The sequence below is a fragment of the Acinetobacter sp. IK23 genome (assembly GCF_035615275.1).
GTDB lineage: Bacteria > Pseudomonadota > Gammaproteobacteria > Pseudomonadales > Moraxellaceae > Acinetobacter > Acinetobacter seifertii.
Window position 1 is genome coordinate 1 of the sequence record NZ_JANBNX010000001.1, and the last position, 57,456, is coordinate 57,456.

At 37.7% G+C, this 57,456-nt stretch carries 59 protein-coding genes, 4 tRNA genes and 1 pseudogene (1 of these 64 only partly in view); 21 read left to right on the plus strand and 43 right to left on the minus strand.

The features are described 5' to 3' along the window. Positions 1-147: 147 nt before the first annotated feature. The 17 genes and pseudogenes from MSG95_RS00005 to MSG95_RS00085 all read right to left on the minus strand — a co-directional run bounded on the left by MSG95_RS00005 (position 148) and on the right by MSG95_RS00085 (position 9,577). A complete protein-coding gene (locus tag MSG95_RS00005; RefSeq protein ID WP_077165287.1) occupies positions 148-708 on the minus strand; it encodes a TetR/AcrR family transcriptional regulator in 561 nt (186 codons plus the stop codon). A 780-nt stretch (positions 709-1,488) separates the two neighbouring features. Continuing rightward, positions 1,489-1,872 (minus strand): hypothetical protein, encoded by a 384-nt coding sequence (locus MSG95_RS00010; protein ID WP_077165286.1) that lies wholly within the window; start codon positions 1,870-1,872, stop codon positions 1,489-1,491. 148 nt (positions 1,873-2,020) lie between these two features. Further along, positions 2,021-2,296, minus strand: a complete 276-nt coding sequence (locus MSG95_RS00015; protein WP_077165285.1) for a hypothetical protein — start codon at positions 2,294-2,296, stop codon at positions 2,021-2,023. A 48-nt stretch (positions 2,297-2,344) separates the two neighbouring features. Continuing rightward, positions 2,345-2,539 carry a hypothetical protein gene (locus MSG95_RS00020; protein ID WP_139344758.1) on the minus strand — a complete coding sequence of 65 codons (195 nt, stop codon included), beginning with the start codon at positions 2,537-2,539 and terminating at the stop codon, positions 2,345-2,347. A gap of 50 nt (positions 2,540-2,589) precedes the next feature. Next, positions 2,590-2,811, minus strand: coding sequence for a hypothetical protein (locus MSG95_RS00025; protein WP_077165283.1), 222 nt, complete (start codon positions 2,809-2,811; stop codon positions 2,590-2,592). Between the two features lie 183 nt (positions 2,812-2,994). After that, the gene (locus tag MSG95_RS00030) at positions 2,995-3,324 is read right to left on the minus strand and encodes a hypothetical protein (RefSeq protein WP_077165282.1); all 330 of its coding nucleotides are present in this window, start codon (positions 3,322-3,324) and stop codon (positions 2,995-2,997) included. Then, entirely contained in the window at positions 3,317-3,766 is a 450-nt protein-coding gene (locus MSG95_RS00035; protein WP_077165281.1) for a hypothetical protein, read from the minus strand. Before MSG95_RS00035 ends, MSG95_RS00030 begins: the two co-directional genes overlap by 8 nt. Positions 3,767-3,808: 42 nt before the next feature. Further along, a complete protein-coding gene (locus MSG95_RS00040; protein WP_077165280.1) occupies positions 3,809-4,249 on the minus strand; it encodes an immunity protein YezG family protein in 441 nt (146 codons plus the stop codon). Next, positions 4,246-4,497 (minus strand): hypothetical protein, encoded by a 252-nt coding sequence (locus tag MSG95_RS00045; protein ID WP_324624551.1) that lies wholly within the window; start codon positions 4,495-4,497, stop codon positions 4,246-4,248. Before MSG95_RS00045 ends, MSG95_RS00040 begins: the two co-directional genes overlap by 4 nt. A gap of 64 nt (positions 4,498-4,561) precedes the next feature. Continuing rightward, positions 4,562-4,699, minus strand: a pseudogene (locus MSG95_RS00050) (ESPR domain-containing protein); the annotation flags it as partial. Positions 4,700-4,758: 59 nt separating this feature from the next. After that, positions 4,759-6,516, minus strand: coding sequence for a ShlB/FhaC/HecB family hemolysin secretion/activation protein (locus MSG95_RS00055; protein ID WP_077166183.1), 1,758 nt, complete (start codon positions 6,514-6,516; stop codon positions 4,759-4,761). A 192-nt stretch (positions 6,517-6,708) separates the two neighbouring features. Further along, positions 6,709-6,782: transfer RNA gene (locus MSG95_RS00060), tRNA-Trp, on the minus strand. A gap of 67 nt (positions 6,783-6,849) precedes the next feature. Further along, positions 6,850-6,934 (minus strand) — tRNA-Leu (locus MSG95_RS00065). Between the two features lie 27 nt (positions 6,935-6,961). After that, positions 6,962-7,035, minus strand: a tRNA-Trp gene (locus MSG95_RS00070). 53 nt (positions 7,036-7,088) lie between these two features. Next, positions 7,089-7,173, minus strand: a tRNA-Leu gene (locus tag MSG95_RS00075). A gap of 102 nt (positions 7,174-7,275) precedes the next feature. Further along, positions 7,276-8,082 carry a protein kinase domain-containing protein gene (locus MSG95_RS00080; RefSeq protein ID WP_077166184.1) on the minus strand — a complete coding sequence of 269 codons (807 nt, stop codon included), beginning with the start codon at positions 8,080-8,082 and terminating at the stop codon, positions 7,276-7,278. Beyond that, positions 8,069-9,577, minus strand: a complete 1,509-nt coding sequence (locus MSG95_RS00085; RefSeq protein ID WP_004700599.1) for a DUF3336 domain-containing protein — start codon at positions 9,575-9,577, stop codon at positions 8,069-8,071. Before MSG95_RS00085 ends, MSG95_RS00080 begins: the two co-directional genes overlap by 14 nt. A 178-nt stretch (positions 9,578-9,755) precedes the next feature. Here MSG95_RS00085 and MSG95_RS00090 point away from each other — a divergent pair, with 178 nt between their 5' ends. Continuing rightward, complete coding sequence (locus tag MSG95_RS00090) at positions 9,756-10,637, plus strand: ATP-binding protein (protein ID WP_077166185.1); 882 nt, start codon at positions 9,756-9,758, stop codon at positions 10,635-10,637. A 103-nt stretch (positions 10,638-10,740) separates the two neighbouring features. Then, on the plus strand, positions 10,741-11,844 hold the full coding sequence (locus MSG95_RS00095; protein ID WP_139344817.1) for a DUF6670 family protein: 1,104 nt from the start codon (positions 10,741-10,743) through the stop codon (positions 11,842-11,844). 2 nt (positions 11,845-11,846) lie between these two features. Here the strand turns inward: MSG95_RS00095 and tsaD are convergent, their stop codons facing one another. After that, a complete protein-coding gene (gene tsaD / locus MSG95_RS00100; protein ID WP_039254781.1) occupies positions 11,847-12,857 on the minus strand; it encodes a tRNA (adenosine(37)-N6)-threonylcarbamoyltransferase complex transferase subunit TsaD in 1,011 nt (336 codons plus the stop codon). A gap of 145 nt (positions 12,858-13,002) precedes the next feature. Between tsaD and rpsU the strand changes: the two genes are divergently transcribed. Together rpsU and MSG95_RS00110 are read left to right on the plus strand one after the other, a co-directional pair. Then, on the plus strand, positions 13,003-13,218 hold the full coding sequence (gene rpsU, locus MSG95_RS00105) for a 30S ribosomal protein S21 (protein ID WP_001136722.1): 216 nt from the start codon (positions 13,003-13,005) through the stop codon (positions 13,216-13,218). 26 nt (positions 13,219-13,244) lie between these two features. Then, positions 13,245-13,691 carry a GatB/YqeY domain-containing protein gene (locus MSG95_RS00110; protein WP_004700591.1) on the plus strand — a complete coding sequence of 149 codons (447 nt, stop codon included), beginning with the start codon at positions 13,245-13,247 and terminating at the stop codon, positions 13,689-13,691. A 101-nt stretch (positions 13,692-13,792) separates the two neighbouring features. Here MSG95_RS00110 and MSG95_RS00115 read toward each other — a convergent pair whose 3' ends face one another. The 12 genes from MSG95_RS00115 to MSG95_RS00170 form a co-directional block, all read right to left on the minus strand. After that, entirely contained in the window at positions 13,793-15,220 is a 1,428-nt protein-coding gene (locus tag MSG95_RS00115) for a M48 family metalloprotease (protein WP_077166192.1), read from the minus strand. A 145-nt stretch (positions 15,221-15,365) separates the two neighbouring features. Next, positions 15,366-16,331 (minus strand): 2-hydroxyacid dehydrogenase, encoded by a 966-nt coding sequence (locus tag MSG95_RS00120; protein WP_039254779.1) that lies wholly within the window; start codon positions 16,329-16,331, stop codon positions 15,366-15,368. Between the two features lie 11 nt (positions 16,332-16,342). Then, positions 16,343-16,996, minus strand: coding sequence for a hypothetical protein (locus MSG95_RS00125; RefSeq protein WP_077166187.1), 654 nt, complete (start codon positions 16,994-16,996; stop codon positions 16,343-16,345). A 100-nt stretch (positions 16,997-17,096) separates the two neighbouring features. Continuing rightward, positions 17,097-18,986 carry a M48 family metalloprotease gene (locus MSG95_RS00130; RefSeq protein ID WP_039254776.1) on the minus strand — a complete coding sequence of 630 codons (1,890 nt, stop codon included), beginning with the start codon at positions 18,984-18,986 and terminating at the stop codon, positions 17,097-17,099. Between the two features lie 78 nt (positions 18,987-19,064). After that, positions 19,065-20,606: an amidophosphoribosyltransferase gene (gene purF, locus MSG95_RS00135; RefSeq protein ID WP_019457102.1), complete on the minus strand. Its 1,542-nt coding sequence runs from the start codon at positions 20,604-20,606 to the stop codon at positions 19,065-19,067. 25 nt (positions 20,607-20,631) lie between these two features. Beyond that, positions 20,632-21,219, minus strand: a complete 588-nt coding sequence (locus MSG95_RS00140; protein WP_004700582.1) for a CvpA family protein — start codon at positions 21,217-21,219, stop codon at positions 20,632-20,634. Between the two features lie 6 nt (positions 21,220-21,225). Beyond that, on the minus strand, positions 21,226-22,230 hold the full coding sequence (locus tag MSG95_RS00145) for a quinone-dependent dihydroorotate dehydrogenase (RefSeq protein ID WP_019457103.1): 1,005 nt from the start codon (positions 22,228-22,230) through the stop codon (positions 21,226-21,228). Between the two features lie 89 nt (positions 22,231-22,319). Beyond that, positions 22,320-22,799, minus strand: coding sequence for a type II secretion system protein GspM (gspM, locus tag MSG95_RS00150; RefSeq protein ID WP_077166188.1), 480 nt, complete (start codon positions 22,797-22,799; stop codon positions 22,320-22,322). Beyond that, positions 22,799-23,938: a type II secretion system protein GspL gene (gspL, locus tag MSG95_RS00155; RefSeq protein ID WP_077166189.1), complete on the minus strand. Its 1,140-nt coding sequence runs from the start codon at positions 23,936-23,938 to the stop codon at positions 22,799-22,801. The genes gspM and gspL overlap by 1 nt, the downstream gene beginning before the upstream one ends. Before the next feature lie 22 nt (positions 23,939-23,960). Then, positions 23,961-24,416 carry a SixA phosphatase family protein gene (locus tag MSG95_RS00160; protein ID WP_039254772.1) on the minus strand — a complete coding sequence of 152 codons (456 nt, stop codon included), beginning with the start codon at positions 24,414-24,416 and terminating at the stop codon, positions 23,961-23,963. Positions 24,417-24,472: 56 nt separating this feature from the next. Next, positions 24,473-25,546: an NAD(P)H-dependent glycerol-3-phosphate dehydrogenase gene (locus MSG95_RS00165; protein ID WP_019457106.1), complete on the minus strand. Its 1,074-nt coding sequence runs from the start codon at positions 25,544-25,546 to the stop codon at positions 24,473-24,475. Between the two features lie 34 nt (positions 25,547-25,580). Then, entirely contained in the window at positions 25,581-26,156 is a 576-nt protein-coding gene (locus MSG95_RS00170) for a nitroreductase family protein (protein WP_077166190.1), read from the minus strand. Positions 26,157-26,359: 203 nt separating this feature from the next. Between MSG95_RS00170 and MSG95_RS00175 the strand changes: the two genes are divergently transcribed. Continuing rightward, positions 26,360-26,740 (plus strand): hypothetical protein, encoded by a 381-nt coding sequence (locus MSG95_RS00175; protein WP_019457108.1) that lies wholly within the window; start codon positions 26,360-26,362, stop codon positions 26,738-26,740. Positions 26,741-26,779: 39 nt separating this feature from the next. On the opposite strand, the gene rhlB is transcribed toward MSG95_RS00175, so the two are convergent. Together rhlB and MSG95_RS00185 are read right to left on the minus strand one after the other, a co-directional pair. Next, complete coding sequence (gene rhlB, locus MSG95_RS00180) at positions 26,780-27,931, minus strand: ATP-dependent RNA helicase RhlB (RefSeq protein WP_004700570.1); 1,152 nt, start codon at positions 27,929-27,931, stop codon at positions 26,780-26,782. A gap of 109 nt (positions 27,932-28,040) precedes the next feature. After that, positions 28,041-28,253, minus strand: coding sequence for a cold-shock protein (locus MSG95_RS00185; RefSeq protein WP_000126912.1), 213 nt, complete (start codon positions 28,251-28,253; stop codon positions 28,041-28,043). A gap of 375 nt (positions 28,254-28,628) precedes the next feature. Here MSG95_RS00185 and MSG95_RS00190 point away from each other — a divergent pair, with 375 nt between their 5' ends. The 5 genes from MSG95_RS00190 to MSG95_RS00210 all read left to right on the plus strand — a co-directional run bounded on the left by MSG95_RS00190 (position 28,629) and on the right by MSG95_RS00210 (position 31,361). Then, positions 28,629-28,874 (plus strand): sulfurtransferase TusA family protein, encoded by a 246-nt coding sequence (locus tag MSG95_RS00190; RefSeq protein ID WP_004700566.1) that lies wholly within the window; start codon positions 28,629-28,631, stop codon positions 28,872-28,874. A 133-nt stretch (positions 28,875-29,007) separates the two neighbouring features. Next, the gene (gene rpoH / locus MSG95_RS00195) at positions 29,008-29,874 is read left to right on the plus strand and encodes an RNA polymerase sigma factor RpoH (RefSeq protein ID WP_002049311.1); all 867 of its coding nucleotides are present in this window, start codon (positions 29,008-29,010) and stop codon (positions 29,872-29,874) included. Between the two features lie 111 nt (positions 29,875-29,985). Next, positions 29,986-30,351: a DUF423 domain-containing protein gene (locus MSG95_RS00200; RefSeq protein WP_004700563.1), complete on the plus strand. Its 366-nt coding sequence runs from the start codon at positions 29,986-29,988 to the stop codon at positions 30,349-30,351. Positions 30,352-30,364: 13 nt separating this feature from the next. Continuing rightward, positions 30,365-30,562 (plus strand): sulfur carrier protein ThiS, encoded by a 198-nt coding sequence (gene thiS / locus MSG95_RS00205; RefSeq protein WP_004700562.1) that lies wholly within the window; start codon positions 30,365-30,367, stop codon positions 30,560-30,562. Between the two features lie 13 nt (positions 30,563-30,575). Then, entirely contained in the window at positions 30,576-31,361 is a 786-nt protein-coding gene (locus tag MSG95_RS00210; protein WP_001154366.1) for a thiazole synthase, read from the plus strand. A gap of 198 nt (positions 31,362-31,559) precedes the next feature. Here MSG95_RS00210 and yaaA read toward each other — a convergent pair whose 3' ends face one another. After that, positions 31,560-32,339 (minus strand): peroxide stress protein YaaA, encoded by a 780-nt coding sequence (gene yaaA, locus MSG95_RS00215; protein WP_004700559.1) that lies wholly within the window; start codon positions 32,337-32,339, stop codon positions 31,560-31,562. 125 nt (positions 32,340-32,464) lie between these two features. Here yaaA and MSG95_RS00220 point away from each other — a divergent pair, with 125 nt between their 5' ends. Further along, positions 32,465-33,097: an alpha/beta hydrolase gene (locus MSG95_RS00220; RefSeq protein ID WP_025469095.1), complete on the plus strand. Its 633-nt coding sequence runs from the start codon at positions 32,465-32,467 to the stop codon at positions 33,095-33,097. A 59-nt stretch (positions 33,098-33,156) separates the two neighbouring features. Here MSG95_RS00220 and rtcR read toward each other — a convergent pair whose 3' ends face one another. Then, entirely contained in the window at positions 33,157-34,755 is a 1,599-nt protein-coding gene (gene rtcR, locus MSG95_RS00225) for an RNA repair transcriptional activator RtcR (protein ID WP_004700553.1), read from the minus strand. Positions 34,756-34,822: 67 nt separating this feature from the next. Here rtcR and MSG95_RS00230 point away from each other — a divergent pair, with 67 nt between their 5' ends. From MSG95_RS00230 to rtcA, 5 genes are all read left to right on the plus strand, one after another. After that, the gene (locus tag MSG95_RS00230; protein WP_004700552.1) at positions 34,823-35,797 is read left to right on the plus strand and encodes a ribonuclease Z; all 975 of its coding nucleotides are present in this window, start codon (positions 34,823-34,825) and stop codon (positions 35,795-35,797) included. 255 nt (positions 35,798-36,052) lie between these two features. After that, positions 36,053-37,321 (plus strand): RtcB family protein, encoded by a 1,269-nt coding sequence (locus tag MSG95_RS00235; RefSeq protein WP_004700550.1) that lies wholly within the window; start codon positions 36,053-36,055, stop codon positions 37,319-37,321. A gap of 4 nt (positions 37,322-37,325) precedes the next feature. After that, positions 37,326-37,826: a hypothetical protein gene (locus MSG95_RS00240; RefSeq protein WP_004700548.1), complete on the plus strand. Its 501-nt coding sequence runs from the start codon at positions 37,326-37,328 to the stop codon at positions 37,824-37,826. Between the two features lie 20 nt (positions 37,827-37,846). After that, positions 37,847-38,305 carry a DIP1984 family protein gene (locus MSG95_RS00245; protein ID WP_004700545.1) on the plus strand — a complete coding sequence of 153 codons (459 nt, stop codon included), beginning with the start codon at positions 37,847-37,849 and terminating at the stop codon, positions 38,303-38,305. Between the two features lie 259 nt (positions 38,306-38,564). Next, positions 38,565-39,611 carry an RNA 3'-terminal phosphate cyclase gene (gene rtcA, locus MSG95_RS00250; protein WP_004700542.1) on the plus strand — a complete coding sequence of 349 codons (1,047 nt, stop codon included), beginning with the start codon at positions 38,565-38,567 and terminating at the stop codon, positions 39,609-39,611. Positions 39,612-39,646: 35 nt separating this feature from the next. Here rtcA and MSG95_RS00255 read toward each other — a convergent pair whose 3' ends face one another. The 5 genes from MSG95_RS00255 to pheA all read right to left on the minus strand — a co-directional run bounded on the left by MSG95_RS00255 (position 39,647) and on the right by pheA (position 46,898). After that, positions 39,647-41,107: an aminoacyl-histidine dipeptidase gene (locus MSG95_RS00255; protein ID WP_004700541.1), complete on the minus strand. Its 1,461-nt coding sequence runs from the start codon at positions 41,105-41,107 to the stop codon at positions 39,647-39,649. 151 nt (positions 41,108-41,258) lie between these two features. After that, positions 41,259-42,689 carry a formylglycine-generating enzyme family protein gene (locus tag MSG95_RS00260; RefSeq protein WP_004700539.1) on the minus strand — a complete coding sequence of 477 codons (1,431 nt, stop codon included), beginning with the start codon at positions 42,687-42,689 and terminating at the stop codon, positions 41,259-41,261. 233 nt (positions 42,690-42,922) lie between these two features. Further along, the gene (locus MSG95_RS00265; protein ID WP_004700537.1) at positions 42,923-43,306 is read right to left on the minus strand and encodes a hypothetical protein; all 384 of its coding nucleotides are present in this window, start codon (positions 43,304-43,306) and stop codon (positions 42,923-42,925) included. A 127-nt stretch (positions 43,307-43,433) separates the two neighbouring features. Next, positions 43,434-45,680 (minus strand): bifunctional prephenate dehydrogenase/3-phosphoshikimate 1-carboxyvinyltransferase, encoded by a 2,247-nt coding sequence (locus tag MSG95_RS00270; protein WP_025469094.1) that lies wholly within the window; start codon positions 45,678-45,680, stop codon positions 43,434-43,436. A 108-nt stretch (positions 45,681-45,788) separates the two neighbouring features. Beyond that, positions 45,789-46,898 carry a prephenate dehydratase gene (gene pheA, locus MSG95_RS00275; protein WP_002049199.1) on the minus strand — a complete coding sequence of 370 codons (1,110 nt, stop codon included), beginning with the start codon at positions 46,896-46,898 and terminating at the stop codon, positions 45,789-45,791. A 184-nt stretch (positions 46,899-47,082) separates the two neighbouring features. Here pheA and MSG95_RS00280 point away from each other — a divergent pair, with 184 nt between their 5' ends. Both MSG95_RS00280 and MSG95_RS00285 read left to right on the plus strand, forming a co-directional pair. Beyond that, a complete protein-coding gene (locus MSG95_RS00280) occupies positions 47,083-48,024 on the plus strand; it encodes an alpha/beta hydrolase (RefSeq protein ID WP_004700532.1) in 942 nt (313 codons plus the stop codon). An 89-nt stretch (positions 48,025-48,113) separates the two neighbouring features. Then, the gene (locus tag MSG95_RS00285) at positions 48,114-48,737 is read left to right on the plus strand and encodes a hypothetical protein (RefSeq protein ID WP_004700531.1); all 624 of its coding nucleotides are present in this window, start codon (positions 48,114-48,116) and stop codon (positions 48,735-48,737) included. 50 nt (positions 48,738-48,787) lie between these two features. Here the strand turns inward: MSG95_RS00285 and MSG95_RS00290 are convergent, their stop codons facing one another. After that, positions 48,788-49,933, minus strand: coding sequence for an acyl-CoA dehydrogenase family protein (locus tag MSG95_RS00290; RefSeq protein WP_004700529.1), 1,146 nt, complete (start codon positions 49,931-49,933; stop codon positions 48,788-48,790). A 159-nt stretch (positions 49,934-50,092) separates the two neighbouring features. Next, a complete protein-coding gene (locus MSG95_RS00295) occupies positions 50,093-51,448 on the minus strand; it encodes a dicarboxylate/amino acid:cation symporter (protein ID WP_004700526.1) in 1,356 nt (451 codons plus the stop codon). Positions 51,449-51,947: 499 nt separating this feature from the next. On the opposite strand from MSG95_RS00295, the gene MSG95_RS00300 reads away from it, so the two are divergent. Then, positions 51,948-52,961, plus strand: coding sequence for a glycosyl transferase family protein (locus MSG95_RS00300; RefSeq protein WP_004700525.1), 1,014 nt, complete (start codon positions 51,948-51,950; stop codon positions 52,959-52,961). A gap of 202 nt (positions 52,962-53,163) precedes the next feature. Here MSG95_RS00300 and MSG95_RS00305 read toward each other — a convergent pair whose 3' ends face one another. After that, positions 53,164-53,436 carry a YeaC family protein gene (locus MSG95_RS00305; protein ID WP_002118245.1) on the minus strand — a complete coding sequence of 91 codons (273 nt, stop codon included), beginning with the start codon at positions 53,434-53,436 and terminating at the stop codon, positions 53,164-53,166. Continuing rightward, positions 53,433-54,341, minus strand: coding sequence for an NAD(+) kinase (locus MSG95_RS00310; RefSeq protein ID WP_002049094.1), 909 nt, complete (start codon positions 54,339-54,341; stop codon positions 53,433-53,435). Before MSG95_RS00310 ends, MSG95_RS00305 begins: the two co-directional genes overlap by 4 nt. Before the next feature lie 185 nt (positions 54,342-54,526). Here MSG95_RS00310 and mrcB point away from each other — a divergent pair, with 185 nt between their 5' ends. Then, on the plus strand, positions 54,527-56,923 hold the full coding sequence (gene mrcB / locus MSG95_RS00315) for a penicillin-binding protein 1B (RefSeq protein ID WP_004700521.1): 2,397 nt from the start codon (positions 54,527-54,529) through the stop codon (positions 56,921-56,923). Positions 56,924-56,943: 20 nt separating this feature from the next. After that, positions 56,944-57,456, plus strand: partial view of a tetratricopeptide repeat protein gene (locus MSG95_RS00320; protein ID WP_004700519.1) — the 5' portion only. The gene runs 39 nt beyond the window's last position; the window shows 513 of its 552 coding nt (coding positions 1-513); its start codon is at positions 56,944-56,946; its stop codon lies beyond the right edge, outside the window.

Below are 57,456 nucleotides of genomic sequence, written 5' to 3' on the forward strand. Positions count from 1 at the left end.
TTAGACCTTTAGCCAATTCGGCAGCCATACTTTTGATTGTTGCTTCATCCATGTGAAGTACCTTTTGTAATTATCCTCTGAAGGATAAATGAAAATTAAGTACTTACACAAAATTTAGAACAGTCCCATGTACTTTGGGATATTTATCTAAACCACACCAAGCCTTAGTAAAAAGTAATCCAGTATCTTCTCTGTTTCAGCCACATTGCAGTTATCTAACAATTGAATAATCGTGCCTTCAATCACATATAAAAAGAGTCTGGCCTCATTAAATGTTGCATCGGTTTTTAACTGTCTGAGATGGCTATAAATTTCATTGATAAGCCACATTCTATATCTCACTGCGGTCTGAAAAGCGTTTGGATAGCTAATTTTTGTTTCAAAAATGGCCTTAAATAATAAGTAATATGGCCCTTCTATATCGCTATGTAAAAAGTACAGCTTCTTAAGTTTATCTAGTGTACTTGTAGCGTGGTCATATTCGACCATTTCAATCACTTGTTCTTGAAGACGTTCTTTTTGCACGATTAAACAGATTTCAATAAAGCGCTGTTTAGAGTGAAAATAATTATAAAACGTCATTTTTGTGACTTCGGTTTCTCTCACAATCTTGTCAACACCAACAGTGTGGAATCCACCGTGATGGAAAAGATGAATCCCTTTTTTTACAACATTTAAAGCACGTGGTGGGAATGTTAAATTTGGCATAGTTTTACCGTTATAAAATAAATTTTTGTTGTATATAAATGAGTTAAAAAAATCTGTGCCCTTTTTGGGAGAAAAAAAGGCACAGCAAAACCCATAAAGACTGTGCTTGGCACATCTCGAGTTTTATAGTTGCTAAGTTTTTAGTCGTGACGATTTAAAGCCTGATTAGCCTAGTGGCGATCAAACTTGTTAAAAAACTAAGTTGTGTTGTTATAGCTTTTGGCAAAGGCTGCCAAGAAATAATGAATGTGCAAAGCCGACTCCTTTTTATTGGGAGTTCTGCCAGACATTAAAATTATGGTGGCAGAACGAAGGGGGTTCGCAGACTGGCTTCAAGACCCAGCACACCCGAAGGTGTCCCCCTCCGTTCCACCGTAGAGGGGGCACGAGGGTGTACACACTAAAAGAAGAATCTTTTAATGCTCTTGAAGAACGGTCTGCGACAACCGACTGGCAATGTAGGCCAGCACGCAAAGGATAATAGTCACTCTATTTATCGTCAAGCACAAAAAGTGACAACTGTTTTAAAATAAAACAGACAAAGTATTTGATAAATCAGTGGGTTTTTAAGATGAACTACAGAATCTACGGGTAAAATCAGATGTTGTTATTTCTATAGTTTTTTAAAAAATAATTGAGTTCAGCAATAAGAAAGATTGGGCTAATTCTTATAGTATCTAATGAGAATGGATGAGAAAAATAAGCCTCTTACTCTCAGTTGGCTTGAGGCTTGGTAAAATCATCTCAATAGCACCTGTTTAAAGATGCTACACAAAATAATTAATGGTTCTTTTTAGTGAATTTGTGACCTTTAGGAAGTGGAGCATCACATGGTTGATCCGTCTTTACATCGACCATTTTCACTGGCCCATCATTGTAGACCGTTACTTTACAGCCTTTTACAACATATTCCTGTTCAATACCACCGTACCTTTCATCATCAGAAACGGGAGCTACAGAAGTTACACCATAACAAGCTCCATCAGCACCACATTCAACCTCTACTCCACTAACATCAGCTCCACCCGCTTCTGCCACTTCTGCTCCAGCAGCTTCCATTGCATCAACCTCTTCAACCTGTGTCTTTGCTGCATATGTATTTGAAAGACTCATCATCAGAAAAACTGCAAGAAAAAACTTACTACTGCGATTTATTGAATTCATGTTTTATCCATATCTATTGATTTGAAATTGGTGCATTCTGAGAAGGAAAAGCTTCAACTTCCCCATTTTTCAAAAATATTAAAAAAAATTTAGAAGTCATACAATGTCATATAACTAGGTTAATTGGGGAGTAATTTTTTAAGCTATCTTAACTTTCATAGATAACGTCATACTGACCAGTTAACTCTTCTCTTAAAAGATCGAACAATTCACTTCCTAATAGTTTGAATTTCCTCTCTTCCTGAATCGATTTAAAGGCAGAATTAATAGGATCATCTAAACATAAAGTTTCATCATACATATCAGACCATAATATAAGCTTATCTATTAGTATTTCTGATATTGGTAAATCTTTTGGATTTAAATTAGCTACTAAGCCAAATTCATCATATTCCCATAAGGGATAACATTGATAATCTGGCATCAACTTAATCATTTTTTTCAAATAATTTTCCCTAATTATATAAAAAGTCTAATAAACAACAAAATCATCAGGATGTGTATCTAAATCAAGCAATCTTTTTGATTCCTTTAAATAGATATCCAATATTTCCTTTGAAATATAAACTTTTAACCTTGAGTCATAATCATAAGAAAGCATAGCAATTGCTATAGCATTTAAAAATAAAAAAAGTTCTTTATCTGCTACTCCTTCATTTTTGCTCAATATCTTTAAGCACAACATTACGTTCTTATTTCTTAAATTCAAATAATCAGTTAAACAGTCAAAAAAGCATCAGCGCTAGTACCACCAAAATAATATTTATTGCCGGGGAATATAGGATTATCATATGGATAATACTTATAAACATGCTGACCGATATATTCAGTAATATCACCAATAAAATTTAATGATCTGTCAATTATAACTTCTATAATCGGTGTATTTATTTCTTGATATTCTACGCAAAAAAAAGTGTACAACTTTAGTTCACTCATTTTATTTTCTCCAAGTATCTCTAATTCAATAAAAAGCCTATCAATATTAGATAGGCTTTTTAGAGTCCAGTCATTACTGAACAATCAAGCTAAATACAACTACTCATATAAATCTCTAAAGCATTTTCCGAAATCATTAACCATTGTTTTTGATTGTCCTAACTCTCATCTATTTTAAATGCTTTAAATCGTTGGGAAAGGGTGATCTTTCAAATAATTTTCTACTTCGATCATCTCTAATCCTTTAACACCATTTTCAAGCCATTTATTAAAATAATCTATATACCATTTATACCCACTTCCATCCTCATCAACTACCACCTGATCAGTAGCACCAAACTTTTTTAAAGACCAAATATGATGTACTGAAAGAGTGTACTGATCAATTTCATCTTTTGTTTGAGGTATATTATTCATTGAATCAGATGAATACATTGAATCTTCACTTAAAAGATTCAATAAATCATCAAATCGCTTTAATTCAATCATTTTAAGAACAAAATTTTTAAGCATCATATTTCCTCTCGAATATAACTTTAGGCATACCACTAGTATTTTCGGCTAATTTAACTTTAAAACCTAAGTCTCTCATTGACTTACCTAATGGTGTATTATTAACAGCATCGATCAAATTTCCTGATTTTTTATACGCGTTATCAAAAGCCTCTTTATTTATTTGTGCTAACTCAGCTTTAGCGGTTTTAATTTTTGAATATCCTATTTTTTCAATAACCTGAGATAACATTTCTTTACCTGTAGCATTACCTGATTGTAAAGCTGCCATTTTTTGAATGTATAACTCTCCAGAATTTTCATTAAATGAAGAATATAAATATGATTTTCTAAATTTACCATTTTTAGGAATACCGTTACTATCAAATATTTGTTTAGCCTTATTATTTAATTGTATAACTAAATGAATAGCGTGATTATCATGTATAAAAAAGCCTATCAATATTAGATAGGCTTTCTTAAATTAATTGTTAGATTGATAAATCTATTTTTTATTTTGCTCTTTCAACATTACTCGTTTCTCCCACTCATCACGAGGTATATTATATTCATCCAACTCCTCCTCCTTCAAGTCACTAACTGCCTTCATATACAATCCAGACCAATGGTCAACTTCAGGGATGTAGGCAAATTCTATATTAAATTTCCCTTCCTCCGTTAGAGTTACTTTATAGTTAGTCCATTTTTCTTTAAAAATATCTAACGATCTTAATTCATCAATTAATAAACATATTTTATTTTCAATTTCATAAGCGCGTTCTCTGAAAGCAAATGTCTCAATTTTTCCATTTTTAAGAAGCCATTTTGCCCCACCTGAAAAATGCTCGGGATAAATATCTCCTGTAAAATCTATTACAGTTGCATCTTCAGGCATTATAGACCATAAAAGTTCGCCTATTTTTTGATATATTTCTTGATCTTTCATAATCCATAATCTGCTAATTTTTTATTGTTTCTTTTTAAGAGTGACTCTACACAAATAGGATCAACCTTTAATAGCAACTTAATAACATCATGTATTTTCCAACCATGTATTTCTGGGTGTTCTATTATTTTTTCTAGATGTTTTTTGATAAATGGTAAATATTCTTTAAAACCATATTCATCTATCATGCCTAAAATTGAATATATTTCAAAAGGTTGTTCATTTGAATTTTCTATTATTTTTACCACATACGGAAATATTTTTTCTTTAGCTTCTAAACCCTGTCCCCGTTCATTTTTTTGAGTCCAAAAACGAGACTGTAGTCGAATCTGTTTCAGATGTCCCCTGACTTTGCCCTGCTTGCTTGGTTTTGCTTTTTACAATCTCGGCAACAGCAATAAACATCCCACGAGCATGGCTAAAAATAATACGATAACGATTCTTATTCACTTTAAAGTCTCACTAAATTTTTATGTAATCAAATAAATATGTAATTGGGAGAGGATGGATTAGTAAGTCCAGTTCACACTAAATCCAGTCGTGTAATCATCCGTTTCAAAGTGATCTGGCTTTTTCAAAGGTGCTCCGACAAAAGCGTCATAATTCAAACGTAAGGGAGCAATTTGACCACGCAACCCGATAACTGCACCTAATAAACTCGTGCCTGGTAAAGGATTTGGATAATGTGCAGTTTTTCCACCAACCTCTCCGTAATCGATACCTGCATACCAAGAGTGTGGTTTATTCATGATTGAGCCACTTAGTTCATTGCGAACTAAAAAACCATTATCAGCTAATAAAGTTTGCTCACCATCAAAACCTCTTACGGTATAACGGTTTCCAATTGAAAATCTGTCTTGAGGAGTTAAAGGTTGATTGCTGTGTTGAGTACGCCATTCAGCTAAATATTGCAGATTTTGCTGACCCACTTTAAAAGGAACTTGTAAACTAGCATTGGCTTGTAAAATCCCCACACGCGTATAAGCTTCACCAAAGTCTTCTTCTGGTGCTCTCATCGCATTCAACCAACCTGTACCACGTTTATAATTCACATTGCCGCTTAAAGTAGCGTTAGAAAAATATTCAGTATGATCAAGGGTTGCTTTCCAACCCGCAGTTTTACGGCGTTGTACTTCAACTTCTACATCATTAATATAGTTTTGTGATTCACGATACCACCCCCCAAAACCTAAGGTTGTTTTCCGATGCGCGTCCCGATAAATTACTCGTGATAGATCTGCATTAATGAGTTCACTTTTACCGCTATATTGATAAGTTTCACTACTTCCAGCGACTGTTTGTAGGTAATTAGAGCGACTATAACTGGTTGAAAACAACCAATAATCAAATGGAATAGTATAACTTGCATAAAAGCCATCAGTACCATGTTTACCAGAGTTTCCACCGCCTAAATCATGGTTATAACTGATATAAAACAGATCATTTAAAGTCAGCACATCATCAAGTGATAAAGTCGCTGTGCCTTGATATTTTCCGGTCGCCTCACTCCCTGAATCATCAACCCCTATATGTAAGCGATAAGGTTTAACCTGTTGCCACGTCAAAACCACATCACTATAGCCTGGTTCTTTTTTTTGTTCTGCTGGCTGGATTTTAAAGTCAGCTTCAACCGTTGGCACTCGTTTAAAGTTTTCTAAACCTTGCTCCATATCACGAATATTTAACAGCTCTCCCGACTTCATCGGTAAGGCATTCCATAAATGTGCACGTTTAGAAGTACCATCAGCGAACTTAATCTGATCCACTCGTCCTGGAATAACACGAACACGCACCGTACCAGATGCAATATTTTGCTGAGGTAGTAACACTCGTGTTGTGACATAACCATCTGCAATAATTTTATTTTGAACAAGATCAAGTGCCTGATTAAGACCATTTACGCCTAAACAACGTCCAATAATACTGTTCTTGCCAGTAGTAATAACATTAAAAGAAGAAATGAATTGATGAGCCAAATCACCTTTTAAAAGTAATTTCTTAATTTTAAAACAAGGTGTTTCACTGTTAGAGCGTAAATATTGTAATTGTTGAGTCGAAATCTTATTTTGTTCTTGCCCTAGATTGACGTTTACATCCGGCTGAATTTGTTTCTCTAATGCACTGTCACGCTGTTGTTGTCGAATGGTTTGGTCAGCTTGAATTCTCTGGCCAATCGAATCATCCGACTCCGCAGCATAACTTAAGCCCCCCATTACTGATAAGCAGATGAATAAGACACTTTTATTAAATTTGTTATAGTTCAGCATATAAAATCAAATCAAAAATTACTTTAATTAACCATATTTTAACAAAACATTAACAAAGTAAAAATACTTTATACAGATTAGTCTGTATAAAATTAGATTTTATTTAATATAAGTAATAATTTTTAATAAAATTTAATTAAAAAATATACGAGACAAAAAAAAGCTCCCATAACAGGAGCTTTTTTTGAATCTTGGCAGAGGATCAAGGACTCGAACCTTGACGAACGGTTTTGGAGACCGTCATGCTACCATTACACCAATCCTCTATAGGTACAATTAAACCCTTTAGATTTAATCATAAAAAAAGCAAGATCGTCGTCTTGCTTTTTTCAATGGTGGGGGCGAAGAGACTCGAACTCTTACACCTTGCGGCGCTGGAACCTAAATCCAGTGCGTCTACCAATTTCGCCACGCCCCCATCTGGGACATTTATTTAAAATAAATGTGGCAGAGGATCAAGGATTCGAACCTTGACGAACGGTTTTGGAGACCGTCATGCTACCATTACACCAATCCTCTTCCAAGATTTAAATGACTTATCATTCAAATCAACTTTAAGCCTTAACTTAAAGTGGTGGGGGCGAAGAGACTCGAACTCTTACACCTTGCGGCGCTGGAACCTAAATCCAGTGCGTCTACCAATTTCGCCACGCCCCCGATGGCTGTGTATATTAGCGATAAGATCTAACAGTGACAAGTGTTTTTTTTCTAAAAAAAACTGACCGTGTAAATTGTATACAGATACTAGATCAATGATTTTTATAAGTTTGAATGTACTTTTAAACAATTTATCGCTTCAAATGCATTTGAAAACCGATTTTCCTGTTGTTTTTGCAATAATCCCGCCAGTAAAGGATAAAAAACTTGAACTGAATCAGGCAACTGAATGTCTAAATTTTGACAATGCAATACAGCCCAATCATGATAACTATTTGCTTGTAAACGCATTTGGCTTAACCATTCATATAAAACAATTCCAAAAGCATATAAATCGCTTTGTATACTCTTACTTGCTCTATGGAACAGTTCAGGAGCCATATATCTTGGGGTAGCATCAACGATTGAATCAGGACTCGATATAAGCCGTGTTTTTTCAAAATCAATTAAATAGAGTTGCTGCTCAAACTTTCGAAAGTGTTCCCTTTTTATATCTCCATGAATCCACCCCAACTCATGAAGCGCTGTTAAAGCCTTAAGTGCGCTAAAGACTGTCTCATAAATATCTTTTAAGTTTTGCTTTGCGATGGAACGATCAAACCAGTCTTCTGTATCCGGCAAAATTAATATTTTCCCTTCATGTTGTTGTAGTTGGGAAACAGTGTCGGCATCAACTATTTTAAATGGTAAAAGCCAATTTGCGTTTTTATGCTGAATATCTTCATAAAATTGCAATTCATGCAAAAAATCTTGCTCATTTTGAGCATATACGTGCGGCACTTGATATTTTAGCCAGTAGTGATGGGCATCTATAGTACATGTCCATAGATGCCGTCCTAAATCTGCACTTTTAGGTTTTGTCACGCTTTTTAGATTTTCTATATGAGAAGCAAAATCATGCTTCAGCATAATAAGACTCTGGTTGTTGTCTCTTTTCTTCAAAACGTAGAACTTCTAAACAATGCTGAATAGTTTTACCAATACGTGCATGAGTTTCTATAGAAGAAATTTTCGGCCAAGTCGCACGTTCACCCTCTCTTTGTAAACGCTTAAACAAATGCGGACGAGGGTTTTGCAATGTATAGGCATAATGTTTTAAGCCATATTTGGCAATGATATTGACATCGCCATAGTAGCGCTGCCCTATTACCCCATACCCATGATCAAGCAGTCTTCTTACTGGAGAAATAGCACCGAGTCTTTGACGGGTAAAGTCCATTACTCCCATAGACAGGACTTTACCTTGGCGTCTTAAAATTCGTTCTGGCCAACTTAAAAGATCTTTACGGAAACGGTGTGCATCATCTTGCATAAATGGTACAACATGCGGATTCACTTGACTGGCAATGGTGTAGTTTAAATTATAAAGCCTTGCCATTCTTTCTTGTGGAAAGTCACTGCGCACACTGCCATCTACCCATTTTGTATTTGCCATATAAGGTGTATGTTCACCATCATAGCGCTTACTGGTTAAACGCACAGGGGGAAATAAAACTGGCACAGCACAAGAAGCCAATACAGCACTCCAAACCAAAACGTTGGGTGTCATAATTGCATTCATAATTCGCGGGTTTTCAGTTGCATCATACGGTGCAACTGCGACATTAATATTTAAACCCGATTTTTTAAATGCTTCTTCAAAAGTCAAATCGCCTAAGTTTTCGATAAGGAATTTTTTCAAATAGTGGACATCCGCAATGCCCCCATTCCCTTTTATAAGTTCACGAAGCTTTCTAAAATGAAACGCATCACTAAAAAATTGTTCACCATTTAATAAGTTTTGAACGTCTTCACTCGCAGAAGTCCCCAACATGCCTGTCATAATGGCGCCAGCACTTGAACCAGAGAGGACTTTGGGCATTAAGTCTTGTTCAATTAAAGCCTTACATACGCCTGTATGAAAAAGACCTAAAGTTGCACCACCCGAAAACATGAGTGCGGGTTGCCCATAGGCTTTTTCACAATTTTCAAAAAACTCGATTTTTTCTTTTCTTTGAAAGGTAATACATTCACTAGAAGCAATGTAAGCCAAGCTTTGGCTGACTTCTTCAATATAATCTTCAATTAATTTTTTTGTACCTACATGCGTTGCAGCAAACAACATAGGGTGACCAATATTTGCAATATCGTAAGTTAGCCCTTCTTTTAAAAGATAAATCAAATCTAAAGTACGATGTTGCTGACGATATCTTTTCAGTAAGGTGTAACGATAAGAAATGAGCTCAGCATCAAAATAAGGTGAACTATTATCGAATTTCCACTCTTGTGCACCTGTTTCTTCATCCAGTTTTAATGCAAAAGACTTCCACTCTTCATAAGATTCAGCCATGTCTAATTGACGTTGTAATTTTTTGATACGGTAAGCCTGATGCGGATTCATATCACTTCGTATTTTTTCAAACATATTTCGTCCTCATCTTCACAGATGATTTTACTGAATAGACATGACAACACTATGCGCGGTCTGAACATTTCAATCAATTGCAAAACCGATAAACTAGATTGGCAGTATCTTTTTTGTCAGCTTGCAAATTTCGGTGTTAGTATCCTAGTAAATTACTGTTTAACATGATTGATTAACCATGGCTACCATTGATTTACCCGACAATTTAGTTCAAACCTTATCACTTGTATTAAATCAGTTACAGCAGGTTTTACCTGAACCGAAACAAGAAACTGATTTCACTGCACCAGCTTTTAGATGGGAAAACCAGCAACTTAAAGCCATTTATACGCCTAAGAATATTTATCTTGATGACTTAAAAGGCATCGAACGTCAAAAAGAAAAAATCATTCAAAATACTTTGCAGTTTTTAAATGGCTTACCTGCAAATGATGTACTGTTAACGGGATCACGTGGTACAGGCAAATCCTCTATAGTGCGTGCTTTACTCACTGAATATGCGCCCCAAGGATTACGTTTAATTGAAATTGAACGTGATGATTTAGCAGACTTACCTAAAATCCAAAAAATCATTCAAAACCGCCCTGAAAAGTATATTGTCTACTGTGATGACTTAGCTTTTAATGCTGAAGATGAAAATTATCGTAGTCTAAAAAGTGTATTAGATGGTTCATTACAATCTGGTTCAACAAATTTTATTATTTATGCGACCAGTAACCGCCGTCACTTGTTACCTGAGTTCATGCACGAAAACACACCTGTAACTAAGGTTGATGTACCTCAATATACCGAACTACATCCGCAAGAAGCGATTGAAGAAAAGATCTCTCTATCAGACCGTTTTGGCTTATGGTTATCTTTTTATCCAATGGATCAAAATTTATATTTAGAAATCGTAGAACATTATCTTGATAAAGCAAAAATGCCTTTTAATGATGAAGTTCGTGCTGAGAGTTTACGTTGGTGCCAAATGCGTGGTCAGCGTTCTGGTCGTGCAGCTTATCAGTTTTCTAAGCATTGGATTGGTTTAAATGCTTTAAAAGAGTTGTCTAATAGTTAAATAAAATGTCCCACAAAGCCTTAGCTTTGGCCTGTAAACCGCTTAGCTTTGGCAGTTGTTTTTCATAACCTAAAACCAAGATCACCCTCTTTTAGGTTTATATATGAAAAAACAATTGCCAAAATTTTCTATCGCAAGCAAAACTATTGCTAAAAGTTTGTTATTCGCACAAGGCTTTTTAGACCAAGCAAAAAAATATTCAACGCTTCCTTTTACTCAATCTCATATCATTCGCCCACGTGTTGACGAAAAATATTTTAGCTGGACTCATTACGGCATCTTTTTTCCCCTTTTGCCAGAACCGCATCGCTATTTAAATATTATGATTTTATTAGGCACACCTGGTGCGCTTGCCTTTGACCATGATGACATTATTGTTGGCAATCCCAGAAAAACAGCTACTTTCTTTTCAAGTACAGCCGCCCTTGAACAAGCCTTATTGAAAGCCTATATCATTCCTAATGATACAAAAATTAATGAAGATGGAAGCTTAATCGAACTAGGTCAGGAAATTTCAATTCAAGGAAAATTCCCTAAAATTCATATTAATGGACATTATGAAGGTCTAGATTTTGACTTTTATATTGATGGGACCTCACATGTTTCATGGTTTGTAAAAACGCCTGTTTATGATCATTTGAGTTTATTAGCAAAATTTAAAGGTTTTTTAAATTATCAAGATAAATACATTGAAAGCGAAGGACTTTGCACTTACGAATATGCTCGAGCAGTTGGCCCCCACTCATTCACAAATCAACTTATCCCTGAAAACCATAAATTACCGCTGGATTTTTTTACCTATCAAATCATTAATTTGAATGAAAATACTCAACTTCTTCTAACCAAAGCAGATATTGCGGGTCAAACAGTAACTTATACATTACATATTAGACATCTTGATCAGCCACCTGAAGTTTATACAGATGTCAGCTTTGATATTATTTCATATCAAATTGATGACTTCATTTCTCCAACGGGCAAGAAAATGCGACTTCCCAAGCGCTTTTCTTGGATTGCTAGAAATGATGCAAAGCAAATTATTTTAAATATTCAGGCAGAAATTGACTGCCCATTCCGCTATGGTCATGGGCAAGGTTACGCAAGTGGTTATATATTTACTGGTCATTATTTTGGCAATCAAGTGCAAGGCCGTGGTTATATCGAATATATAGATATTGAAAACCAACAAGCCTTTGCAGATAAATAATTTTACTCAGGAATAGATAATTCAGTCATTGGCCAACGTGGTGTAGTCGTAACAGCCAAGCCATCATGTTGGCCTGCTTTTAAGCGCTGATATCCTGCAAATGCAATCATTGCACCATTATCAGTACATAAAGCAGGCTCTGCATAGTAAACCTGCGCTTTAATTTTCGCTAAGGAAGTTTCTAACTGTTCGCGTAATCGTAAATTTGCACTTACTCCACCAGCAATCACTAAACGCTTAAGCCCAGTTTGCTTTAAAGCTTTCACTGATTTTTTTACCAATGTGTCTACAATGGCTTCTTGGAATGATGCAGCAATGTCAGCATCACGGTTTTCACCATTCAATTTTTTCAATTGCACAGAAACAGCTGTTTTTAAACCACTAAAAGAAAAGTCTAGGCCTTGATGAAGCATTGGTCGTGGAAATTCAAATGCTAGCGGATCACCAGATAATGCAAGTTTTGCGATATTTGGCCCACCCGGATATGGCAAGCTCATCATTTTCGCAACTTTATCGAAAGCTTCACCAGCAGCATCATCAATAGACTCACCTAAGAGTTCATATTGACCAATTGCATGGGCAGCCATCAATTGTGTATGACCACCTGAAACAAGCAATGCTACAAATGGAAATTCGGGTGGCTGACTTGAAAGTAATGGAGCCAACATGTGTCCTTCCATATGGTGAACACCAATCGCAGGCTTATTTAAAGAAAAAGCTAGAGTTCTTCCAAACAATGCACCTGTCATTAATGCTCCCATTAAACCTGGGCCACGCGTATAAGCAACTGCATCAATCTCTTGTTTCGTTACACCACTTTGTTCAAGCAATTGATTCATTAAAGGAATAAGCTTACGAACATGGTCACGAGAAGCCAACTCTGGAACCACCCCACCATACTCAGCATGAAGTTTTATCTGGCTATAAAGAACCTGTCCCCGCAAGCCGAGTTCGCTATCATAAAGTGCCAACCCTGTTTCATCACAAGAAGTTTCTAAGCCTAAAACAATCATCAAAACTGCCTTTTATATGAGTCAAAATATTGCAATCGCTATTATAGACTTGTGATATGAGTTGTAAATGAGTAAAATACTGACCTTCACTTGTGATCCGGCGCAATGGTGTGCCTGATCTTATCCATAATCTAGAGGATTTTACATGCCACAAGTTAAGTTGAAAGAAGGCGAACCAGTTGACGTAGCTATCCGTCGTTTCAAACGTTCATGCGAAAAAGCTGGTGTTTTAGCTGACGTTCGTAAGCGCGAATTCTACGAAAAACCAACTCAAGAACGTAAGCGCAAAAAAGCTGCTGCAGTTAAACGCTACCAAAAGAAATTGGCTCGCGAATCTGTACGTACTACTCGCCTTTACTAATTAATTTGTGATTGACTGCTGAAATTATGACTACTTTAAAAGACCAAATTACTGATGCATTAAAAACTTCTATGCGTGCCAAAGATATGGCAACAGTGACGGTTTTGCGTAGTCTACAAGCAGCAATTAAGCAAATCGAAGTTGATGAGCGCATAGAGCTTGGCGACGCTCAGGTTCTTGCGGTCATTGAAAAGCAAATTAAACAACGTAAAGAATCGATCAAAGCCTTTGAAGGTGCTGGTCGTGATGATTTAGCTAGTAAAGAACAAGCCGAAGCTGAGATTATTTCCCAGTTTCTACCAGAAGCTATGACTGAGGAAGAGCTTGATTCTATCATTGAGCAAACGATTGCTGCTCAAGAAGCAACTAGCATGAAAGATATGGGTAAGGTGATGAATTCTCTACGTCCGATCATAGCCGGGCGTGCCGATCCTGCTCAAGTTTCAGCAAAAATTAAAGCCAAGTTAGCTTAATTCCCTCCTCTTTCCTTATACATTCTTAGACCAAGCTTTCAGTTACTTGTCAGTTTAAGTAAATTCTTGTCTGCGAAAATCACAAGATTACTCTACACGTCCTAAATTTTCATTCGTCGTTCATCTTGCATTTGCTTTAAGCGGCTATCTATTTTAGCAGACATTGCATGATTGTCTTTTGCAAGTCGCTGTGCATGTAACATCGATTTAATTGCATTTTCTTCACTACCCGACCAAAATTGTGCCTCTGCTCGATAGCGCAACACATTCACCGCCCTTAAAGGCGACTCTTTATCTAAATTAGCGGCTTGCTGTAATAGTTGCCAGCCTTGAATATCTCGGGCATTTTTATTAATAAAACGCTGAACAAGTGTCTGTACTTGCGCATATTTCCCCTGACGTAACAAAACCTCAGCCAACTTATAGCTAAACGCTTTATTTTCAGGCATGGTCATTTGCAATGGCGCAATCGAATTATAAGCCTGATCAAGTTTATTTTGCCCCAAATAAATATCTGTTTGAATTAAAGAAACAAGTGCCTTACCACTAGATTTTACTTGATCTAAGGTTGTTTGAGCTTGCGTATAATCACCTTGTTTTAAATAAAATGCAGACAACGCTAATAGCCCTGCCAGATTTTTTTGCGAGGCTAAACTTTGAAGCTGATTTTCTGTAGCTTCTCCAGCAACCACCATGGTGTACCATTTTAAAATTTCAAAATCGACATCATATATTCGACTTTTAACACGAGGCATTTGATTAGCTCTTAGGCGAGCCTCACTCATACGCTCAGTCGTTAAAGGATGGGTAAGCCAAAAATCTGGCAGGAAACTTACATGGCTAGTTGCCCTATGCATCGTTTCAAAATAATCCGCCATACTTTGCGGGTTATAACCTGCGGCATACATATATTGCATTCCGATCCGATCGGCTTCACGCTCTTGATTACGACTATAGGTAAGCTGCTTATCCAAAAGTGCAGCTTGTGTACCCAACATGACTGCCGCCCCTGCATCTCCACCCGCCTGAGCAGCCAAAGCTACGCCTGCCAGCAAACCAGCCAAACTTAAGAGTGCTTGCCCTTTAAAGGCTTCTTCTGAACGACTAAAGTGCCTTTGAGAAACGTGAGCAATTTCGTGTGCCATCACACCAGCAATCTCATCAATATTGCGAGCAGATGAAATAAGGCCAGTATTTAATGCAAATAGCCCACCTGGGACAGCAAATGCGTTAATTTGAGGGTCTTTAATTACAACTAGACCAATAGGTTGCCCAAGCTGTGTTTGACCCAAAATATTAGAGAAGACTTGAAAAAACTGATCTTCCAGCCATACATCCTGTATGACTGGCATTTGCTTATGAACTTCACGAAAAACTTTTTCACCAATAAATTTTTCTTTCTGTTGGTCAAGCAATCCTATTCCACTACCAATATTCGGAATTTCAACTTGCCCAGAAGCTGGTTTGGAATCAAAAGGATCGGCATAAGAGGCATTTGTTATAAAAGCCAAACTTAAAATAACTGGCAAAAATTTCATAAGTTCTTCTCTATTAAAAATTAGACCAACAAAAAAGCCCATTCATACAATGCTTGAATTATCTTGCATCATATCAATAGGCTTTCACTATAACATTGAAAATAGACTATATTTGCAATGAAGTGTTATTCAATTTTTATGCAAAATTAGGGTTCACCAAATATCTTGGAGTTTTATCTTCCAGTGCTTCCACTAAGTTTTTATAAGCTAAATTTGCCATTTTTTTGCGAGTTTCAGCTGTAGCAGAACCTACATGAGGCAAGGTAACAACATTTGGTAATTTGAAAAGTGCCGAATCTTGCAAAGGCTCTTTTTCATATACATCAAGACCAGCAGCAAAAATAACTTCATTCTGCAAAGCTTCAATAAGCGCCTGCTCATCGACCACTGAACCACGCGCAATATTGACAAAAATAGCATGCTTTTGCATAAGTTCAAATTGAGCTTTACCCATTAAAGCTTTAGATTCTGTATTTAAATCAACTGCTGTCACTACAAAATCAGACTGTTGTAGCAACTCATCCAAACCTAAATATTGAGCATTCAATGGCTCAGCCAACTCAGGCTTTTCTCGTCGATTGTGGTAAACAATATTCATGTTAAAGCCATAAAAACCACGACGTGCAATTGCAGCACCAATATTACCGAGCCCAATAATTCCTAGCGTCTTCCCAAACACATCTAGTCCAAACTGCTGTGGCCCAACTGTTCTTTTCCATTCACCTTGTTTAGTCCAATGGTCTAGAAATGGTACTTTTCTAGCTGCACTTAATAATAGTGTAAAAGCAAGATCTGCCGTAGTTTCAGTCAAAACATGCGGTGTATTTGATAACCAAATTTTCTTTTGGTTCAAATAAGCAACATCATAATTATCATAACCAACTGTCACAGATGAAATAATTTTTAGTTTTTGTGCTGGAGCAAGATTACTTTCATTGAGCAAGCGCCCCGCGCCAATCATTCCATCAGCATCTACGACTTCTTTTCTTATCTGTTCATTAATATCACCCAGTTTAGGGTTTAATACGACAACATGATAATCCTGCTGTAAGCGTGACAAAATTTCTTCATCAATTTGGCTAAAAACCACAACCTTTTTCATGTATATCCCTACTACTCATTGTTATCTTGCATAAGTTGCCACAGCCTTTTTTTAAGGAGAGGCTTATCTAACATTTCTTTTAAACTAGCTAAATGAATAATATTTGTATGTTGAATATAGGCACATTTACCTAAACACAAAATCTTTTTTTCTGCCGCTACAGCATCTAAAAAACCTTGAATATATGAACCGACACCGCGTTGATCTTGATAAGCTGCTAACGGAAAAGGCCACCTTAATTCAGCATAATGTCCCACTTTGGCCTTTTGTATATTTGCCCAAAGTTGCTTTTCCTCTTTCTCTAATGCAGTTACATCAACAAAGATTACACACTTTTCAAGACAATAAGCCTGCAACTCAAATGGAGCAATTGCCTCTCGCTCAACAACTATAGGTTTTTCTACAACCATTTCAGGCTGTGGAATATCTACAATGGCTATTGAAGGCTCCTCAACCACTTTAGCAACTTCAAGCAGTTCAGGATTAGATGGTGCCTGTTCAAATGCAGGAATATCTACAGAAACAGGTATATTAATTGGAATATGAGGCTCAGCAACCTGATCACGCCATAAAGTATGAGCATTATTTTTTTGGCACACTTGTGTTCTAGGAATCCACACATCGATTCCTAAAGTTGCCAGTATATTTCTTTGCTGCCCAATCATGTTTAAATCAGTACCTCTAATCTACACACATTCTAACGGGCTTCTGATTTTTTTTCAGCGTTTTCTTTAAATGATCTCTTTTCAAAACCACATATGTTTCTTAAATAATCATAACGCTATTTTTCTTCTGCATTTGCTCTACAATTTCATCGGACTCAAAACCAAATCGCCAATAGAGCAACTCAAGCACATCAAGTTCATCTTGAGTAATAATTCGGTCACTCCATAAGCACATTTCAGCAATTGCCAAAATGCTTAAACGATCACGAAGTAAAAGCCCAGCAATGTCATTTAAAATTTCAGCCAAATCCAAAGGCTCATCCGAAATTTCATCATAAATATTCATTTCATCTGGGTTTAGCAATGAACGCAAAATACGTTCACGAACTTCCAACTGGTTTGGGCTATTAATTTGCTGCACATGAAGTAGTGCATCAATTAAACGAACTATTTGAGGTTTTACTTCTTCAAATGCCGTAGGTAAGTGAAGTGGCATAAGATTCAATTCATACTTGACCCGCTCTAATAACAAGGCATCAAGTAGTCCTATTTCACCATCTTCCTGAATAATAAGAGCCAGTTTAGTCAAAAATTGACGAGCAATACTTGCAGGCATATGGCCAATATTTTTACATGCATCGTGAAATATCTGAATATGAATACGACCATCTAAATTAAGCAAAGCATCAACAATAGAATGACTTACAGGAGCTTCTTGCGGAATAAATTCTCGATATTGACGAATCATTAAAATTGCAACCATCACCTCACGCGAACCAGTGGCTGTTTGCAATGCACGCTGAATGAGCTCCGGCCGTTTTTTATTACGCCGAATATCATTACTTAAAGGTTTAATCGCATCATTTAATGCAAAACTAATTGGAGAAAGGCGCAACAAAGGCAAAGGCTGTGGTGATGACCACGGAATATAAATTTCTGTTTCAGATTCTTCTAATGAACGAAAAAGACTAAATAACGGTCTATTACGAAGTTTCTTTAAATTTTCTAATTGTAAATCTTGCAATAGAGTTGGATTAAGTTCGTAAATACGCTCACGAATACTTGGGTGAATATTCATCCAACTTTGAGGACTAAGTGAGTTTGCAAAACACATATGTGCAATAGATTCAGAATAAGCACTATGAATTTGCGAACCTGAATGGTGAACATAAATACGTAATAAAGTTTGGGTATTCGTACTATTTTTTAGCAACCGCATGGTTTTTTGGTCGTTGCGAAACGTACGACCACTTAATGTTAAATATTTAATAAAACGTGTGATTAATACACCCAAGCTTCCTGCTAGCCAGATTACACCACCGACAGCTACAAAGACTGTTTCAAATTTATGCTTATAACCAGGACTGTAACGTTTAAAACCCTGCTTGGCGAGCTTACTTCCCCATTGACTGAAAGTTGTTAAACCACTGTATAAAATTTTTAATTTAGTATTTTCTACAGCTTCACCGGATAAAATCTGGTTAAACTCATGACCCAATAGACCATACAGCTCTAGTTCATCTAGATTCTGTAAAGCTCCCCAAGTCAAAATAATGACAATATCGTTTGAGTGAAAACCTGCGGTTAATGCATTCACCCCTACTTCGTCAGGCAAAACATAAAGTGTTGGAATATTCAGAGAAAATGTTTGCGCCAAATGTTCTGTAATTTTTAATGCCGCATGTTCTTCTGGTGTACTTTCACCTTTTACCAAACGACGCGCTTTAAGCTGTTTAGCAAGTGAATGTCCTCCTTTACGCAGAATATAAAGCTCGGTCACCACTGACCAAACCATAATAAAAAGCAAAAGAGCAACAAAATATGGACTTAAAGCATGCCACCAAATTGGCTGACTATAATCAAAGAAATGAACAAGTAAACCCAAAATGAGATTTAAAATAAAAATAGTTAAAAGCACAGCGACCAAACACATAGTGATGGACCATGCCATATTCTTATTTTCGATTAAATAGTGGCTTACTTCTTTCAATGTAAATAATCCCAATTACATTGTTAAGTTTCATCATAAAAGAAAAAAGCGGGAAACACCCGCTTTTTTCGGCCATTTCTATTCTTCTTTAATGCCCGTCAAATCTACTGACGCAGCATCAATATTGACATCAATATAACCATCTTTTTTCTTTTTCGCAGAGTCATTACGCTTCTGCTCCAAATTATTCAGATAGTCTGCATCGATACCGCCAGTTACATAAATTCCATCAAAAACAGAGCAATCAAACTCAGTCAATGTAGGAACCTTACTTGTACGTACGGCGTTCTTCAAATCTTCCAAATCTTGGAATACTAAACGGTCAGCACCAATAATTTCTTGGATTTCTTCTACACTGCGCTCCGAAGCGATAAGCTCAGTCTTAGCAGGCATATCAATACCATAAACGTTTGGATACATCACCTTTGGTGCTGCTGAGGCAAAGTATACTTTTTTCGCACCTGAGTCACGCGCCATTTGAATAATCTCATTACACGTAGTACCACGTACAATAGAGTCATCCACCAATAAGACGTTCTTACCTTTAAACTCTAACTCAACAGGGTTTAATTTTTGACGTACAGATTTTTTACGCTGTTGTTGACCCGGCATAATGAAGGTACGACCGATATAACGGTTTTTCATAAAGCCTTCGCGGAACTTCACACCAAGAATATTTGCAAGTTCTAGTGCAGAAGTACGGCTGGTATCTGGAATTGGGATAACCACATCAATATCATGGTCTTCACCCCAGTCACGCAAAATTTTATGCGCTAATTTTTCACCCATTTTTAAACGGGCTTTATAAACTGAAATACCATCAATAATTGCATCTGGACGAGCAAAATAAACATATTCAAAAATACATGGACGGTATTTTGGTTCTGCCGCACATTGTTTAGTGAATAATTGACCTTCTGAATCAATGAAAATTGCTTCACCTGGTGCAATATCACGCTCGATTTTAAAACCAAGTGCAGTAATCGCTACAGACTCTGATGCAATGATATATTCCATCTCACCTTGTTCAGTCTCACGCGAACCATAAATAAGTGGACGAATACCATTTGGATCACGGAAACCAACCAAACCATGACCAGTGATCATAGCTACCACGCCATAAGCACCTTGACAGCGCTCATGCACACGAGAAACTGTATGGAAAATATCTTCAGCTGTAGGGTTTAATGTTCCTTTCTTTTGCAACTCATGTGCGAAAACGTTTAAAAGAACTTCTGAGTCAGAATCAGTGTTCATGTGACGTAAATCTGTTTTAAACAGGTCATCATGAATTTCTTCTGCATTGGTTAAGTTACCATTATGTGCAAGTGTAATCCCATAAGGTGAGTTCACATAAAATGGTTGAGCTTCAGCACTGCTAGCAGAGCCAGCAGTTGGGTAGCGTACATGGCCAATACCATAATTACCAAGTAATGCTCTCATATGACGAGTATGAAAGACATCACGCACCATACCGTTATCCTTACGAAGGAAAAGACGGCCTTCATGGCAGGTTACTATTCCAGCTGCATCTTGCCCACGATGCTGCAACATCGTTAATGCATCAAACAACATTTGGTTCACTGGCGATTTACCGGCTATACCAACAACTCCACACATAGCAACCTCGCAGACAAGCTAGGAATTAATAAAAAGGATTCTTTGTTGAATGGTCGGATCGGGTTTCTGATTCATCCGATTCGTCCATTGTTTTTGAAGGGGTGCTTGATGCACTACCTCCAGATGTTATCTGATGATACGCCTCACTTGCTGCATCTTTAGACAACTCTGTTGCTAAAGGTGCATAAGGCAATAAAAACTGTATAAGTATGGACTGTTTCCAGTTTGCTGAACTTTCAACCCAAGGTCCTACGCCTTGCATGGTCACAAGAACAACCAGTAAACCTTTTAAGGAACCAAAAGCGCCACCTGCTAAACGATTTAATGGCCCCAATTTCAAACTTTTCAAGAGGCCATTTAAAATTGCAGTGACGATCCAAGTTAAAACAATAATAATGAGTGCAATAAATGCAAAAGCCGCAATCTTTTGAACCACCGGATCCTGACTTAAACCCGACATTGACGGAGCTAGAAGAACAGCATATTTTGCACCCATAATTAATGCAAAAATCCATCCTACCAAGTTCGCAAAGGCTTTTATAAATCCTTGTCGCAAACCGTTTAGCCCCCCAATGAGCAAAAGTATTAGAATGATGATATCAATAGTGTTCATGTTCAATTAGGTCATAGCTTCAACACATTGCTTTACAAGTGTTGGTCCCGTATAGATTAGACCACTATAAATTTGAACAAGTGTTGCTCCAGCTTGCTGTTTCGCTAAAGCCTGCTCACCAGACAAAATACCACCCACACCGATTAAAGGAATTTGTCCTTTTAATGATTGAGCAAATAAACGCAAACATTCTGTACTTTTCTCAAATACAGGAGCGCCTGACAAGCCACCTGACTCATTACCGTAAGGCAGGTTTTCAACCCCTTCTCTCGATAAAGTCGTATTAGTCACAATAAGACCATCAATTTTAAAATCAAGTAATTGTGCAGAGATAAATTCAACATCTTCAGCCGTAAGGTCAGGAGCGACTTTTAAAACCAAAGGAACATAATGATTATATTGCTCAGCCAACTCAAGTTGACGTGCTTTTAGTGTTTGCAACAATTCAGTTAACGCATCACCACTTTGTAAACTACGCAAGTTTTTAGTATTTGGAGATGAAATATTAACTGTAATATATGACGCGTAGTTATAAACCTTCTCAAGACAAATTAAGTAATCATCAACCGCCTTTTCAACAGGCGTATCGGCATTTTTACCAATATTGATTCCTAAAATGCCTCTAAATTTTGAAGCTTTAACATTTTCAATAAGCTTATCAACACCATCATTATTAAAACCCATACGGTTAATAATGGCTTTAGCTTCAGGAATACGGAATAAACGTGGTTTTGGATTGCCTGATTGTGGGCGAGGTGTAATTGTGCCAATTTCAATGAAACCGAAACCCAATCCGGCTAAGGCATCAATATGAGCACCATTTTTATCTAGCCCCGCAGCCAAACCTACAGGATTAGGAAACTCGATTCCCATACATTTGGTCGGCTTTGCTTGTACAGCCTGACGCATCATGCCTAGCTTATGTGCTTTATCAAGCATGGATAATGTTAATTCATGGGCACGCTCTGGTGCTAAACTAAACAACATCGGGCGAGCAAGTGAATATAACATACCAATCACAATCTACTGATTTTAGGTACGCATATTATAGGCACAGGTAGCACAAAACACCATGCTTGACATAAGCATATTTTGATATGTTATTGAACTGTCGCTGTTAATTTAATCTGACCTTCACTGGAAACCATTTCCATTTTCTGAATACTAAGACCCATCTGTGCAAGTTGTGTTAAAAAGTTAGCTAAAATTGCATAATTTTGATGTGTTACAACAATTTGTAACTGCTCTCCATTTTGCTGAGAAGTCACAGTCAAGCCTTGTTGTTGAGCGACTCTTTGAATTTTTCCAGACTTATCAAGCTCAAGCTCATTTGCAGGCTTCATAGTAACAGCATTACTTTGCATCCACACCATCAGATCTTTTAAATCATTTAAGCGCTTTTGCTGTTGTTCTGCCAAAGAATGCATTTTCCAAAGCGAAGAGCCAACGATAGCCACCACTACAAAAATTGTAGTAAAGATGACCATAATACGTTCACGGACCGTTAAACGATCCAAATATTGAACAAGTTGTTCAATCCACTGATCAAAACGATTTTGCAATTGAGCTAACATTTTCATTATTGTATTTTCACCACCCCAATTGCACCACTACCATTTGCTTGGACATTACCTAGCTCAGCCTTAAATCCTTGCTGATTCAATTGCTGTGTCAAAGCTTGTAAATCATCTGCCGATTTTGCTTTTAATGCCATTGTTAGGATTGAAGCATCATAATTAAGTTGCTGAGCCAAAATCTGTCTTTGCATTAAAATAGGCCCAACACGACTTAACAAAGAAAGCGCTTGAGTATCACCCTGCTGGCTCATTCTTAAATGGCTTTCAAACTGACCTTTAATATTTTGTTCGGTTACGCGACTAGATGGCCCAAACCAGTATTTATATTGTTCAATTGTTTGATCAGAGGTTTGGTTCGCCACTTTTTTCAATTTAACCCAACGCAATAAATCATAGCTAAATTGCACCACAATAATTGCTAAAACAATAGTAGCACAAGCTTTCCAATAGTTAGAAAAAGTACGCTCTTGGCCTTTTGACTTTGGCAAAACATTAAAAGGATGTTGCTTAGTTTTATCTAAAGGCTGGAATTGATAAATAAACTCAGAACGTTCGTCAGCACTTGAAGCCGCCTCTAAACTTTCGAGCTGCTCTACGGTTAAACCGCTATATTGATAATGCGTTTCAGCTGCCTGAAATTCTAAAAAAAGCCCCAAATCATCAACTGAATTGCCCAACCACTTATTTTCACGTACCAAAAGCTGATGATCAATATTACACAGCATAACTTGCTGAGCTTGTGGTTCGGGTAAAATCAGAAAATCTGGTAGTAAGGCCGCAAGTTTAGTTGGTAACAATGCTAAAGAATGTTGCCATGTCTCGACCATCCCCTGAGCAACACCCAAGATAGTTAACTGATCGCCATGAAAATGATGAACTACTTTCATATGATCAATCGGCAAAGTCACAAACTCTTCAAGTAGATATTTAACCCCATCAGCCCCAAGCTGTTTATAGTGGGACTTTGCCATAGTTTGCTGAAGCATTTGAGCATGACGACTCGGAAAAAAGACTGTAGCTTCTTTTCCTTGGTGTATTTGCAAGTCTTGTATTAATTGATCGAGACTTGTAGCCTGCAACCAGTTCTCTCCGTTAGACCAATGCCATGTTCCATTGGTTTCAGGCATCCTTATATACAGCATGTCGGCTAAATAACCTTTTTAATTATATTGTGGGTATAAAACTATTCTTTTGTGTTGATAAACCATTTGCAATAACAGCTTGATCATAAATTCTAGCTTCGGCAAGAGCAAATGGATTGAAGTTCTCATGAGTAAGTAACTCTGCAATATGACCGACAACATTCATATGGCAAACCACCACAATCGACTCATAAGGAATTTGAGACAACCACTCAACCGCTTCTCTTGCATCATCATCTGGCTTAATTTTATCGCATAACAATACAGGCACATCTTTAAAATATGTCTGGATATGCGCTAATGTTTCTTGAGCACGCAGTAAAGGGCTTACAACAAAAATATCTGGCTTAACAATATCTTTTAAAAATGTTGCTGTTTGCTCAGCCTGTGCATGTCCACGCGCAGTAAGTGGACGTTTAATATCATTACCATTTACTGGCGGAGCAGCTTCCCCATGACGAACTAATGTCAGTTGCATAAAATTTCCTTGTTAATCATTCCTGCATTATAACCACAATTTATGACATTTATTCGTCAGACTTCATGATGAGGTAAAACAAACTCAACATCACTACGGTGCCCATTTTTCATAAGTGAAAGCGCAATATTTAATGGTGGAGCACCCTCAAAAATTACTTCATATAAGGCATTGGTGATTGGCATATACACATCCAGTTCTTCTGCTTTACCACGCACTTGAACAATTGTATTAATACCTTCTGCAGTTTGACCCAACTCTTTACTTGCCTGATCAAGTGTCTTACCAGAACCTAATGCATAACCGATTTGATAATTACGACTCAATGGACTATTACAAGTCGCAAATAAGTCACCAACACCAGATAAACCTAAGAACGTAAGTGGATTTGCACCCTGCTTTACCGCAAAACGGCTCATTTCAGCCAAAGCACGCGTTAAGATCATACTCTTGGTATTTTCACCAATTTTATATGCCGCACCAATCCCCATTGCCACTGCATAAATATTCTTAAGCGCACCGCCTAATTCAACGCCATGCACATCATCACTACCAAAAACACGGAATAACGCACTATGCAGTGCATGTTGTACAGCATAACGAACAAGTTCCGAATCACTTGCAATCACCGTACCAGATGGCATACCTGCCATAATTTCTTTGGCAAGGTTTGGACCCGACAATACACCGTATGGAACTTCAGGTAATTCTTCACGAATAATATCACTCATGAAACTAAACGTTTTAGCTTCAACACCTTTGGTTAAAGAAACAACCGCTTGTGCAGTAATATAAGGCGCGATTTGTTTTAAAACATCGCGGAAAGAATGACTAGGAATTGCGACCAAAATAATATCTCGATCACATACAGCTTGTTCCAAATCCGAAACAGCGCGCAATGAAGATTCTAAAGTGAAGTCTGGCAAATAACGCTTATTAATATGGGTTTTATTAATTTCTTCTGCTGTTTCGGCATCACGAATCCAGATCATGGTATCGCAGCCATTACGAGCAGCCAAATTAGCCATGGCCGTACCAAAGCTACCACCGCCTAAAACAGTAATGCGTAATGCCGTTTTTTTATCGACCGCAACAGGTTCCACCAAATCTGTAAACTTAAATTCAGCCATGCTTTATTATCCTATTTCTTACTTTTACAGACGTTTAAGCCTGCCAAACTTTTACGAATTCTTTACTTTCAATATCTGCACGTGCTGCAATTGCTTTAGCTGCTGTGCCAACGTAAATAATACCTGATATTAAATCATGGGGTTGCAAACCTAAATGCTGTTTTAACCAATTTGATTCGACAACAGCACCACTACGCCACATGGTTGAAAACCCTTGAGCTTGCAAAGATAACAAAAGATTTTGTACTGCCGCACCTGTACTTAAGATTTGCTCAAAATGTGGCACTTTGGGATGATCTTGCAACTGAGTAAGCGCTAAAATAAGTAGCGGAGCACGAAAAGGATGTTGCTTAACGCGTTCAAGTTGAGCAGGATCAGTTTCACCTAAATCTGCCAAAGCTTTTGCTAGAACCTCACCAAAAGCTCCACGTTGTTCGCCAGAAACAATTACAAAACGTGTTGGCTTAAGTCTATGATGATCTGGAGCTGTTAAAGCAGCCTGAAAAGCCAACTCTAATTGATCTGAGTTTGGAGCGGGTTCAATTAATTGGCCAATAGACTGACGCTGATGAATATTTTGGTGAATTATTTGTATTGCTGAATCCGTCATTAATATTGATCTAACTCAAAAATTCGAAATAGATTAACATAATCTACCGTTAATCCACCATGGAATCTAGCTTATAAACTTAGCGAACTCATAGTTTGACATTTTTTAATACAAAACTTCAAAACTCATACAACGTCTTCAAAATCAATTAGAAAACTTATGTTCAAATAACCCTATCTTTTGGCGGTTAACTTAGGTGAATCATGAAAAAAATAATTTTAGCGAGTGCAATGAGTAGCGTTATTTTATTACTAGGTGCTTGTGCAACTACTCCTAAAAACACTTTAGCAATTCAAAAAGAAAATAATCAGTTTGAAGTAACTGGTATTGGTAAAACTAATTTAATTGCAAAAAACAATGCAGTGACTGCCGCACAAAAAACCTGCTCTAAGAGCACAACCCCAGTTATTGTTGATGAAAAAACCACTTATCACGGTGTATTAAAAGATGTAGTCAGTGAAAAAACTGGTCAAATGGTAGAAGCCGCAGCAGGCGTCATTGGTAGTTTAACCGGTAAAAATGCGTCTTTAGCAAAAGATGATGATTACCAAACCACTCTTACTTTTTACTGTAAAATTAATTAAGTGAAAAAAAATCCCAATCAACTGATTGGGATTTTTTTATTAGCAATACCCATCCAATCGAGTGAGCGGTAGTTTTTTACCAATTGCTTTTTCAATTTCTGGTAAATAGAAAGCATCATCTTCAGACAAGAAACTAATACTTACACCTTGTGCCCCTGCACGACCGGTACGGCCAATACGGTGTACATAATCATCAGACTGTTCAGGCAAAGTAAAGTTGATTACATGCGATACGCCATCTACATGAATACCACGACCAGCAACATCGGTTGCAATCATGATGTTGTGTTTACCTTGCTTAAACTGCTCTAACATTTTCATACGTTTGTCTTGAGCAATTTCACCCGAGAGCATTCCCACTTTATATCCATCTTTTTTCAAATGGTCATATAGGCGGCGCACTTGATCACGGCGATTTGCAAAGATCATGACCTTATCAATCGGTTCTTCGCGCAAAATATCTTGTAAAAGACGATATTTATCTTGTTTAGCTACAACATAAACACGTTGTTCGACATCATTATTGGTCTTTTGTTCAGGTTCAATTTCAACTGTTACAGGTTCAAATAACCACTGTCTTGCCAAATTTAAGACGTCGTAGCTAAATGTCGCTGAAAACATGAGGGTTTGTCGTTGTTCCTTACGCGGTGAATAACGAACAATACGTTTTACCGAAGGAATAAAGCCCATATCTAATAAACGGTCAGCTTCATCAATCACTAAAAATTCAATTTGATCGAGCCAGACTTCTTTTTGTTCTACGAAATCAATTAAACGGCCAGGTGTAGCAACAATGATATCAACAAAATTAGCATCAAGTTGCTTCTTCTGCTTATCAAAATCGACACCACCCAATAGGGTCACGACATGTAAATTAGAGAATTTTGTGAGAAATTTAGCATCACTTTCAATTTGTAATGCCAACTCACGAGTAGGCGCCAAGATTAAAGCACGAGGCTCGCCACGGAAACGTTGCTCTTTAATTGGATTATTGAGTAAATCATTGATTACACTAATCAGAAAGGCAGCGGTCTTACCTGTTCCTGTTTGTGCTCGCCCAATTGCATCATGCCCGGCTAATGTATATTTTAAAACCTTTTGCTGAATTGGGGTCATTTGAGTAAACCCTAAAGCATCAATCGCCTTTTTAAGTTGCGGATGTAAATTCAAGGTTTCAAAACCAGATGTCATAAATACGTGCTCTAACAAACAATCTCTCGAATGAGAAGATCATTATAAACAAAAACGCTCCAATTCAAAAATTGGAGCGTCCATGATTCATCAAAAGATGAATTTAGTCTTAGTCTAAAGGCTGAACGTTTTCAGCTTGAAAACCTTTTTGACCTTGTACAACGCTAAACTCTACGCGTTGACCGTCACGTAGAGAACGGTGACCGTCACCTACGATTGCACGGAAGTGAACGAATACATCGTCGCCGCCGTTACGTTGAATAAAACCAAAGCCTTTAGTGTCATTAAACCACTTTACTACGCCTTGTTCACGAGCTGTCATAAGTCAATCCTCAGATGATGAAAAAAGGACCTTCCGGTGTTGCAAACAGCAGAGTAAACAAGGATTTAAAATTTTTATAATCTTAAAGCTTGTAATCATTCTGTAAAACTATCAACAATTTCCGGTTACATCCATTTGTTATAGGTTATTAAAACAATTTAACTGTGTGGTAATCCCTAAAACGGTTCGAGCTTAACACGGGTTTATGACAATTAATAGAATTTTTTTCAAATATTTCCCCTATTTTTTAGCTCTTTTTTTAAACACCTTATGACTAGAATTTTTATAAGAATCCGTGACCTCATAATTTTATAAAACAGCTAGAGTTCATAAGAAAATTTGTTAGAATATTTTTTTTAGTTGTTTTTATGATGAATGAGCACTACCTCTTCTGCTATTACCCCCATTGAAATTAATGCGCTTGGTCAACCATGTCCAATGCCTTTATTAATGTTAAAACGTGAGCTTAAAAAACTATCTGGAAAGCAACTGTTTTTATTAAAGTCATCTGACCCACATAGTGAAATTGATGTAACCCGTTACTGCAATTTACATCATTTTATGTGTCAAACCATGCAGATTTCGGAAAGAGAGTTTCACTATTTAATTGAAACTCAATGATTCTTTGATAAAATAAAAGATTAGAAACTGCATAAAATTTTACATTTTTCTACCCAATTTTCCTTAATTATGAAGACAATTCAAATTAAGATGAATTTATTGGTTAATCCATCCTATCCTATAAGGAGAACTCATGAGTGACAGCAGCAATCAATTGATGCCCCTGTCATTGTCTGCGCCCGGTGTAAACCTTGGTGCATATATCAGTACTGTCAATCAGATTCCTATTTTAACGGCCGAGCAAGAAAAAGAACTTGCTGAACGTTATTATTATGACCAAGATCTTGATGCCGCAAAAATGCTGGTAATGTCGCATTTACGTTTTGTCGTTCATATTGCGCGCAGCTATGCAGGTTATGGCCTACCACAAGGCGACCTTATTCAAGAAGGTAACTTAGGCTTAATGAAAGCCGTAAAACGTTTCGACCCAAATATGGGCGTACGTCTTGTCTCTTTTGCCGTCCACTGGATTAAGGCAGAAATTCACGAATACGTTATTCGCAACTGGCGTATTGTCAAAATTGCAACGACAAAAGCTCAACGTAAATTATTTTTCAATTTACGTAGCCTAAAAAAATCGAGTAAAAAATTAACGCTCGAAGAAGCTCAATCGATTGCTAATGACTTAAATGTAACTCCAGAACAAGTTCTGGAAATGGAAGGTCGTTTAACCGCTTATGATGCTGCCTTTGAGGCACAAGGCGATGACGACGATGACACACCACACACAGCGCCTGCGTTGTATCTTGAAGATAACCGCTACGACCCTGCTCGTTTAGTTGAAAATGAAGACTGGGAAGAGCAAAGCACATCTGCTTTACATGACGCCATGGATCAGTTAGATGATCGTTCGCGTAATATTTTGCAGCGTCGTTGGTTAGATGATGATAAATCTACCCTACACGAGCTTGCTGCTGAATATAATGTTTCTGCGGAACGTATTCGTCAGCTTGAAAAAAATGCGATGGAAAAAATTAAAGTCGCAATGTCAGCAAGCTAAATTAAATGAAAAAAATAAAAGGGCGATAAGCCCTTTTGTTTTATCTGGCTATGTTTAGCCAACCTATTCTATGGTAACGTTGCCTTTCATTATTCAGTAGCGTTTTTTGTTATGTGGATTGCCATTTCAGCCCTTAATCTTGCTTTTGCAGTCATGTTGGGTGCTTTTGGAGCACATGGTCTTAAAGCTCACGCGGGTCCTGAGCAACTTGCTTGGTGGCAGACTGCAACCGATTACTTTTTTTATCATGCTTTAGGCCTACTAGCACTTGGTATTTTAAGTAAGGTTCTTCCTCTCTTTCCAATCAAGTTATCTTTCTTGCTTATTCAAATTGGTATTCTATTTTTCTGTGGTTCGCTTTATATCATGGCACTAGGTTTACCACGAATATTAGGCGCAATTACACCAATCGGTGGAGCCTTAGTGATTGCTGGATGGCTGATCTTGGCTTGGAATGCTTTCAAATACGCTAAATAATCGGAATGTGATCATGCAAATTTATTTAAATGGCGAATTAACGGACACGCCTAGCCAAAACCTGTTGCAACTCATTCAGGAACTGGCACTTGAAGGAAAACGTTTTGCTGTTGAACACAATCAGCAAATCGTTTCTAAAAGCAAATTAGAGCAAATTACGATTGCTCAACATGACCGTATCGAAATTATTCACGCTGTTGGCGGCGGCTAAGTCGGAGTTATCCATGCAAGACACCCCTCTCATTATTGGTTCACGTTCTTTTCAATCTCGTTTATTGGTAGGAACTGGCAAATATAAAGACTTAAATGAAACGGATTTAGCTATTCAAGCCAGTGGTGCAGAAATTGTAACTGTCGCAATTCGTCGTGTGAATATTGGACAAAATCCAGATCAACCGAATTTACTTTCAGTCATTCCACCAGAAAAATATACAATTTTGCCAAATACCGCAGGTTGTTTTGATGCTGATAGCGCAGTACGCACATGTATGTTAGCGCGTGAACTTCTAGACGGTCACAACTTGGTAAAACTCGAAGTTTTAGGTGATGAAAAAACCTTATATCCAAATGTAACCGAGACTTTAAAAGCCGCTCGAACTTTGATTGATGACGGTTTTGAAATTATGGTCTATACGTCTGATGACCCAATCATTGCTCAAGAACTTGAAAGTATGGGCTGTGTTGCGATTATGCCATTAGGCAGTCTGATTGGTTCAGGTTTAGGTATTTTAAATCCTCACACTATTTCAATTATTAAAGAAAATGCAAAAGTACCTGTCTTAGTCGATGCAGGCGTTGGTACAGCAAGTGACGCCGCTATTGCGATGGAACTTGGTTGTGACGGCGTACTCATGAATACTGCAATTGCAGCTGCCCAAAATCCTATTTTGATGGCTTCTGCAATGAAAAAAGCTGTTGAAGCAGGACGTGAAGCATTTTTAGCTGGTCGTATGCCACGTAAACGCATGGCAAATGCAAGCTCACCAGAAACAGGTTATTTCTTTAAATAATTTATTTCTTGCAAGAACATAGCCTTTAATTGCCGTTGTAATTTCAGTGCAACTTGTATGGGCATTTTACTTTTCAAAGATGAAAAGTAACAAAAATCTTTTGTTTCGCTGATATTACATCCATGTAATACAGCGAAACGGTGGCATCCATGCCACCTCACGATAGTTACATCTTGCTAGAGTTTAATTTGAGTAAGGCTAAGCCACTTGCTCATCACGTTTAAATACCAACTCTTTTGCAGATGAGTTATCAGCATCAAAGTAGTAACCCTCTGTATTAAACGCTTTGATGTCTTCAGCTTTATTTAATCGGTTTTCAATAATAAAACGAGCCATTAAACCGCGTGCTTTTTTCGCATAGAAACTAATGACTTTATATTTGCCATTTTTCTGGTCAAGGAAAACAGGCTTCACAATATCAGCCTTAATTTTCTTTTCATTCACAGACTTGTAATATTCATCCGAAGCTAGATTTACTAATAATTCAGATTTAATTGCGACCAAGTCTTCATTAATCTGGTTAGTGATAATATCACCCCAAAATTCATACAAATTATGGCCACGCGTATTTTTTAATTTAGTGCCCATCTCTAAACGATAAGGCATCATTAAATCTAAAGGACGCAATAAACCATATAGACCAGAGAGCATACGCAAATGCTGCTGTGCAAAATCAATATCTTTGTCTTTTAAATGATAAGCATCTAAACCAGTGTAAACATCACCTTTAAATGCATAGATTGCTTGGCGAGCATTTGAGAAATTAAATTCGGGATTCCAATCTCTAAAACGATCTGCATTGAGTGTGGCAATTTTTTCACTAACACTCATTAAAGTCGCAATTTCCGAAGCGGAAAGTTTACGGCAAACATCAATTAATTGTGCTGAGTTTTCTAATAAGCGCGGCTGAGTAAACTCATCTGTAGGTAACGCTGTTTCATAATCTAAAGTTTTTGCAGGAGAAATTAAAGCAAGCATAGACAACCTGAAAAAATTATTCTTAATACCAACTATAACAGTAGATATTTTTTAATGCTAACTCGTGTTTTCAATGACGACTATCGGTAAAATAGGAATACGTATTGTTATTTATCGATTCTTATATGTCTGAGCAAATTTTCATTCAGGGTCCAGTTGGTAAAATTGAACTTTTTGTAGACCGCCCTGAAGGTGAAATCAAAGGCTTTGCGGTCGTTTGCCATCCGCATCCATTGCAAGGTGGAACTCCTCAACATAAAGTCCCTGCTCTTTTAACCCAAATCTTTAATGAATATGGTTGTATTGTTTACCGCCCAAGTTTCCGTGGTTTAGGTGGTAGTGAAGGCATTCATGATGAAGGTCATGGTGAAACCGAAGATATTTTAGCTGTGATTGAGCATGTTCGTAAGCTTCATGAAGGCTTGCCGTTCTATGCAGGCGGTTTTAGCTTCGGTTCACACGTTTTGGCAAAATGCCATGCGCAGCTTAGCCCAGAATTACAACCAGTACAGTTAATTTTGTGTGGCTTGCCAACAGCGACTGTAGTGGGCTTACGTCACTATAAAACTCCAGAAATTCAAGGTGATATTCTACTCATTCATGGTGAGCAAGATGACATTACCTTACTTTCAGATGCAATTGCATGGGCAAAACCACAGAAGCATCCAATTACGATTTTACCAGGCGCTAACCACTTCTTTACAGGTTATTTAAAACAGCTTCGTCAAATCATTACACGCTTTATTATCATGAAATAAAGTGTATTTGATGGGCATAGATTGAGTCTATGTCCATCATTTCATAAGCACAGTAACTGCTAAAAATTATTCCAACTTAACCCAAAACGTGCCAAATATTTTTTTACTCGGTCGCTATCATTTGTTGTATTACGTTGTTGGCGAGATACTGAAAAGAGTTGTCTTCCCGCCTCTGCCATTGATTTTGAATTTTCACAGACTTTGAGCACACCTCGTAATTGAATCTGATCAAATTCATCTATTTGTTCTAGCTGCTCAGGACTCAAATAGTTCAACAAAATATCTGTATTTTTACCATTGTAAGATTCACCCTGAATAAGCCAAAGTTGCCTTAGGCGCTCAATTTCTTTTTCTACAGCTTCACGACGAATTAACTCACCTTGAGATAAAGTTGCTAAACGAGTTACGCTCGCTGCTAAATCTCTAAAATTTCCTTGCCATGATGCATCTGCCGATTTAGCAAACTTTAAATATGTTTCTAATGCCTCACGTTGAAAACGTAATTGTCTTTGATGAATTGCAGCAAAACGCTGTAACTCAAAATCAATATTGGGTGCAATATCCTCTACACGATCTTTTAAATTAGGTAAAAAGAATGTCCACGTATTCAAACGAGCCCATAAATCTTCACGAAATCGGCCAGCTTGAACTTCATTACGCAAATCACGGTTAGTACCCGCTATTAGCTGAAAATCGGCCTGAATTTCCTTATCACTTCCAACAGGAAAAAAGCTTTTGTCTTCTAGCGCTTTTAGCAGCATAGCTTGTTCATCAAGTCCCAATTCACCAATTTCATCTAAAAATAAAATGCCTTGGTCAGCACTTTTTAATAAACCAGCACGAGATGCAGCTGCGCCTGTAAATGCACCTTTTATATGACCAAATAAGGTCGACATGGCACTATCACCACGCAAGGTTGCACAGTTAACATCAATAAAACGGCCGCTTAATTGAAATTTATCTTTCTTTAACTGAAAAATTTGTTTTGCCAAATGAGACTTACCAACCCCTGTTGCCCCCATAATTAAAATAGGTGCACTAGAGCGGGTTGCAACTAATTCAACCTCCTCAATAAGCTGATTAAACGCTTTATTATGAGTAGAAATATTGGCTTTAAGTTGTTGCCAATTTTGCTTTTGCTCATCATCGAAGCGTTGTTTTAAAACATCGTATCGAGATAAGTCCAGATCAATAATTCTATATTCACCTTCTGATGTCTTGTGTTGATTAGGTGAACTTTGAATGAGTTGAGCTGGCAAATAATGTGCATCTACCAATAAGTACCAACAAATTTGAGCAACATGCGTTCCTGTCGTGATATGCAGTAAATAGTTATTTTTTTCGACATCAAACGGATAGGTTTTTACAAAGTCATAGAGTGCACCATAAACTTCAGCAAAATCCCAAGGATCTTTAATACTTACCTTATGTCCAGAAACCTCAGTTTGTGGAGAGATTTCTTTAGCATCTGCTGCTATAGATTTAACTAAATTATGATGTTGTCGATCATGTAAAAGTACCAATTCATCTACAAGCAAATCTTCATGCATTAACAGGCTAAGTGTAGGACGCCAACGCTGCCAGCGATCTGGCCTTCTCCCCTGATCAAGTGTAGAACCGACAAAGCCAATAACAACTGTTTTCTTTGTATCCGCCATAATTTCTATAAAATTTTATAAGTGTCTATAATATACAATACGCATTTGACCAAAAAATTCCAAGAATATGCTTCATTTTACTTTTTTAGGCACATCTTCAGGTGTACCGACCCTGACGCGTAATGTTTCAGGATTAGCAGTTCGTAACAGCAAAAATAAGGACTGGATTTTAATTGATGCTGGCGAAGGGACACAGCACCGTATTCAACAAGCTAAACTTTCACTACAAAACCTAGTTGCCATTTGTATTACACATGTTCACGGCGACCATTGTTATGGTCTAGTTGGTTTATTAGCAAGTGCAGGCATGAATGCCCGTAGCAAACCCTTAATCGTGATTGCACCGAAAGAAATTCAGCAATGGTTTGAAATCACTGCCGAACTTACAGATTTACATTTACCCTATTCCCTTCAATTTATTGATGTGAATGAAGCAACGCAGCCACAACAAATCACTGACGAATTCATTGTTCAAGCACACCCTCTAAGCCATCGTGTTCCAAGTTTTGCTTTTAGCATTTATATCAAATCTATTCATAAGAAGTTAGATACCCAAGCTCTAACTCAACTTGGCGTACCTCAAGGCGATATGTGGGGCCATTTGAAACGAGGCTACAATATTGAATTTGAAGGACAAACATTAAAAGCTCAAGACTTTATCAAAATTCAAAATCAACAAGTTCATGCAATTATAGGTGGTGATAATGACCAACCAGAACTATTAGCTGACGCTTGCAAAGATGCTCAACTCCTTATTCATGAGTCCACATACTTACAAACGGTTTTAGATAAAGTCGGCAAAGGTCCAATGCATAGCTCAGCAAAAATGGTGGCTGAATTTGCAGAAGAGCAATCTTTAAGCAATTTAATTCTAACGCATTTTAGCCCCCGACATCAGGATAAAGCTGGGCAACAAGCTATTACTGAAGAAGTTCGCCAGTTTTATAAAGGTCATTTTTATTTAGCAAATGATTTTGATGAATTTACTTTAAATGAAGCTGGACAGCTTTTAAAAGTCGATAAAAACGGGAAGACACATTAAATACATATATCCAAAAAGATATTTAAATATACTTTTAGATATCTTTTAAATATTAAAATTTCCAACAGAAATTAGTTGCGCAGAAATAACAATTGTTTTTATATATTATTTTCAATAACTTATATTTTTAATTAAGTATATTTTTAAAAGTTGGCACACTCAGTGCAATAGTACAAAGCACACAACATCATTCGGATATTGTGAATAACACCTGCCTGCAAACGCTTGGCAGGCAGGCTTTGAAAGGAAAAGAAAATGTCTGTCATTGAAGAAATTAACCAACAAGCTCAGTTTGAACAAAAGCAGCAACAACGTTCTTATGAAGTTCTGCAAAATGAAAAAAGTATGCCAGTCAAAATGTGGACTAAAGGCGTGCTTGTTGATGACAACTCAAAACAACAATTATTACAAACAGCACAAATGCCTTTTATTTATAAATGGATGGCTGTAATGCCAGATGTACACTTCGGTTTAGGAGCAACTATTGGTAGCGTGATTCCAAGCAAAGGGGCAATTATTCCTGCTGCTGTGGGTGTAGATATTGGTTGTGGAATGATGGCAACCCGTACAAGCTTAACTGCTTCAGATTTACCAGATAACTTACATGCTCTACGTACTGAACTTGAGCGATTAATTCCCCATGGAATGACTAAGCGCGGACGTGATCGTGGTTCATGGGAAACTCCACCAGAAATGGTAGATCAAGCTTGGATCGATCTGGTTGCAGATTTTGAATACATTTGTGCAAAACATCCACGCTTGAAAAACACCAATAACCGCAAACATTTGGGGACTTTAGGTACTGGAAACCACTTTGTCGAAATCTGTTTAGATGAGCATGATCATGTTTGGATTATGTTGCACTCAGGTTCTCGTGGTGTAGGAAATGCTATCGGTAATCATTTTATCGAACTTGCCCGTAAAGACATGCAGAAGCATTTCATTAATTTGCCAAATAAAGATTTAGCATACCTAGTAGAAGGAACTGAACACTTTGATGATTACTGGTTTGCTGTAGGTTGGGCTCAACGCTTTGCGATGAAGAACCGAGAAATCATGATGCAATCTGCGATTAAAGCCTTGGCTACGATTGTACCAAAGCCTTTTCAGGCACGTTTGGAAGCAGTGAACTGTCACCATAACTATGTGGAAAAGGAAGAACATTACGGTGAAGAAGTAATGGTCACTCGTAAAGGTGCAGTCCGTGCGCGTCTAGGTGAATACGGAATTATTCCAGGTTCAATGGGTGCGAAGTCGTTTATTGTACGTGGACTTGGAAATCAGGAATCTTTCTGTTCATGTTCTCATGGTGCTGGCCGTGTTATGAGCCGTACTGAAGCAAAACGACGTTTTACCGTAGAAGATCAGATTGCACAAACTGAAGGTGTGGAATGCCGTAAAGATGCAGCAGTTATTGATGAAATTCCATCGGCATATAAACCAATTGAAGATGTAATGAAAGCCCAAAGCGATTTGGTTGAAGTGGTTTATACATTAAGACAAGTGGTGTGTGTGAAGGGTTAATGCTATGCAAAATATAGATATAGAAAAATTCAATCACATTTTAGAAGGGATATGTATAACAGCAAATGCTTTAGATCCAGCATTTCAACCACAATTTGACTGTTATATAGAACTATTAAATTTCAATGAAAATATGCCAATTTATGAGAACTTCAAGCAATTCTTTACTTCTAAATCCATTTGGAGAAGCATGAAGAAAATGTGTGATGATCCACAATTTGTAGACTGGCAATTTCAAATGAAAAGTATAGGAACACCCACTGAAACAATAGATTACTTTTTTCGTAAAAATCTATTTTCCACGTTAAGTGATAAGCAATTCACGGTAATTGCAGTTTATTTAAAATCATATATTGAAGGTCTAATCGGAGAATTAAAAGATTCCCAACAGGGCTATATAAGACCACCAAATAAATACCTTCCGAAGTATCTCCAACATTGGCAGCATCTTTACCTCCAAGGTAAAGATGCAGAAATTCTGGTTACTTTTGAAGCCAACACTTAAAACTGATACGGGTAAATAAAATGAAACTCGCAGAAGCACTTTTACTTCGAAGCGATCAACAAAAAAAGCTTGCTTCGTTAAAACAACGAATTAATGCCAATGTATTGGTACAAGACGGTGATGAACCTAGTGAAGATCCAAATGAACTGATCAAACAGATATTTGCTTTAACTCAGGAAAGCAATCAATTGATTTGTCGTATTCATTTGACCAATGCACAAGCAAAACTGGAAGATGGCAGAGTATTATTGTCTCTATTAAGCTTGCGCGATAATTATGCTGAACAGCATAAGATTTTAATCGATGCAATTGCCAATACACATCGAGAACCTGATCGTTATAGCTCACGTGAAATTAAGTGGAAGAAAGTCATTCCTGTTTCTAACTTACAAAAGCAGGCGGATGATATTAGTGCGAAACTACGAGACTTAAACGTAAAAATTCAGGCTGCTAATTGGCAAATTGATCTAATCGATTAAACAATGAATTTTGTGAAATCATTTTCACAATCAAAGTTTGGACATACTGGGCGAGTACAAGATCCTACATTACTCCGATCTGAGGGATTGAAAATAATTCAGGCGGCTATGGCAGCATGTGAGCCGTGCATCGATATTCACTTATCAGGCTCAGCACTATGCACCTAGCAAACCTTTGTCAAAAGCAAAGTCACGCGTTACTTCGCATTACCATGTACTGACAGTATGTTCATTAAATTAGAAAATAAGGAAAATAGAAGTGAATACAGTTTTGGCAAATATGCCAAAAGCCATTCAAATTGATGGTTCACAAGGTGAAGGTGGTGGACAGATTTTAAGAACTGCCCTTGCGCTTTCAATGATTACAAGCCAACCGTTTGAATTAATTAATATACGTGCAGGACGTAAAAAACCTGGGCTAATGCGTCAACATTTAGTTTGTGTACAGGCATCTCAACAAATTAGCCAAGCTTATGTGGAAGGCGCTGAATTACATAGCCAGCGTTTATATTTCGCACCTCAGCATGTTCGAAGTGGTAAATATCAATTTCAAATTGGTTCAGCCGGTAGTACAACACTGGTTTTACAAACGCTTCTACCTGTTTTGTTATTACAAAATGAAGCTAGCGAACTCACCATTTCAGGCGGTACACATAATCCACTTGCACCAACAGCAGATTTTATTGAACATTGCTTTTTACCTGCTCTAGCGAAGATTGGAATTAACGTAGATTTTAAATTAAATAAAGCTGGCTTCTTTCCAATTGGTGCGGGTGAAATTCAAGTTACCATTCAGCCATGGCAAAATCGAAACAAGCTAAATTTATTAGATCGTGGTGTTTTACAAAGCAATGAGGCTTTTGCAGCAGTATTAAATCTTTCAGAAGAAGCACAAATTGCACAACGCGAATTAACCACATTAAGTAAAAAGCTAAACTTAAGCTCTCAGCAGCAATTTCATTTAAATGGAATTAGCCAAGGCAATACAGTATATGTGAAAGTTACTTATCAATATCACAGCCAACTATTTACAGCCTTAGGTGAGAAGAGCAAAAGTGCAGAGCAAATAGCTGATCATTTAGCAAAAGATGTAAAGCTATATTTATCTTCGCAGGCTGTTGTAGATGAATATTTGGCAGATCAATTGCTTCTACCTTTAGCTTTAGGTCAAGGTGGTGAATTCACCGCACAATGTATTAGCGAGCACACTCGTACTCAAGCAGACATGATTGAAAAATTTATTGATTGTGAAATCGAATTTATCGAGTTAAGTCCAGATCATTTTCACGTAAAGGTTAAAGTTTAAGAAGCTCATAACTGAGCTTCTTATTTCTTAAAAAATTACTCTACAGATGCCAAAGCGGTTACCAATAACTTCCAACATTTATCTACGGTCTCTACTTTTACTCGCTCACCCGGCGCATGCGCACCTTGAATATCCGGGCCAAACGAAACCATCTGTAAATGTGGATAATGCTCGGCAATAATTCCACACTCCAAGCCTGCATGAATCACTTTAAGATTTGGCTCAATGTTAAATGCCTTTTGATAGGCCTGCTGTAAGCACTTTAAAGCAGCCGAGTCAGGATTTGGTGTCCAACCTGAAACTAATGGTGTGAGTATAGAGGCGATATAAAATTGACGAAAATGCGCCTGAATTTTTTCTGCAAAATCTTGAGCTTCTTGGTTCACCATTGAGCGAACCATTAAAACAGCTTTTCCGCCTTCTCTATTTAGTCTCACCACTCCAATATTATTTGAAGTTTCAACTACGTCTGGTAAAGCTTGACTCATACTTGCAACGCCATAAGGACTTGTTGCTAAAGCTTGTAACCACTCGTTTTGCTGTTGTTGAGCAATCACTTCGGTCACTTCAACGCTAGTAGGCTGAATAATTAATTGCAGATTGTCATCAATACCTTGTAGCTGTTTTTTCCATGCTGTTTGATATTCATCGAGTAATTTTTCTAATTTAGGCAATTGGTTAGATGAAATTGCAATAGTCGCTACAGCTTCTCTCGGTAAAGCATTACGGGCCGTACCACCTGTAAACTCAACAAGATGCCCACCAAGTGAGCCTAAATATTGATTTAAAAAGCGAGCCAAAATAACGTTAGCATTGCCACGTCCTAAATGAATATCTACGCCAGAGTGACCACCTTTAAGACCAGCTACCTGAATATTTACAACCGTCAAATTTTCAGAAATTGGTTCATACGTGAGTGATTGTTCTACTTCAACATCAATACTGCCAGCACATCCGAGATATAACTCGCCCCATTCTTCCGTATCAATATTAAATAACCATTTTCCTTTTAGTACACCTGCCTGTAAAAGCCGTGCACCACTCATGCCTGCTTCTTCATCGACTGTTAAGAGAACTTCAATTGGCCCATGAGCAATATCATTTGAATCTAATACAGCTAAAGCTAAGGCTACACCAATGCCATTATCGGCACCTAAAGTAGTATCTTTAGCAATTAACCAGCCATCTTCAAGGATTGGACGAATTGGGTCTTTAAGGAAATCGTGTACTGTGCCAGTGTTGGCTTGTGTGACCATATCTAAGTGGCCTTGAAGAATAACGCCAGACACATGTTCTTTACCCGCAGTCGCATTCTTACGGATAATTAAATTACCAACTTCATCTACGTAAGTTTCTAAATTTCGACTTTCAGCCCAGTTTTTTAAAAACTCACGAAGCTGCTGTTCGTGCTTTGAGGGACGTGGAATAGTGCAAAGTGTTTGAAAATGCTGCCAAACAACTTGAGGAGATAAGTTCGAAAAATCAAATGGCACCATATATTTATACTCTCACAAATATTCTTAATAAACGTAGGTTTATTGAAAGATAAGAATTTATCAGCGCAGTTTTAGCTTTTTATTAAAATCGACGCTGATAAATTAAAAAAATGACTTTAAATGTAGAATATATTAGGTATAAAAATCAAAGCTAAATTTCGCGAACCAAACGGAATCCCCACATAATTGAACGAGCTTGTGAAGTTACATATGCATTACGATAAGCAGTTCGCACATTATAAGTGTTATATATCCATGCCCCTCCACGCAAAACTGGGAAATTACACTGTCCATTATTTTCTTCACCCCAGCGACGATTCACACTAGGAGCATTTTCATAATTTGAATGCCAGCAGTCATCCACCCATTCTCGTGCGTTGGCACTCATATCATATAAACCAAAATTGTTTGGTAAAAACTTCCCGACTGGTGACGTAAATGCATAACCATCCGTACAATTAAATAGACTCCAACCACTGGTTTGGGGTATTGCCGCGGCTGTAGTTGGATCTAACACATTTGCATATTTACAAGCTTGATCAAGATTAAGATCATCTCCCCAATAATACGCTGTTGTCGTTCCAGCACGCGCCGCATATTCCCACTCAACTTCTGTTGGTAAACGGTAGGTCTGACCTGTTTTTTTAGATAACCATTTCGCAAATTCTCTTCCATCTTCACGGCGTACACATACAACAGGATCCTGAGATGTTTGATTCATACCCGAATTATTCGGATTTAAATCATCTCGATACCACATATTGAAAACACCATTGCGTGTTTCCCAATTACGACACCCCTCGACTTCCCATCCAGTTTCCTTTTGGAAAGCCTGAAACTCAGCAATTGTTGTTTCATAAGTTGACATTGCAAATGGTTTTTCGACTTGTACTAAATGTTGAGGTAATTCGTATGGTCGAGATTGAGCCGGTACATTTTGTTGCTCTTGCTCATTTATATTTCCACCCATTAAAAAGCTGCCAGCTGGAATAACCGTCATTTCCGGACAAAAACTATCTGAACAATCTTTGAATTTAGACTTTGCTAGAGTTGATTGATTAATATTGGTGTTGGTTAATGAGGCTAATTTAATTTCAGGATTCATATTTGGCGGGTTATTGATTTGACGAATTAATAAATTAATTGTTCCTTGCCATTCACTTAACATTTCCCTTAGCATGGCAGGTCGTTCAATACTTACGCCTGTTCCATCATAGTCTGGAGCATTACACCTCGCTCTTAATACAGTCGACTCATCGGTAAGCTGAGCTAGTTTCGGAATAATTTGATTATCAAGAAAAACTCCTAAATTATTTGAACTAGCGATATTGGCTCTTAGTTCTGCCGCTGATTTTTGAGCAATTGCTGCCTCACTGATCACTTTAGAATAGACACTATCACACTGATTTTCTTGCCATACTAGATTTTGCTTAAGATTCTCTAAAGAAGTAATTGTTCCTTCTAGCAACTTCTGGTTTGTTGAGTTTATGGTCGTATCATTATCATCACTATTACACGCTGATAATAAGGAGATAATCAATATACCAAAGCCTTTTGAATAGTTACTGGAAATTATGTTCATGTTAATTCTCTGTAAAATAATATAAATAAGAAGAGGAAATTGAGTAGTTCTTTGTTAAAAAGCATTTTTAAATTAATAGAAAATTAGTTCAAAATTCAAACAATATTATTTTTTCATTTGTTAATTTTTATTAAATAATGTCACTACAAAAATAATTAATTCTTATCAATATTAATAAATAAAAAGGGTGAACAAATATGTTCACCCTTACTTCATAAAATATATTTAATTGATCAAGACTTCCAAACAAATTGGGAAAAACTCTGATCGGCTTTCAAACTATTTTCAACGGCCTGTGCAAGCTGGCGAATAATGCTTTGTGTTTCAATTTTCTCAAACCAGTCTTGTTCTTCATCTGGATTGGCAGAAATTTCACACATCAGGTGTCCATCATGGTCTGTTTTTTGACAAGTAATAGACAAAGGTAAAAGATGATTATCAATACTCACTTCTACCTTTTCATGTTCATGCACAATATGCTGTGCATCGAAACCATAATGCCCCAATTGTTTAAATAATAAAGCCGCTACATATTCTTGAGTGATATGGCATTCATTTGGTGGATGATCAAGCACCCCATGTTGTGGGCAACTGGCAATAAATTGTAATTTTTTCATCCTTTGTCCTAACACTATTATCATTATCTGCACTTAGCATAAGCAATAAACAAACAGCAGCCAAGCTTTTAGCTCGCTGCTGCCGTTGCTATTGTGTTAGCAATTATAAAATGTGTTAGGTAAAAAGTTATTGGCTAACTTCTATTGTTAAACCTGCACGATTCGCCAACTCAGTGAAAGTTGGGAAACTTGTAGCAACGGTTTCAGTACCATGAATTGTAATCGGACCAGAATTACGAAGACCTGCCATACTAAAACTCATAGCAATACGGTGGTCGTGGTGTGATTCAATTTCACCGCCAGCGAAGATTGGTGACCAATCGCCAGATTTGCCTTTACCTTCGATAATGATGCCATCTTCAGTTGGCGTACAGTCAATACCCATGATTTTTAAGCCATCTGCCATCACCTGAATGCGATCAGATTCTTTCACGCGAAGTTCTGCCGCACCAGTTAATACTGTTTGGCCTTCGGCACAAGCCGCTGCAATAAATAAAGCTGGGAATTCATCGATTGCTAAAGGTACTTGGTCTTCAGGCATATGAATGCCTTTAAGCGTGCGTGAGCCTTTAATATGAATATCAGCAATAGGTTCGCCACCAGCAATACGTTCATTTTCAACAGTCAGATCTGCACCCATCTGTTTTAAAATTTCAATTACACCAGTACGTGTTGGGTTAATACCTACAGCTTCCAAAACAACATCAGAACCTTCAGTAATTGCAGCCCCCACCATAAAGAAAGCAGCAGATGAAATATCAGATGGAACTTGAATATCAGTACCTACTAATTTTCCGCCACCCACAAGTGAAATCTTGTTGCCTTCAGTTTTAACTTCATAACCAAATGCACGAAGCATGCGCTCTGTGTGGTCACGAGTTGGTTCTGGTTCAGTTACCGAAGTTTCGCCTTCTGCCCACAAACCAGCAAGTAAAATACCTGATTTCACCTGAGCAGATGCCATAGGTAAATCGTATTGAATACCTTTTAAGTGCTGGCTACCTGTAATACTTACAGGTGGTGTACCTTTCTCACCTGTAGTCTGAATTTGCGCACCCATTAAACGTAATGGCTTAGCAATACGCTCCATTGGACGCTTAGAAAGTGATGCATCACCTGTCATCACTGAATCAAACTTTTGCGCTGATAACATACCTGAAAGCAAACGCATGCTTGTACCAGAGTTACCCATATACAATGCACTTGCTGGCACTTTTAAACCATGCATACCTACGCCATGAATGGTCACTTCACCATTTTTAGGGCCTTCAATGCTTACACCCATATCACGGAAAGCTTGCAAAGTTGCCAAAGCATCTTCACCTTCGAGGAAGCCAGTTACATGAGTAGTGCCTTCGGCAATAGCACCAAACATAATGGAGCGATGTGACACAGATTTGTCACCCGGTACGGTAAATTTACCTTTAAAAGCCTTATTTCCCGGTAAGATACTGAATTGCTGTGTCACCTTATTTTTCTCCATTAAAGGTTTTTTGGCTAACATATGATTGAAATGCTGACGTGCTGCCTGAGCATGACCGAGTAAACCCATTAATGCATGAGAGTCTTCGCTTTCAATCAATTGTCTAAGTACTGTAAGTTGCTTTTCGAAGCCATCAACAGCATTTAATATCGCTGTTTTATTGGCAAAGAAAATGTCATGCCACATTTGAGGATCACTAGCCGCAATCCTTGAAAAGTCACGAAAACCACCTGCTGCATAGCGGAAAATATCAAGATTATCTTCACGGTTTGCAAGTTGCTCAACCAAATTAAATGCCATTAAGTGCGGTAAATGACTCGTATGTGCCAAAACCTCATCGTGCTTGGCAACATCCATACAAATTACTTCAGCTTTAGCAGCCGACCATAGTTGAATCAGTTTATCAACAGCCCATTCTGCACTTGTTGGCAACGGCGTTAAAATCACTTTATGATTTGCAAATAGATCAACCTTACCTGCATGAACACCTGTGTGCTCACTACCAGCAATAGGATGTCCCGGCACAAAACCTACAGGTAAGTCTTCACCAAATACAGCTTTTGCTGCATCTACAACATTACCTTTTGTACTACCCACGTCAGTTACAATCGTAGTTTCTGACAAATACGGTTTAATTTGCTCGAGCACTTTTTGTGTAGCACGTACTGGCAAGGCTAAAACAACTAAATCGGCCCCTTTCACAGCTTCTACAGGATCGGAAAATCCTTCTTGTATTAAGCCAAGTGATTTTGCATCTTCTAAAGTTTTCTGTGAGCGTGTAGATGCAACAACTGTTGTCGCCAATTTTTCTGCAAAAATAACACGCGCCAAACTCGACCCGATGAGTCCTAAACCAATAAATGCAACTTTTTTAAATAGGGGTTGTGACATAACTTCAACTTTGCTTTTGCTCAAAGTGATTTAAACCTCTGAGCAATTTATTTTTAAGCATAATGACATGCTCTATTTTGATACATGCCATTATTCCAACATGAGTGATTAGAGAACAGCAGCAGGATAAGAACCTAGAATACGAAGCTCTTTTACCATTGGACGAATATCATTGATTGCCGCAGCAACGTTCTCTTGATCAATATGACCTTCTAAATCGATAAAGAATACATAGGCCCATTTTTCAGGTAACGCTGGGCGAGTCTCAATGCTCGTTAAGCTGATATTATGTTTTGCAAACGGCGCTAAAATTTCTAATAAAGCACCTGCACGGTCATGTGCTGAAATTAATAACGATGTTTTGTCATTACCGCTTTGTGGAATTTTTTCACGACCAATGACTAAGAAACGAGTTGTATTTTCTGGGTTATCTTCAATATTGCTATGCAAAATTTCAAGGTTATACATACCTGCTGCAATATCAGATGCAATTGCTGCTGAATGCCATTCGTTGCGAATACGGCGTGCAGCTTCTGCATTTGAGTTTAAGGCAACACGTTCAACACCCGGATAATGCGCGTCTAACCACTGACGACATTGGGCCAAAGTTTGCTGGTGAGCATAAATCTGTTTAATGCTGTCTTTACGTGTATTTTCAGAGACTAAGAATTGATGATGAATACGCAATTCAACTTCACCAATCACATTTAAGTTAGATGTTTTAAAACAATCTAAAGTATGGTTCACAATACCTTCAGATGAGTTTTCAACTGGAACTACACCGTAATGTGCACTACCCGCTTCCACCTCACGGAACACTTCATCAATAGTTGGTAATGGACGAACAACTGCATCCTTACCAAAATGCTTAAGCACAGCAGATTGAGTAAAAGTACCTTCTGGTCCTAAAAATGCAATACTTTGCGGAGCTTCTAAAGCAAGGCAAGCAGACATAATTTCACGGAACAAACGCGCCATAGTAACGTCAGATAAAGGACCTTGGTTACGCTCCATCACTTTACGTAAGACTTGCGCTTCACGTTCAGGACGATAAAACAAAGGATTCTCTTCGGAAGCAAATTTAGCTTTAGCAACAGCTTCAGCAAGGCTTGCGCGGCGATTTAATAATTCTTGAATCTGTTGATCAACACTATCAATATCTTCGCGAATTTGTTCTAAACTAAGAGAAGTCGTTTTGTTTTGATCATCGTTGATCATTGGAATGCAGCCTCAGTAAAATCATCTTTTAAACGAGAGTATAACAATAGTCTGCTTTGATTTGTTAGGCAATATGGCTGTAAGAGCTTTTTTCATTAACCTTTTTGCGGACATTCTTTTGATGCCTTTATTTGATAATGATTTTCATTTATGATTTGAGTAATAAATTTTATTCTTATCTGTCATGCATAAATCATTTTTCTTTTTTTCTTCTAGTTTTATCTTGAGTACTTTAATAAGCGGTAATGTTCTAGCTGAAACGGCTATACAAAATCAATCAAAAATCGTTTTTCAAAACAATCAGGCACAATTCCAAATCAAATCTAAAAATACAGGCCATGATTATCTTATTCAAATTTATAAACCACCTGTTGCCCCACCACAACATGGGTATCCCGTACTATATATACTAGACGGAAATGCAACTTTCCCAAGTGCTGTCAATATTGCTCAGTCGATTGGCGCTGGCTCTACAAAATTAGGACTTGATCCACTTATGATTGTAGCGGTTGGTTATCCTAAGCAAAAAACCTTTGATGTGCAAAAGCGTGCTTATGATTACACTCCAAAACCTTCTTCTGAATTTCAGGCTCAAGGTAAATATAAATATGGCGGTGCTGATCAGTTTATTGCATTTTTAAATAACGAACTCAAACCTGAAATTGCACAACAGTTTCCAATTAATAGCCAGCAACAAAGTATCTATGGGCACTCTTTTGGAGGCTTGTTTGTGCTTTATCATTTTTTTCAAAAGCCAGATGCATTTCAACGTTACTTCGCTGCAAGCCCTTCTCTGTGGTTTGACCAAGGTATGTTATTTCAACAGTTAAAGCATTGGCAAAGTCAAAAATCAAATCATCCCTTACTCATGACCACAGTCGGTACACATGAGCAAGGTGGGCCTCGTACTCAATCTAATAATAAGTTTAATGAAACAGATTTCTTTAAAGCTTTAGAAAACAAACGTTCAAACCAATTTAATTATTGGCATTTTTATAATCCTGCTGAGCAACACATTACAAATTTGTATGCGAGCTTGCCTAAAGCCCTTATGTTTGCTTCGTGCAAAGATCTAGAAAGCTGCAAATCTTTATTTGATGAACAGAGTGAGAAGGCAACGGAATAAGAAATTACTCAAATTTCAAAATGCTGAACTCATCTTAAAGCCTAGATTAGCTATACTGCTTAAAGATGTTAAAAGAACAGTAAAATAGAATGAATAAAATTATTGTTTTAAGTCTACTGAGTCTTGCAAGTTATAGTTTAACTGCTTGTAGCGGTTGTCCAATAATCGCAGGATGTAATGGTACTGATAATTCTCCGTACTATATGACAACTACCAGCAATCAAGTTCGTGGTATTCCAATCCCAGCCGAAACTAAACTGAACTATCAGTCGCAAGCTTTCAAGCAAAAATTTGAGCAAAAACATTCTTTAAATGAGAAAAATTTATCAGGCATTGCTTTACCAGAAAATACAGCAATCATTTGGGGCGGTATGCCAGTAGACATGTTTATACAGTTTTCTAATCCCGAAATGAAAGGCTTCTCGGTCTATCCAGCACGAGGATTTAAAACAGAATTATCAAATGAGTTTTTACGTTTATGGAAAAGCTGTGAAAGTGATTTAGACATTAACTTAAAGAATCCAAATGACTGGTCATTTAATCCTGAAAATATGGAAATAACGGGTTGTGGCATCAATCAAAAACGTAGCAAATATACCGAAGACTCTTTTCGTCAAGATGAAGCCGATGCATTTTTAAGAAAGATCAATCAGGCCTTACACATGTTACCCAAGCAACAAGACTATCCTGTCATTTATCGAACTAACAAATAGGTAATATAAAGAAGCCTACTCAAAGGTAGGCTTCTTTTAAAACTATTTAATTAGGCTTTACCAATTAAACCACGCGCTACGATTTCTTTCATAATTTCATTTGTACCACCGTAAATACGCTGAATACGAGCATCTACAAAGAAACGTGAAATTGGATATTCAGTCATATAACCATAACCACCAAAGAGTTGCAGCAAGTTGTCTGCGACTTTCATTTGCATATCTGTACTGAAGCTTTTTAGTGCTGCTGCTGTTTCCACATCTAGCTTACCTTCTTGATATAGAGCAACGTTTCTCTCGTAAAAAGCAGCCGTAGCAAGCTCATCAATTTTTGCTTGAGCTAAAACAAAACGCGTATTTTGGAACTGAGAAATAGGTTGACCAAATGCATGACGCTCTTTTACATAAGCCGTTGCCAAATCAATTGCACCACGAATAGCGCCAATAGCGGTAGATGCAATCGCTGTACGTTCACGTGGTAACTCTTGCATTAAGTAAGCAAACCCCTGCCCAGCTTGACCGAGTAACTGGTTTTTAGGAACCTTAACATTGTCAAAAAATAGCTCAGATGTGTCTTGAGAATGCAGACCGATTTTGTCGAGGTTGGTACCTTTTTTAAAGCCTTCTAAATGCGTATCAGCCAATAATAATGACACCCCTTTCGCACGCGCTTGAGGATCGGTTTTTACTGCAAGCACCACAAGGTCAGCATGTTGACCATTTGAAATAAAGGTTTTTGAACCATTTAGTAAATAATGGTCATCTTGCAAAATGGCGCTCGTACGCATTGATTGTAAGTCTGAACCAGCACCCGGTTCAGTCATACCAATTGCACCAACCACTTCACCAGTAACCATTTTTGGTAACCAGTATTGTTTTTGCTCTTCAGTTCCAATATGTAAAATATATGGTGCAGCAATTTCAGAGTGACAAGAAATAGCAGTTGATAATGCGCAAAAACCAGCTCGAGCAGATTCTTCAACCAACATTAATGAATAGTAAGTTGGAACGCCATAACCACCGTATTCTTCTGGAACATCTACACATAAAAAGCCATTTTCGCCCAGTTGATTCCAAACTGAACGCGGCATAATTCCTTCGTGTTCCCATTGGTCATAATGTGGAGCGATATGCTCATTCATAAAACGTTTAAAATTATCACGAAATAATTCTAAATCTGCATCGTATGCCAACATAATATTTTCCTTCAGCTTTATTGTTTTATCAATTCTCATTGCTGAGCATGCTAATCATTTTTTTAGTTACTGTCATGACATAGCTGCTCATTAAAACTGTACTTTTCAGTCAGCTAATAAAAAAGGAAGCCTAAGCTCCCTTTTTATCAATCATATTGTTTAGTGAGATGCTTCAGCAACAACACTTTTTGGCTCAAGCATTTTTCTATCCACGTCCTCTGGATTATTTAATGCATCATTTAATTTATCTTTGTCTAAAGCACCTACCCATTTAGCAACCACAATTGTTGCTAGAGAGTTACCAACAAGGTTGGTTAAAGCACGTGCTTCTGACATGAAACGGTCAATACCTAAAATTAATGCCAAACCTGCAACTGGAATATGACCAACAGCAGATAAAGTTGCCGCCATAACAATAAAACCAGAACCTGTTACACCTGCTGCACCTTTAGATGAAATTAAAAGTACCAAAAGCAAAGTAATTTGATGCTGGATATCAAGCTGTGTATTTGTGGCTTGAGCAATAAAAATTGCAGCCATGGTCAAATAAATTGAAGTGCCGTCAAGGTTAAACGAGTAACCCGTCGGAATAACTAAACCGACTACAGACTTTTCACAACCAGCAATCTCAAGTTTACGCAGCATACGTGGTAAGACTGATTCTGAAGAAGAAGTACCAAGCACAATTAAGAGTTCTTCACGAATTAGACGAATCATCTTAAGGATGCTAAAACCGCTGATACGGCTGATTGTACCCAAAATCAAGAAGATAAAGAGCAGACACGTAATATAGAAGCAAATAATAAGTTGCCCTAATTGTACGAGTGACCCCACACCATATTTACCAATAGTAAATGCCATTGCTCCAAATGCACCCAATGGAGCAAGCTTCATGATCATATTTACAATGTTAAAAAATACATGTGCAATTTGATCAATTAACTTTAAAACTGGACGTCCTGCATCACCTAACTTATGAAGTGCAAAACCAAAAAGAATTGCAAAAAGAAGGACCTGTAAGATTTCACCATTTGCAAATGCACCTACAACCGTGTCAGGAATAATGTGCATTAAGAAATCAACGGTAGATTGTGACTCACCAGAAGTAACGTATTTTTGGATACCTGAAGTGTCTAGGGTTGTAGGATCAATATTCATTCCTACACCTGGCTTTGCAATGTTAATCACCACAAGGCCAATCAGAAGTGCGATTGTTGAAACGATCTCGAAGTATAACAACGCAACACCGCCAGTTTTACCAACTGACTTCATACTTTCCATACCAGCGATACCACTGACCACTGTACAGAAAATAACAGGTGCGATGATCATTTTAATCAAACGAATAAAAGCATCACCTAATGGCTTGAGTTGCTCACCTAAACCTGGAATATGATGTTCAACACCATTCACTATTTGCGTTGTACTTGGAGAGAAATGCCCTACCAAAACACCCGCAATAATCGCAATAATCACCTGAAAATAAAGTGATTTATAAATCGGTTTTTTAGCCATAACTTTACTTCAATCTATATTTCCAAGTCCGTTGGAAATATCAAAATGAAACGTCTATTCTTTACGAATACACAGCCCTAACCTTTCACATGGACACCGCAAAAGGGAAATGGTTTTTTAATAACAAAAAACCTTCCTACTACCTCAACGAAAACAAAAAAGCTGTTTTCTAAAACAGGAAAATACCTGAAGTTTCCAACCACTTTGAGTAGCCAGAAATAACCTCTTACTTTTTCAATAAAAAGCTGAAGATATAGGAGAATCACAGAAAATTATGATATGAGTGCTCAAAAAAGCACATGAAAGTTTACTCGAATTAAATCACGATTCGGTTAAATTTTTGGCTAATACGTATAAAAAACACCCATGCGGCCTTAAGACTTTAGTATGACAAACACTTTTGATATTTTTTCAGCAGATTTTTATGTCATATTGATAAGTACTTGCAGACATTTCATTTTGAGCTGCATACCCCTTATTTTTACTGTTTTGAACTGCCATGAATACTAAACGTAATATCTATAAAGATGCTGAACATCCCTTTGCGCAATATGTCCGTATTTTAGGTAAGGGGAAAACCGGATCTCGCTCACTGAGTTATGAAGAAGCCTATCAAGCTTTTACCATGATTTTAAAAGGCGAAGTTCTTGATGTTCAGTTGGGTGCTTTTTTAATGCTACTACGTGTTAAAGAAGAGTCCATTGATGAGCTTTCAGGTTTCGTACAAGCCACCAAAGACCAGCTTAATTTTCAACCTTTAGACGTTGACTTAGATTGGTCATCTTATGCAGGCAAGCGTAAACATTATCCTTGGTTTTTATTGGCTGCTCTGACACTTGCGCATCACGGCTACAAAATCGTCATGCATGGCGCTTCTGGGCATACGATTAACCGAGTCTATACTGAACAAGTTTTGGAATATTTAGATTATAAAATTTGCCATTCTGAACAAGAAGTCCGCACACAATTAGCCGAACAGAATTTTGCTTACTTACCATTAGATGTAATTTCACCTGTTTTAAGCGATTTAATTTCTTTGAGAAATGTGATGGGCTTACGCTCGCCTATTCACACTTTGGCTCGCCTCATTAACCCATTTAATGCGAAAGCCACCTTACAAGCGATATTCCATCCCGCGTATAGAACCTCTCATCAACATAGTGCGCTTCGCTTGGGCTATCAAAATAGTGCAGTGATTAAAGGTGAAGGCGGTGAATTTGAGCGAAACCCTGATGCTAAAACTCTCATTTGCGGTATTAAAAATGGTGAGCTCTATGAACATGAGTTGCCAAAGCTTACGCCTGAACGTAGCCGAATTGAAGAAGAGTTAGATTTAGCAACGTTTAAAGCGGTCTGGCTTGGTCAGCAGCATCATGAATATGGTGAAATGGCAGTAACAGAAACCATGGGTATTGCGTTATATACCATGGGCGTTGTTGCTAGCTTTGAAGAAGCGATGCAAAAAGCAAAAGTGCTATGGGAAACACGAAATTTAAGCAATATTAATTTGTAGTTAACAGATGCTATCGTGAAGGTCGACATGGATGTCGACCGTATCACTGCGATACAGGAAGTATCGTCAGTGATACAGAGGATTTTTGGTTACTTTTGATCCTTCAAAAGTAATAAAAGCCTATATGCTATGAGTTATGAAAAACATGCTATATAAGGGCTGTATGGAATAACCAAAAATAATTTTTCTGTCTTATTAAGTTTTAAACAAAACGAATCGGTTTAAACTCAGGCTCATGCTTGTGATGATCATCATCACACTCTTCACCCTCTTCTTTCGTTCCGCGGTCAATATAACCACTACGCTGATCTTCCGGTAAGTTCTTTAACTCCCAAGCAATCACAGCTTGCATACATGTTTCGCGCTGTTCCTTTGTCAAAACAACACCATTTGGCCATTTACCGATCTCTACGGCTGTTTTTAAACGCTCGACAATTTCAGGGTTTAAAACAGATAGCATTTGTTCAATATTCATGATTCATCTCTTTGAAAAGATTCAAAATCTTGGTTCCAACCCAGTTTGGTACGACAAGCCATATAGAAATCATAACCTGGTGGGTGTAATAAACTTAATTTAAATGGATGTTTGCGGATGTGCAAACTATCACCGACATTGAGCGATACACTGTGTTGTCCGTCTGCACTCACCATCGGTAATACCCGGTTTTCGCGAATAACAATTTTAATTTCACTTTGCCCACCGACTACGATTGGGCGTGAAGATAATGTATGGGGGTGCATAGGGACTAATGCAATCGCATCCATACTTGGATGTAAAATTGGGCCACCACCTGACAATGCATAAGCAGTTGATCCTGTTGGTGTCGAAACAATTAAACCATCACTATGCTGACGGTAAACATATTGACCATCAATATTAAGTTCAAAGTCGATCATGTGTACCGACTTACCTGAGTGTAGTACGACATCATTTAAAGCAATTGCGTCGTAAATGACTTCGCCATTGGTACGTACTTCCATTTCAAGCAAGAAACGGCGATCAAGTTGAAAATGACCTTGTAATACCTGATCAAGTTTAAAAATAGCTTCCGCAGGCTTAATATCGGTTAAAAATCCTAAACGCCCACGGTTAATGCCAATAACAGGTGTATTGTAGCGAACTAAAGCTCTGGCTGCATGAAGCAAAGAACCATCTCCACCTACTACAATGACCAGATCAGCGACTTCACCTAATAAGTGACGACTAACAACTTGCGCATGATCATAGGGCACTAATTCGGCAGTTTCCTGATCAAAAATGGGGTTTAGGCCTAAACTTAGCAAATGGTCATGAATTAAACATAGTGTTTCTACAACTGATGATTTATCCGGTCGACCAATTAACCCGACGTTTCTGAAGGACTTATGTGAAATTTGCACGAATGAGTAAGCTCCGCTGCGATTCTACGTTATCATAACATTATCCTGATTAATTTAAAAAAACATAACAACAAGATGCTGTAAAATTCAATCTAAGTTTTCAATTTATTCACAGTTTTATCATTGCAAATTGATGACAAGCTATCGCATCATTAACGTATTGTTTAGGGTTTTATCTCATTTATATGAAGTTTGAACGTGGTATCGGTTTCTTCGCGCTAATTTTTTCAATTTTGGTGATTAGTGCTTTTATTGCTCTTAGTATCTATCTGATTCGTTTAGATAATATTATTCGTGAAAAATTTGAAGGACAGCGCTGGGACATTCCGGCCAAAGTGTTTGCTCGGCCTTTGGAAATTTATAATAATGCACCCATTACACAAGCAAATTTCACTCAAGAATTAAAATTATTAGGTTACAAAACTTCAAGTAATTATGACAAGTCAGGAACCTTTGTTGCTCAAGGTAGCAACATGTATGTGCATACACGTGGTTTCGACTATGGTGATAGCGTAGAACCTGAACAGGTTTTAGAGCTCAGCTTTGCAAACGATCAGGTTGCAGATGTACGTAGTACAAAACCATCATCAACAGGTGTGGCTCGTTTAGAACCTTTACTCATTGGGGGCATTTATACCCAGCATAATGAAGACCGTGTCCTGATTAAACTTAATAGTGTTCCTAAACCACTGATTGAAGCTTTAATTTCTACCGAAGACCGCAACTTCTATCATCACCACGGTATCTCGATTCGTGGTACAGCACGTGCTTTGGTGAGTAATGTCACTGGAGGACGTCGCCAAGGTGGTTCAACACTCACACAACAGTTAGTTAAAAACTTCTATTTAACACCTGAACGCACCTTAAAACGTAAAGTGAATGAAGCATTAATGGCTTTACTTATTGAGTTGCATTACAGCAAAGATGAAATTTTAGAAGCTTATTTAAACGAAGTAAATTTAGGCCAAAATGGTAACTATTCAATCAATGGTTATGGCTTAGCTTCACAATTTTATTTTGGTTTACCACTTCGTGAACTCAATGTCGCGCAACAAGCTTATTTAGTCGGTTTAGTTCAAGGTCCATCGTTATATAACCCTTGGAAAAACCCTGAAGGGGCAAAAAATCGTCGCGATACAGTGCTCAATAACATGCGTGTAATGGGTTATTTAACTCAAGCAGAATATGAAACTGAAATTGCACGTCCTTTAGGTATTCTAAGTAAACCAAGCCTAGGGCCTGCAAAATTCCCTGACTTTTTAGATATTGTACGTCGTCAGTTACGTACCGAATATCAAGAAAGTGATTTAACAAATCAAGGACTACGTATTTTTACGACCTTGGACCCAATTGCTCAAACTCAAGTTCAAGATGCATTTAAAGCATCTGTAGAACGTCTTAGTCAAAGCAACCCTGCTCGTTTGAAAAACTTGCAAGGTGCTGTGCTCATCGCACATCCAGAAAATGGTGAATTGATTGCAGCTGTCGGCTCGACTCAAGACTTTACTGGATTCAACCGTACTCTAGACGCAAAACGTCAAGTCGGTTCCCTATTGAAGCCAGTGATTTATTTAAGCGCAATGGAGTCTGGACGTTATAACTGGGCAAGCAAGATCGAAGATGCGCCAATTAGCATTCCTGTAGATGGTGGTAAAAGCTGGACACCGAAAAACTATAGTGGCGGTGGTCATGGCGTTGTAAGTTTAAGTGAAGCCTTGGCAAACTCTTATAACCTTTCTGCTGTGCGTTTAGGTCAAGAATTTGGGTTATCTACATTTACCAACAACTTAAAGAAATTTGGTGTCGAATCACCAATTCCAGCCTACCCTTCTATTTTCCTTGGTGCAGTTAATATGTCACCAATGGAAGTACTCGGTATTTATGAAAACTTTGCTACAGGTGGTTTTAAATATCCAACTCGTGCAATTCGTTCTGTAGTAGATGCCAAGGGTCGTTTACTTGATCGTTATGGTTTAAACGTACAACAAACAATTGATCCATCTGTTGGCTATATCATGAACTATGGTCTACAACAGGTTATGTCTTCAGGTACTGGTCGTGCAGCTTATAACAGCTTATCACCTACTTTAAAATTGGCTGGTAAATCAGGTACAACCAACGATACACGTGATTCATGGTTCGCTGGATATTCCGGTAACCATGTTGCTGTAGTCTGGTTAGGTCTAGATGACAATAAAGTAACTGGCTTAACTGGCTCATCTGGAGCATTACCTGTGTGGATTAATGTGATGAAACAGTTACGTCAAACCCCAGTAAATCTACGTCAACCAGACACTGTACAGTGGCAATGGATTGATCATGCAACAGGTGATTTGTCGGCACAGGCTTGTGCTGGCGCAATGTATATTCCTATGCTGACGCATACAGTGCCACATCGTGCTACGCCATGTGCAGCACCTTATTATCAAGTTGATCCAACATACGCACCACAAAGTGATAACACAGCACCAGCATCTCAACCGGATAATAGCGATAGCTATATTCGTGATAGTGAAAGTCAGATGGAACAAGATCTGTCGAATAACACACGAGTGATTTCTAGTGGTAGTTATAACAACTAAGTGTTAACAGGAAACAGGATATGTTAAAGAAGGGTGTTTTTTATATTGGTGCTGTACTTATGGTCGGCTGTACAACTTTACCAGATCATTCAGTCCCAAAAGAGAAAACACCACCTGTTGCCGAAAAAAAGAATACTGAGACACCATCTGGTGTAAAAATTACACCTTATGATCATCCAGATATTCAACGTAAAAGTTTACAGGTGATTGTTCCTCAGCAGAAAAAGCCCCAACGCTTTAATGATGATGGAAGCCAATTACCTGCTTTTAAAACGTTAATGCAAAAAACTGAGCAAGCTTACAAAAACCAGCAATGGTCAGAGGCTGAGCGCTACGCCCTTCAAGCGCAGCGTTTAGCACCACAAGCCGCCGAGACTTATTTATTTTTAGCACTCAGTGCAAGTCATAAACAGCAATATGCTAATGCTGAGTCTCTTGCAAGACGTGGTTTAAGCTTTGCTCAGAGCCAAGCGATGAAAAAACAGCTTTGGCTAACCATTTTAAAAGCTGGGCAACAACGCAATAACCAAAAA

Excerpts from the sequence above, each read along its gene's own strand:
- yaaA (WP_004700559.1), bottom strand. The coding sequence starts at position 32,339 with ATGCTTGCTTTAATTTCTCCTGCAAAAACTTTAGATTATGAAACAGCG.
- MSG95_RS00025 (WP_077165283.1), bottom strand. The coding sequence starts at position 2,811 with ATGAGTGAACTAAAGTTGTACACTTTTTTTTGCGTAGAATATCAAGAA.
- MSG95_RS00160 (WP_039254772.1), bottom strand. The coding sequence starts at position 24,416 with ATGCAACTGACATTAGTTCGTCATGGGGAAGCTGCTCCGCCAGTAAAT.
- MSG95_RS00030 (WP_077165282.1), bottom strand. The coding sequence starts at position 3,324 with ATGCTTAAAAATTTTGTTCTTAAAATGATTGAATTAAAGCGATTTGAT.
- MSG95_RS00230 (WP_004700552.1), top strand. The coding sequence starts at position 34,823 with ATGCTTCATTTTACTTTTTTAGGCACATCTTCAGGTGTACCGACCCTG.
- MSG95_RS00200 (WP_004700563.1), top strand. The coding sequence starts at position 29,986 with ATGTGGATTGCCATTTCAGCCCTTAATCTTGCTTTTGCAGTCATGTTG.
- MSG95_RS00260 (WP_004700539.1), bottom strand. The coding sequence starts at position 42,689 with ATGAACATAATTTCCAGTAACTATTCAAAAGGCTTTGGTATATTGATT.
- MSG95_RS00170 (WP_077166190.1), bottom strand. The coding sequence starts at position 26,156 with ATGACGGATTCAGCAATACAAATAATTCACCAAAATATTCATCAGCGT.
- MSG95_RS00090 (WP_077166185.1), top strand. The coding sequence starts at position 9,756 with ATGGCTACCATTGATTTACCCGACAATTTAGTTCAAACCTTATCACTT.
- purF (WP_019457102.1), bottom strand. The coding sequence starts at position 20,606 with ATGTGTGGAGTTGTTGGTATAGCCGGTAAATCGCCAGTGAACCAAATG.
- MSG95_RS00040 (WP_077165280.1), bottom strand. The coding sequence starts at position 4,249 with ATGAAAGATCAAGAAATATATCAAAAAATAGGCGAACTTTTATGGTCT.
- rpoH (WP_002049311.1), top strand. The coding sequence starts at position 29,008 with ATGAGTGACAGCAGCAATCAATTGATGCCCCTGTCATTGTCTGCGCCC.
- MSG95_RS00080 (WP_077166184.1), bottom strand. The coding sequence starts at position 8,082 with ATGCTGAAGCATGATTTTGCTTCTCATATAGAAAATCTAAAAAGCGTG.
- MSG95_RS00295 (WP_004700526.1), bottom strand. The coding sequence starts at position 51,448 with ATGGCTAAAAAACCGATTTATAAATCACTTTATTTTCAGGTGATTATT.
- MSG95_RS00290 (WP_004700529.1), bottom strand. The coding sequence starts at position 49,933 with ATGTTGGCATACGATGCAGATTTAGAATTATTTCGTGATAATTTTAAA.
- MSG95_RS00190 (WP_004700566.1), top strand. The coding sequence starts at position 28,629 with ATGAGCACTACCTCTTCTGCTATTACCCCCATTGAAATTAATGCGCTT.
- MSG95_RS00240 (WP_004700548.1), top strand. The coding sequence starts at position 37,326 with ATGCAAAATATAGATATAGAAAAATTCAATCACATTTTAGAAGGGATA.
- MSG95_RS00145 (WP_019457103.1), bottom strand. The coding sequence starts at position 22,230 with ATGTTATATTCACTTGCTCGCCCGATGTTGTTTAGTTTAGCACCAGAG.
- MSG95_RS00120 (WP_039254779.1), bottom strand. The coding sequence starts at position 16,331 with ATGAAAAAGGTTGTGGTTTTTAGCCAAATTGATGAAGAAATTTTGTCA.
- MSG95_RS00210 (WP_001154366.1), top strand. The coding sequence starts at position 30,576 with ATGCAAGACACCCCTCTCATTATTGGTTCACGTTCTTTTCAATCTCGT.
- rtcR (WP_004700553.1), bottom strand. The coding sequence starts at position 34,755 with ATGGCGGATACAAAGAAAACAGTTGTTATTGGCTTTGTCGGTTCTACA.
- MSG95_RS00175 (WP_019457108.1), top strand. The coding sequence starts at position 26,360 with ATGAAAAAAATAATTTTAGCGAGTGCAATGAGTAGCGTTATTTTATTA.
- thiS (WP_004700562.1), top strand. The coding sequence starts at position 30,365 with ATGCAAATTTATTTAAATGGCGAATTAACGGACACGCCTAGCCAAAAC.
- MSG95_RS00165 (WP_019457106.1), bottom strand. The coding sequence starts at position 25,546 with ATGGCTGAATTTAAGTTTACAGATTTGGTGGAACCTGTTGCGGTCGAT.
- MSG95_RS00140 (WP_004700582.1), bottom strand. The coding sequence starts at position 21,219 with ATGAACACTATTGATATCATCATTCTAATACTTTTGCTCATTGGGGGG.
- MSG95_RS00265 (WP_004700537.1), bottom strand. The coding sequence starts at position 43,306 with ATGAAAAAATTACAATTTATTGCCAGTTGCCCACAACATGGGGTGCTT.
- MSG95_RS00125 (WP_077166187.1), bottom strand. The coding sequence starts at position 16,996 with ATGATTGGGCAGCAAAGAAATATACTGGCAACTTTAGGAATCGATGTG.
- MSG95_RS00300 (WP_004700525.1), top strand. The coding sequence starts at position 51,948 with ATGAATACTAAACGTAATATCTATAAAGATGCTGAACATCCCTTTGCG.
- MSG95_RS00095 (WP_139344817.1), top strand. The coding sequence starts at position 10,741 with ATGAAAAAACAATTGCCAAAATTTTCTATCGCAAGCAAAACTATTGCT.
- MSG95_RS00015 (WP_077165285.1), bottom strand. The coding sequence starts at position 2,296 with ATGCCAGATTATCAATGTTATCCCTTATGGGAATATGATGAATTTGGC.
- MSG95_RS00010 (WP_077165286.1), bottom strand. The coding sequence starts at position 1,872 with ATGAATTCAATAAATCGCAGTAGTAAGTTTTTTCTTGCAGTTTTTCTG.
- mrcB (WP_004700521.1), top strand. The coding sequence starts at position 54,527 with ATGAAGTTTGAACGTGGTATCGGTTTCTTCGCGCTAATTTTTTCAATT.
- MSG95_RS00305 (WP_002118245.1), bottom strand. The coding sequence starts at position 53,436 with ATGAATATTGAACAAATGCTATCTGTTTTAAACCCTGAAATTGTCGAG.
- rhlB (WP_004700570.1), bottom strand. The coding sequence starts at position 27,931 with ATGACATCTGGTTTTGAAACCTTGAATTTACATCCGCAACTTAAAAAG.
- MSG95_RS00185 (WP_000126912.1), bottom strand. The coding sequence starts at position 28,253 with ATGACAGCTCGTGAACAAGGCGTAGTAAAGTGGTTTAATGACACTAAA.
- MSG95_RS00280 (WP_004700532.1), top strand. The coding sequence starts at position 47,083 with ATGCATAAATCATTTTTCTTTTTTTCTTCTAGTTTTATCTTGAGTACT.
- pheA (WP_002049199.1), bottom strand. The coding sequence starts at position 46,898 with ATGATCAACGATGATCAAAACAAAACGACTTCTCTTAGTTTAGAACAA.
- gspM (WP_077166188.1), bottom strand. The coding sequence starts at position 22,799 with ATGAAAATGTTAGCTCAATTGCAAAATCGTTTTGATCAGTGGATTGAA.
- tsaD (WP_039254781.1), bottom strand. The coding sequence starts at position 12,857 with ATGATTGTTTTAGGCTTAGAAACTTCTTGTGATGAAACAGGGTTGGCA.
- gspL (WP_077166189.1), bottom strand. The coding sequence starts at position 23,938 with ATGCTGTATATAAGGATGCCTGAAACCAATGGAACATGGCATTGGTCT.
- MSG95_RS00220 (WP_025469095.1), top strand. The coding sequence starts at position 32,465 with ATGTCTGAGCAAATTTTCATTCAGGGTCCAGTTGGTAAAATTGAACTT.
- MSG95_RS00005 (WP_077165287.1), bottom strand. The coding sequence starts at position 708 with ATGCCAAATTTAACATTCCCACCACGTGCTTTAAATGTTGTAAAAAAA.
- MSG95_RS00285 (WP_004700531.1), top strand. The coding sequence starts at position 48,114 with ATGAATAAAATTATTGTTTTAAGTCTACTGAGTCTTGCAAGTTATAGT.
- MSG95_RS00110 (WP_004700591.1), top strand. The coding sequence starts at position 13,245 with ATGACTACTTTAAAAGACCAAATTACTGATGCATTAAAAACTTCTATG.
- MSG95_RS00270 (WP_025469094.1), bottom strand. The coding sequence starts at position 45,680 with ATGTCACAACCCCTATTTAAAAAAGTTGCATTTATTGGTTTAGGACTC.
- MSG95_RS00255 (WP_004700541.1), bottom strand. The coding sequence starts at position 41,107 with ATGGTGCCATTTGATTTTTCGAACTTATCTCCTCAAGTTGTTTGGCAG.
- MSG95_RS00245 (WP_004700545.1), top strand. The coding sequence starts at position 37,847 with ATGAAACTCGCAGAAGCACTTTTACTTCGAAGCGATCAACAAAAAAAG.
- rpsU (WP_001136722.1), top strand. The coding sequence starts at position 13,003 with ATGCCACAAGTTAAGTTGAAAGAAGGCGAACCAGTTGACGTAGCTATC.
- MSG95_RS00055 (WP_077166183.1), bottom strand. The coding sequence starts at position 6,516 with ATGCTGAACTATAACAAATTTAATAAAAGTGTCTTATTCATCTGCTTA.
- MSG95_RS00235 (WP_004700550.1), top strand. The coding sequence starts at position 36,053 with ATGTCTGTCATTGAAGAAATTAACCAACAAGCTCAGTTTGAACAAAAG.
- MSG95_RS00085 (WP_004700599.1), bottom strand. The coding sequence starts at position 9,577 with ATGTTTGAAAAAATACGAAGTGATATGAATCCGCATCAGGCTTACCGT.